Source organism: Streptomyces sp. NPDC028928 (assembly GCF_055564915.1).
Window position 1 is genome coordinate 1 of record NZ_JBVHVI010000022.1, and the last position, 57,671, is coordinate 57,671.

51 protein-coding genes (1 of these 51 running past the window's edge) are annotated in these 57,671 nt (G+C 70.6%); 25 read left to right on the top strand and 26 right to left on the bottom strand.

Going from position 1 to position 57,671, the window contains the following annotated elements; all coding sequences use genetic code 11:
• The coding region (locus tag ACZ4U1_RS36965; protein ID WP_467908550.1) for an RHS repeat-associated core domain-containing protein at positions 1-849 on the top strand (849 nt) is incomplete at its 5' end.
• 806 nt (positions 850-1,655) lie between these two features.
• On the opposite strand, the gene ACZ4U1_RS36970 is transcribed toward ACZ4U1_RS36965, so the two are convergent.
• Positions 1,656-4,274, bottom strand: a complete 2,619-nt coding sequence (locus ACZ4U1_RS36970) for a glycosyltransferase family 1 protein (protein WP_467908551.1) — start codon at positions 4,272-4,274, stop codon at positions 1,656-1,658.
• 331 nt (positions 4,275-4,605) lie between these two features.
• On the opposite strand from ACZ4U1_RS36970, the gene ACZ4U1_RS36975 reads away from it, so the two are divergent.
• The 5 genes from ACZ4U1_RS36975 to ACZ4U1_RS36995 all read left to right on the top strand — a co-directional run bounded on the left by ACZ4U1_RS36975 (position 4,606) and on the right by ACZ4U1_RS36995 (position 12,772).
• Positions 4,606-6,765 (top strand): alpha-1,4-glucan--maltose-1-phosphate maltosyltransferase, encoded by a 2,160-nt coding sequence (locus tag ACZ4U1_RS36975; RefSeq protein WP_467908552.1) that lies wholly within the window; start codon positions 4,606-4,608, stop codon positions 6,763-6,765.
• Entirely contained in the window at positions 6,762-8,462 is a 1,701-nt protein-coding gene (gene treS / locus ACZ4U1_RS36980; RefSeq protein WP_467908553.1) for a maltose alpha-D-glucosyltransferase, read from the top strand. The genes ACZ4U1_RS36975 and treS overlap by 4 nt, the downstream gene beginning before the upstream one ends.
• Positions 8,463-8,557: 95 nt before the next feature.
• The gene (locus tag ACZ4U1_RS36985) at positions 8,558-9,952 is read left to right on the top strand and encodes a maltokinase N-terminal cap-like domain-containing protein (RefSeq protein ID WP_467908554.1); all 1,395 of its coding nucleotides are present in this window, start codon (positions 8,558-8,560) and stop codon (positions 9,950-9,952) included.
• A complete protein-coding gene (gene glgB, locus ACZ4U1_RS36990) occupies positions 9,949-12,249 on the top strand; it encodes a 1,4-alpha-glucan branching enzyme (RefSeq protein WP_467908555.1) in 2,301 nt (766 codons plus the stop codon). Before ACZ4U1_RS36985 ends, glgB begins: the two co-directional genes overlap by 4 nt.
• Positions 12,250-12,316: 67 nt before the next feature.
• The gene (locus ACZ4U1_RS36995) at positions 12,317-12,772 is read left to right on the top strand and encodes a hypothetical protein (RefSeq protein ID WP_467908556.1); all 456 of its coding nucleotides are present in this window, start codon (positions 12,317-12,319) and stop codon (positions 12,770-12,772) included.
• Positions 12,773-12,809: 37 nt separating this feature from the next.
• Here ACZ4U1_RS36995 and ACZ4U1_RS37000 read toward each other — a convergent pair whose 3' ends face one another.
• From ACZ4U1_RS37000 to ACZ4U1_RS37020, 5 genes are all read right to left on the bottom strand, one after another.
• Positions 12,810-15,080: a HelD family protein gene (locus ACZ4U1_RS37000; RefSeq protein ID WP_467908646.1), complete on the bottom strand. Its 2,271-nt coding sequence runs from the start codon at positions 15,078-15,080 to the stop codon at positions 12,810-12,812.
• A 120-nt stretch (positions 15,081-15,200) separates the two neighbouring features.
• The gene (gene trxA, locus ACZ4U1_RS37005) at positions 15,201-15,515 is read right to left on the bottom strand and encodes a thioredoxin (RefSeq protein WP_467908647.1); all 315 of its coding nucleotides are present in this window, start codon (positions 15,513-15,515) and stop codon (positions 15,201-15,203) included.
• A 14-nt stretch (positions 15,516-15,529) separates the two neighbouring features.
• Positions 15,530-15,958: a MerR family transcriptional regulator gene (locus ACZ4U1_RS37010; protein ID WP_467908557.1), complete on the bottom strand. Its 429-nt coding sequence runs from the start codon at positions 15,956-15,958 to the stop codon at positions 15,530-15,532.
• 68 nt (positions 15,959-16,026) lie between these two features.
• Entirely contained in the window at positions 16,027-16,794 is a 768-nt protein-coding gene (locus ACZ4U1_RS37015; RefSeq protein WP_467908558.1) for a DUF2127 domain-containing protein, read from the bottom strand.
• Between the two features lie 528 nt (positions 16,795-17,322).
• A complete protein-coding gene (locus ACZ4U1_RS37020) occupies positions 17,323-18,996 on the bottom strand; it encodes an MFS transporter (RefSeq protein ID WP_467908559.1) in 1,674 nt (557 codons plus the stop codon).
• A 148-nt stretch (positions 18,997-19,144) separates the two neighbouring features.
• Here ACZ4U1_RS37020 and ACZ4U1_RS37025 point away from each other — a divergent pair, with 148 nt between their 5' ends.
• Positions 19,145-19,759, top strand: a complete 615-nt coding sequence (locus tag ACZ4U1_RS37025) for a TetR/AcrR family transcriptional regulator (RefSeq protein WP_467908560.1) — start codon at positions 19,145-19,147, stop codon at positions 19,757-19,759.
• 112 nt (positions 19,760-19,871) lie between these two features.
• On the opposite strand, the gene ACZ4U1_RS37030 is transcribed toward ACZ4U1_RS37025, so the two are convergent.
• A complete protein-coding gene (locus ACZ4U1_RS37030) occupies positions 19,872-21,251 on the bottom strand; it encodes a cation:dicarboxylate symporter family transporter (protein ID WP_467908561.1) in 1,380 nt (459 codons plus the stop codon).
• A gap of 155 nt (positions 21,252-21,406) precedes the next feature.
• On the opposite strand from ACZ4U1_RS37030, the gene ACZ4U1_RS37035 reads away from it, so the two are divergent.
• Together ACZ4U1_RS37035 and ACZ4U1_RS37040 are read left to right on the top strand one after the other, a co-directional pair.
• Complete coding sequence (locus ACZ4U1_RS37035; protein ID WP_467908562.1) at positions 21,407-23,035, top strand: sensor histidine kinase; 1,629 nt, start codon at positions 21,407-21,409, stop codon at positions 23,033-23,035.
• Positions 23,032-23,727 carry a response regulator gene (locus ACZ4U1_RS37040; RefSeq protein ID WP_467908563.1) on the top strand — a complete coding sequence of 232 codons (696 nt, stop codon included), beginning with the start codon at positions 23,032-23,034 and terminating at the stop codon, positions 23,725-23,727. Before ACZ4U1_RS37035 ends, ACZ4U1_RS37040 begins: the two co-directional genes overlap by 4 nt.
• Here ACZ4U1_RS37040 and ACZ4U1_RS37045 read toward each other — a convergent pair.
• The gene (locus ACZ4U1_RS37045; RefSeq protein ID WP_467908564.1) at positions 23,609-25,783 is read right to left on the bottom strand and encodes a tetratricopeptide repeat protein; all 2,175 of its coding nucleotides are present in this window, start codon (positions 25,781-25,783) and stop codon (positions 23,609-23,611) included. The genes ACZ4U1_RS37040 and ACZ4U1_RS37045 overlap by 119 nt on opposite strands.
• Positions 25,780-26,337, bottom strand: a complete 558-nt coding sequence (locus ACZ4U1_RS37050; RefSeq protein ID WP_467908565.1) for a hypothetical protein — start codon at positions 26,335-26,337, stop codon at positions 25,780-25,782. Before ACZ4U1_RS37050 ends, ACZ4U1_RS37045 begins: the two co-directional genes overlap by 4 nt.
• Positions 26,338-26,364: 27 nt before the next feature.
• Between ACZ4U1_RS37050 and ACZ4U1_RS37055 the strand changes: the two genes are divergently transcribed.
• On the top strand, positions 26,365-27,216 hold the full coding sequence (locus ACZ4U1_RS37055) for a 5'-methylthioadenosine/S-adenosylhomocysteine nucleosidase (RefSeq protein ID WP_467908566.1): 852 nt from the start codon (positions 26,365-26,367) through the stop codon (positions 27,214-27,216).
• A gap of 139 nt (positions 27,217-27,355) precedes the next feature.
• Positions 27,356-29,293: an ATP-binding protein gene (locus tag ACZ4U1_RS37060; RefSeq protein ID WP_467908648.1), complete on the top strand. Its 1,938-nt coding sequence runs from the start codon at positions 27,356-27,358 to the stop codon at positions 29,291-29,293.
• 108 nt (positions 29,294-29,401) lie between these two features.
• Here ACZ4U1_RS37060 and ACZ4U1_RS37065 read toward each other — a convergent pair whose 3' ends face one another.
• Complete coding sequence (locus ACZ4U1_RS37065) at positions 29,402-29,785, bottom strand: hypothetical protein (RefSeq protein WP_467908567.1); 384 nt, start codon at positions 29,783-29,785, stop codon at positions 29,402-29,404.
• 275 nt (positions 29,786-30,060) lie between these two features.
• Here ACZ4U1_RS37065 and ACZ4U1_RS37070 point away from each other — a divergent pair, with 275 nt between their 5' ends.
• The 6 genes from ACZ4U1_RS37070 (at position 30,061) to ACZ4U1_RS37095 (ending at position 34,708) form a co-directional block, all read left to right on the top strand.
• A complete protein-coding gene (locus ACZ4U1_RS37070) occupies positions 30,061-30,519 on the top strand; it encodes a Scr1 family TA system antitoxin-like transcriptional regulator (protein WP_467908568.1) in 459 nt (152 codons plus the stop codon).
• A gap of 10 nt (positions 30,520-30,529) precedes the next feature.
• Positions 30,530-30,721, top strand: coding sequence for a hypothetical protein (locus ACZ4U1_RS37075; protein WP_467908569.1), 192 nt, complete (start codon positions 30,530-30,532; stop codon positions 30,719-30,721).
• Between the two features lie 106 nt (positions 30,722-30,827).
• Complete coding sequence (locus ACZ4U1_RS37080; protein ID WP_467908570.1) at positions 30,828-32,195, top strand: extracellular solute-binding protein; 1,368 nt, start codon at positions 30,828-30,830, stop codon at positions 32,193-32,195.
• On the top strand, positions 32,192-33,055 hold the full coding sequence (locus ACZ4U1_RS37085) for a carbohydrate ABC transporter permease (RefSeq protein WP_467908571.1): 864 nt from the start codon (positions 32,192-32,194) through the stop codon (positions 33,053-33,055). Before ACZ4U1_RS37080 ends, ACZ4U1_RS37085 begins: the two co-directional genes overlap by 4 nt.
• Positions 33,055-33,882 carry a carbohydrate ABC transporter permease gene (locus ACZ4U1_RS37090; RefSeq protein ID WP_467908572.1) on the top strand — a complete coding sequence of 276 codons (828 nt, stop codon included), beginning with the start codon at positions 33,055-33,057 and terminating at the stop codon, positions 33,880-33,882. Before ACZ4U1_RS37085 ends, ACZ4U1_RS37090 begins: the two co-directional genes overlap by 1 nt.
• 130 nt (positions 33,883-34,012) lie before the next feature.
• Positions 34,013-34,708, top strand: coding sequence for a helix-turn-helix domain-containing protein (locus ACZ4U1_RS37095; RefSeq protein WP_467908573.1), 696 nt, complete (start codon positions 34,013-34,015; stop codon positions 34,706-34,708).
• Positions 34,709-34,718: 10 nt separating this feature from the next.
• On the opposite strand, the gene ACZ4U1_RS37100 is transcribed toward ACZ4U1_RS37095, so the two are convergent.
• On the bottom strand, positions 34,719-35,744 hold the full coding sequence (locus ACZ4U1_RS37100; RefSeq protein ID WP_467908574.1) for an ATP-dependent 6-phosphofructokinase: 1,026 nt from the start codon (positions 35,742-35,744) through the stop codon (positions 34,719-34,721).
• 207 nt (positions 35,745-35,951) lie between these two features.
• Between ACZ4U1_RS37100 and pta the strand changes: the two genes are divergently transcribed.
• The 3 genes from pta (at position 35,952) to pyk (ending at position 40,762) form a co-directional block, all read left to right on the top strand.
• Entirely contained in the window at positions 35,952-38,042 is a 2,091-nt protein-coding gene (pta, locus tag ACZ4U1_RS37105) for a phosphate acetyltransferase (protein ID WP_467908575.1), read from the top strand.
• Positions 38,039-39,250: an acetate kinase gene (locus tag ACZ4U1_RS37110; RefSeq protein WP_467908576.1), complete on the top strand. Its 1,212-nt coding sequence runs from the start codon at positions 38,039-38,041 to the stop codon at positions 39,248-39,250. Before pta ends, ACZ4U1_RS37110 begins: the two co-directional genes overlap by 4 nt.
• An 84-nt stretch (positions 39,251-39,334) precedes the next feature.
• Complete coding sequence (pyk, locus tag ACZ4U1_RS37115; protein WP_467908577.1) at positions 39,335-40,762, top strand: pyruvate kinase; 1,428 nt, start codon at positions 39,335-39,337, stop codon at positions 40,760-40,762.
• 97 nt (positions 40,763-40,859) lie between these two features.
• Here pyk and ACZ4U1_RS37120 read toward each other — a convergent pair whose 3' ends face one another.
• The 4 genes from ACZ4U1_RS37120 to ACZ4U1_RS37135 all read right to left on the bottom strand — a co-directional run bounded on the left by ACZ4U1_RS37120 (position 40,860) and on the right by ACZ4U1_RS37135 (position 45,207).
• Positions 40,860-42,308 (bottom strand): hypothetical protein, encoded by a 1,449-nt coding sequence (locus tag ACZ4U1_RS37120; protein ID WP_467908578.1) that lies wholly within the window; start codon positions 42,306-42,308, stop codon positions 40,860-40,862.
• Positions 42,298-42,855: a DUF6114 domain-containing protein gene (locus tag ACZ4U1_RS37125; protein ID WP_467908579.1), complete on the bottom strand. Its 558-nt coding sequence runs from the start codon at positions 42,853-42,855 to the stop codon at positions 42,298-42,300. Before ACZ4U1_RS37125 ends, ACZ4U1_RS37120 begins: the two co-directional genes overlap by 11 nt.
• A gap of 117 nt (positions 42,856-42,972) precedes the next feature.
• Positions 42,973-43,611: a DUF6230 family protein gene (locus ACZ4U1_RS37130; RefSeq protein ID WP_467908580.1), complete on the bottom strand. Its 639-nt coding sequence runs from the start codon at positions 43,609-43,611 to the stop codon at positions 42,973-42,975.
• A 624-nt stretch (positions 43,612-44,235) separates the two neighbouring features.
• A complete protein-coding gene (locus ACZ4U1_RS37135; RefSeq protein ID WP_467908581.1) occupies positions 44,236-45,207 on the bottom strand; it encodes a tetratricopeptide repeat protein in 972 nt (323 codons plus the stop codon).
• A 209-nt stretch (positions 45,208-45,416) separates the two neighbouring features.
• Between ACZ4U1_RS37135 and ACZ4U1_RS37140 the strand changes: the two genes are divergently transcribed.
• Positions 45,417-46,043 (top strand): TetR/AcrR family transcriptional regulator, encoded by a 627-nt coding sequence (locus ACZ4U1_RS37140; protein WP_467908582.1) that lies wholly within the window; start codon positions 45,417-45,419, stop codon positions 46,041-46,043.
• Here the strand turns inward: ACZ4U1_RS37140 and ACZ4U1_RS37145 are convergent.
• From ACZ4U1_RS37145 to ACZ4U1_RS37180, 8 genes are all read right to left on the bottom strand, one after another.
• Complete coding sequence (locus ACZ4U1_RS37145) at positions 46,040-47,740, bottom strand: acyl-CoA mutase large subunit family protein (protein ID WP_467908583.1); 1,701 nt, start codon at positions 47,738-47,740, stop codon at positions 46,040-46,042. The two genes, ACZ4U1_RS37140 and ACZ4U1_RS37145, sit on opposite strands and share 4 nt — an antisense overlap.
• Before the next feature lie 75 nt (positions 47,741-47,815).
• Positions 47,816-48,154 carry a DUF3817 domain-containing protein gene (locus tag ACZ4U1_RS37150; RefSeq protein WP_467908584.1) on the bottom strand — a complete coding sequence of 113 codons (339 nt, stop codon included), beginning with the start codon at positions 48,152-48,154 and terminating at the stop codon, positions 47,816-47,818.
• Between the two features lie 43 nt (positions 48,155-48,197).
• Entirely contained in the window at positions 48,198-48,707 is a 510-nt protein-coding gene (locus ACZ4U1_RS37155; protein WP_467908585.1) for a MarR family winged helix-turn-helix transcriptional regulator, read from the bottom strand.
• A gap of 102 nt (positions 48,708-48,809) precedes the next feature.
• Entirely contained in the window at positions 48,810-49,460 is a 651-nt protein-coding gene (locus ACZ4U1_RS37160; RefSeq protein ID WP_467908586.1) for a TetR/AcrR family transcriptional regulator, read from the bottom strand.
• Complete coding sequence (locus tag ACZ4U1_RS37165; protein WP_467908587.1) at positions 49,457-50,137, bottom strand: DUF4166 domain-containing protein; 681 nt, start codon at positions 50,135-50,137, stop codon at positions 49,457-49,459. Before ACZ4U1_RS37165 ends, ACZ4U1_RS37160 begins: the two co-directional genes overlap by 4 nt.
• Positions 50,134-50,913, bottom strand: a complete 780-nt coding sequence (locus tag ACZ4U1_RS37170; protein ID WP_467908588.1) for a hypothetical protein — start codon at positions 50,911-50,913, stop codon at positions 50,134-50,136. The genes ACZ4U1_RS37165 and ACZ4U1_RS37170 overlap by 4 nt, the downstream gene beginning before the upstream one ends.
• A 141-nt stretch (positions 50,914-51,054) precedes the next feature.
• Positions 51,055-51,348, bottom strand: a complete 294-nt coding sequence (locus tag ACZ4U1_RS37175; protein WP_014675047.1) for an MTH1187 family thiamine-binding protein — start codon at positions 51,346-51,348, stop codon at positions 51,055-51,057.
• Entirely contained in the window at positions 51,345-51,695 is a 351-nt protein-coding gene (locus tag ACZ4U1_RS37180; protein ID WP_467908589.1) for a DUF3817 domain-containing protein, read from the bottom strand. The genes ACZ4U1_RS37175 and ACZ4U1_RS37180 overlap by 4 nt, the downstream gene beginning before the upstream one ends.
• A gap of 159 nt (positions 51,696-51,854) precedes the next feature.
• Here ACZ4U1_RS37180 and ACZ4U1_RS37185 point away from each other — a divergent pair, with 159 nt between their 5' ends.
• From ACZ4U1_RS37185 to ACZ4U1_RS37200, 4 genes are all read left to right on the top strand, one after another.
• Positions 51,855-52,487: an AIM24 family protein gene (locus ACZ4U1_RS37185; RefSeq protein WP_467908649.1), complete on the top strand. Its 633-nt coding sequence runs from the start codon at positions 51,855-51,857 to the stop codon at positions 52,485-52,487.
• A 1-nt stretch (position 52,488) separates the two neighbouring features.
• Complete coding sequence (locus tag ACZ4U1_RS37190; RefSeq protein ID WP_467908590.1) at positions 52,489-53,139, top strand: AIM24 family protein; 651 nt, start codon at positions 52,489-52,491, stop codon at positions 53,137-53,139.
• Positions 53,136-53,945, top strand: coding sequence for an AIM24 family protein (locus ACZ4U1_RS37195; RefSeq protein WP_467908591.1), 810 nt, complete (start codon positions 53,136-53,138; stop codon positions 53,943-53,945). The genes ACZ4U1_RS37190 and ACZ4U1_RS37195 overlap by 4 nt, the downstream gene beginning before the upstream one ends.
• A 92-nt stretch (positions 53,946-54,037) precedes the next feature.
• Complete coding sequence (locus ACZ4U1_RS37200) at positions 54,038-54,514, top strand: MarR family winged helix-turn-helix transcriptional regulator (protein WP_356154793.1); 477 nt, start codon at positions 54,038-54,040, stop codon at positions 54,512-54,514.
• Between the two features lie 49 nt (positions 54,515-54,563).
• Here ACZ4U1_RS37200 and ACZ4U1_RS37205 read toward each other — a convergent pair whose 3' ends face one another.
• The 3 genes from ACZ4U1_RS37205 to ACZ4U1_RS37215 all read right to left on the bottom strand — a co-directional run.
• Positions 54,564-55,748 carry an MFS transporter gene (locus ACZ4U1_RS37205; protein ID WP_467908592.1) on the bottom strand — a complete coding sequence of 395 codons (1,185 nt, stop codon included), beginning with the start codon at positions 55,746-55,748 and terminating at the stop codon, positions 54,564-54,566.
• Positions 55,749-55,894: 146 nt separating this feature from the next.
• Positions 55,895-56,851, bottom strand: coding sequence for a methylmalonyl Co-A mutase-associated GTPase MeaB (meaB, locus tag ACZ4U1_RS37210; RefSeq protein ID WP_467908593.1), 957 nt, complete (start codon positions 56,849-56,851; stop codon positions 55,895-55,897).
• Between the two features lie 38 nt (positions 56,852-56,889).
• On the bottom strand, positions 56,890-57,671 hold the 3' portion of the coding sequence (locus ACZ4U1_RS37215) for an acetyl-CoA C-acetyltransferase (RefSeq protein WP_467908594.1). The gene runs 418 nt beyond the window's last position; only the last 782 of its 1,200 coding nucleotides appear in the window; its start codon lies off the right edge, out of view; the stop codon is at positions 56,890-56,892.

Below are 57,671 nucleotides of genomic sequence, written 5' to 3' on the forward strand. Positions count from 1 at the left end.
GGCACCACCCTCTGCGAACAAACGACGACATCCGCCGCCCTCCCCCACCCGGTCACCCTCACCTGGGACCACCAAGGCCTACGCCCCCTCACCCAAACGGAACGCATCACCGCAGCGGAAGCCCCCCAGCAGGAAATCGACTCCCGCTTCTTCGCCATCGTCACCGACCTCGTCGGCACACCGAACGAACTGGTGGACGAGCAGGGGGAGATCGCGTGGCACACCCGCAGCACCCTATGGGGAACAACAGCGTGGGCAACGGACAGCACGACCTACACACCACTACGCTTCCCAGGCCAGTACTACGACCCCGAAACCGGCCTCCACTACAACTACTTCCGCCACTACGACCCCGAAACCGCCCGCTATGCGTCTCCTGATCCGCTAGGCCTCAATCCAGCTCCCAACCCTCTTGCCTACGTCATCAGTCCGCACACCTGGAGCGACCCACTTGGCCTCGGACCCTATCGAGATTTCGCGCATGGAACATCTGAGAAGTTCGCAAAGAACATCGTCGACAACGGCCTGAGCGCGGATGCCGGACGGACCGCCACACATGGAGGGTCAATGAGCAGACCCGGGCACTTTTTTACACACGAAGTGTCCGGCATGCATTCGCCCGGGTTTCAATCGGCGTACGAATGGGGACTACGAGTGGATCGACAATCTCCATCGAGTGTGATTATCATGCGCCTAACGGATGAGACGTACCAAAGACTCGTAAGTCATGGCCACGTCACAATTCGCGAGGTCGGCGAGGGGGTACCGGACGAAACAATTTTTCACCCGGAGGCATTTGAGACGATCAACGGCGAGGCGCAATGGATAGGCCCGATCACTCCTCGATGACACCCGACGAAGAGCCATACCCCGCATCAGCCCTACGCAAGACGGAGTGGGGAGAAGTTCGACAGATGAACGATGGCACTTGGGAAACAATCTGGACCATAGGCGTGACAGACGAACACGCCAGCGAAACTGTTGAGGTATTCCGGAATGACTCCATCGGATTCACCTCAACCATCACCTTCCTAGGGCTACACGATGCAGAATTGCGTTGCCATACCAGAACACAGGCAATGTCTGCAGAGAATTACCCAGCAACGTATACATCATTCAGAATCGTAAATGATGAACTAGCCGAGATCGAGACAATTCAAGGCTTGCCAAGGGACTGGTACCCGCCGTTCCGGTGAGCATCCCGGCGGGCGGTGAACTTTGTCTGGCCACCACCCCTCACCGGGATGTCACGCCAGTCGGGCGGACGCAGAATCTGGTCTTCGGCCGGGGCTCCCACAGCCTCACATGGTCACACGAAGGCAGAGACTGGCAGACTGACATTCTGGCCGCAGCCCCGCCCACCGGCCGAGCGCCCACAGTGCTCGGCCGTCCCTCCACCATCCACAGCCACCGAGCGCACCCGGCGTGCTGGCGAGGCGTGATGGCGTTCCTCCGTCGATGTGTGTGTCCGGCCGAACCCAACGGTCAACGCCAGTGAGGGCCATCGCCGAAAGGGGACGCGAAGCGCCCTTTTACGGCCACTCGCTCACTCACTGCCAAGGGACCCAGCCGTCGGCATCGTCACGTTCCCGGCCGGGTCCTTCGCTCTTTTCATCGAGGCTCTGAAGAAGCCGAAGAAGGCGTGCAGCCCTCGCTCACCGCAACAAAACCCCCGCCCCCTCCACCACCTCCTCCGAAGGCACCGCCACCAGCCCCATCTCCGCGCCGGAGGCGAGCAAGCGGTGCGCCGGGAGGATGCGGACCGTGTAGCCGTAGGGGCCGGTGCGGTCCAGGGAGAGGGGGCCCTCGTACAGGAGGCGGCCCTCCAGGTCCGGGGTGCCTGTCGGCTTCAGGGGGACCACTGTCGCGTCCGTGATGCGGTCCTCCGCGTCCACCCGGCCCGACACCGCCTGGACCTCCACGTCGTCCGGGGTCAGCGAACCCAGGGCGACCCTGACCCGCAGGCCCACCATCGAGCCCAGCTCCGCCGTCGCGCTCGTCGCCGTCGTCTCCACGTGGTCCACGCTCACCCCGGACCAGGCCGACCGCACCCGGGTCTTCCAGGCGGCCAGGTCCCGAGCCGTGTCCGGGGTCAGGGCGCGGTGGGTCTGGGCGGCGGGGGCGTAGAGGCGGTCCACGTACTCGCGGACCATGCGGCCGGCCAGTACCTTCGGGCCGAGCAGACTCAACGTCTCGCGGACCATCGCGATCCAGCGGTCCGGCAATCCGCCCCGGCCCCGCTCATAGAAGCGCGGCGCGACCCGCTGTTCCAACAGGTCGTAGAGCGCGGAGGCCTCGATGTCGTCGCGGCGGTCCGGGTCGGTGCACGGCCCGTCCGCCGTCGGGATGGCCCAGCCGAAGTCCGGCTGGAACCATTCGTCCCACCAGCCGTCCAGGACGGAGAGGTTGAGGCAGCCGTTCAGGGCCGCCTTCATGCCCGACGTGCCGCACGCCTCCAGGGGGCGGAGAGGGTTGTTCAGCCAGACGTCGCAGCCGGGGTAGAGCTTCTGCGCCATCGCCATGCCGTAGTCGGGGAGGAAGACGATCCGGTGGCGGACCCTGGGGTCGTCGGCGAAGCGGACCAGTTCCTGGACCAGGCGTTTGCCGCCGTCGTCCGCCGGGTGCGCCTTGCCCGCGACCACGATCTGGATCGGGTGGTCCGGATGCAGGAGCAGGTCCATCAGGCGGTCCCGGTCCCGCAGCATCAGCGTCAGGCGCTTGTACGACGGCACCCGGCGCGCGAAGCCGATCGTCAGGACGTCCGGGTCCAGGACGCCCTCGATCCAGCCCAGTTCCGCGTCGCCGGCACCCCGTTGCCGCCATGACGCGCGCAGGCGCTCCCGTACCTCCTGCACCAGCCGTTCGCGCAGGGTGCGGCGCAGTTCCCAGATCTCCTGGTCGTCGATCTCCGCGACCGAGTCCCAGCGCTCGGAGCCGCCGACGGTCAGCGCGTCCTCGGCCCGCTCCGAGCCGACCTGCCGGGCGCCGAGGCGCAGCACCTCCGGGGCCACCCAGGTCGGCGCGTGCACCCCGTTGGTCACAGAGGTGATCGGCACCTCCTCGGGGTCGAATCCCGGCCACAGACCCGCGAACATCTCCCGGCTGACCTGGCCGTGCAGCAGGGAGACGCCGTTCGCCCGCTGGGCCAGCCGGAGGCCCATCACCGCCATGTTGAACAGGTTGGGCTCGCCGCCGGGGTAGGTCTCCATGCCCAGCGCCAGGATCCGCTGCACGTCGATGCCGGGGAGTTCGGCGTCCGGGCCGAAGTGCCGGCCGACCAGCTCCCGGTCGAAGCGGTCGATGCCGGCCGGGACGGGGGTGTGGGTGGTGAAGACCGTGCCGCCGCGTACCGCCTCCAGGGAGGAATCGAAGTCCAGGCCGGCCGCGCAGAGTTCGGCGATCCGTTCCAGGCCGAGGAAGCCCGCGTGGCCCTCGTTGGTGTGGAACACCTCGGGCTGCGGGTGGCCGGTGAGGCGGCAGTACGTCCGTACCGCCCGGACACCTCCTATGCCGAGCAGCATCTCCTGCAGCAGCCGGTGTTCGCTGCCGCCGCCGTAGAGCCGGTCGGTCACCCCGCGCTCGCCGAAGTCGTTCTCCTCCACGTCCGAGTCCAGGAGCAGCAGGGGCACCCTGCCCACCTGCGCCAGCCAGATCCGGGCGCGCAGCGCCTTGCCGCCGGGCAGGGCGAGGGAGATCTGGGCGGGGGTGCCGTCGGGTTCCTCCAGCTGGGTGAGCGGCAGTTCGTTGGGGTCCAGGACCGGATAGTGCTCCTGCTGCCAGCCGTCCCGGGAGAGGGTCTGCCGGAAGTATCCGTGCCGGTAGAGGAGGCCGACACCGATCAGGGGCACCCCGAGGTCGCTGGCCGCCTTCAGATGGTCGCCGGCGAGGATGCCGAGGCCGCCGGAGTACTGCGGGAGCGCGGCCGTGATGCCGAACTCCGGGGAGAAGTAGGCGACGGCGGCGGGCAGGCCGTCCGACTGGGTCTGGTACCAGCGGTCGCCGGTCAGATAGTCGTCCAAGTCGTCGGCGGCGGCGGTGAGGCGGCGCAGGAACCGCCGGTCCGCGGCCAGTTCGGCCAGCCGGGCCGGCCGCACACTGCCCAGCAGCCGTACCGGGTCGCCGCCGGCCGAGGCCCAGGCCTCGGGGTCGACGGACTGGAACAGGTCGCGCGTTTCCGCATGCCAGGACCAGCGCAGGTTGCGCGCCAGGTCGCTCAGCGGCCGGAGGGGGTCGGGGAGAACGGGACGGACGGTGAACCGACGGATCGCCTTCACATTCCACCTCGGGACGCGTTGCGGGGTGAGACGTACGGCGTCGTACGTCTCGTCGTCGTCTTCGACGGTAGTGGTTACCGCGCGGTCGGTGGGGACGTACCGGTCGGGGTGTCGGGGCGTCAAGAAGCGGTAGGGGGGCACCCGAAGAGGAGAGACCGGTCTTGTGCGTAGACATACGCGTGAGTAGTTAACAAAGTGCCGGATTGCCCACCCGAACCGGGTGGGAAGGCTCCTCCGGTACACACCCCACAGGCGCACCACAGCACCTCCGCAGGACCCACCTCCCCATGTCCATCCGCCCACACCCACGTTGAAGCGGACAGGAGCGGTCATGCCCGCCAAGCACCAACCGTCAGCACCCCCGACAAGCACCAGCAGCAGGACCAAGGCAGCAGGGAAGAAGACCACCACGACGACGGGGACGGGGAGGAAGGGCGTGACGCCCGCCGGCGCCGCCGGCCCGGCCGCCCCCGCCCCCTCCGTCGCCGGGGAACGGTCCTCCCCCGCCGCCACCGTCCTCGGCCGCATCCCCGTCCTGGACGTACGCCCCGTGGTCCAGCACGGTCGCAGGCCCGCCAAGGCCGTGACCGGGGAGTCCTTCGAGGTGTCGGCCACCGTGTTCCGGGAGGGCCACGACGCCGTCGCGGCGAACGTGGTGCTCAGGGACCCGGCGGGCCGCGCCGGCCCCTGGACGCCGATGCGGGAACTCGCCCCGGGCACCGACCGCTGGGGCGCCACCGTCACCGCGGGCGAACCCGGCCGCTGGACCTACACGGTGGAGGCCTGGTCGGACCCGCTCGGTACCTGGCGGCACACGGCGCGGATCAAGATCCCGGCCGGCATCGACACCGATCTGGTGCTGGCGGAGGGTGCCGAACTGTACGAGCGGGCCGCCGCGGGGGTCCCGGAAGCCGACCGGCGGCCCGTGCTGGACGCGGTGGCGGCGCTGCGGAACGAGAACCGGCCGGCCTCCTGGCGCCTCGCGGCGGCGCTGGCCCCGGAGGTGCAGGCGGTCCTGGACCGGCATCCGCTGCGGGAGCTGGTCACCGCGTCCGATCCGATGCCGCTGCTGGTGGAACGCGAACGCGCCCTGTACGGCTCCTGGTACGAGTTCTTCCCCCGCTCGGAGGGCACCGCCGAGCAGCCGCACGGCACGTTCCGTACGGCCGCCCGCCGGCTGAAGCCGATCGCGGACATGGGCTTCGACGTCGTCTACCTGCCGCCGATCCACCCCATCGGTACGACCTTCCGCAAGGGCCCCAACAACTCCCTCACCGCCGGTCCGGACGACGTCGGCGTGCCCTGGGCGATCGGCTCGCCCGAGGGCGGCCACGACGCCGTCCACCCCGATCTCGGCACGATCGAGGACTTCGACTTCTTCGTGCGGGAGGCGGAGAAGCTGGGGCTGGAGATCGCCCTGGACTTCGCCCTGCAGTGCTCGCCGGATCATCCCTGGGTGCAGAAGCACCCCGAGTGGTTCCACCACCGTCCGGACGGGACGATCGCGTACGCCGAGAACCCGCCGAAGAAGTACCAGGACATCTACCCGATCGCCTTCGACGCCGACATGGACGGGCTGGTCGCGGAGACCGTCCGGATCCTGCGGTACTGGATGGGGCACGGGGTGCGGATCTTCCGGGTCGACAACCCGCACACCAAGCCGGTCGTGTTCTGGGAGCGGGTCATCGCGGAGGTCAACGGCAAGGACCCGGACGTGATCTTCCTGGCGGAGGCGTTCACCCGGCCCGCGATGATGCACACCCTCGCCCAGATCGGTTTCCAGCAGTCGTACACGTACTTCACCTGGCGCAACAGCAAGCAGGAGCTGACCGAGTACCTGACCGAGCTGTCGGGTGAGGCGGCGGCCTACATGCGGCCCAACTTCTTCGCCAACACCCCGGACATCCTGCACGCCTACCTCCAGCACGGGGGGCGGCCCGCGTTCGAGGTCCGGGCCGTGCTGGCCGCCACCCTCTCCCCCGCGTGGGGCATCTACAGCGGCTACGAGCTGTGCGAGAACACCCCGCTGCGCCAGGGCAGCGAGGAGTACCTCGACTCCGAGAAGTACCAACTCAGGCCCCGGGACTGGGCGGCCGCCGAGCGTGAGGGCCGTACCATCGCGCCGCTCATCACCCGGCTCAACGACATCCGGCGCCACAGCCCCGCCCTCCGCCGGCTGCGCGATCTGCACTTCCACCACTCCGACAAGGAGGCGGTGATCGCCTACTCGAAGCGGAGCGGGTCGAACACGGTTCTGGTGGTCGCCAACCTCGACGCCCATCACACCCAGGAGGCAACGGTCTCGTTGGACATGCCGCAACTCGGCCTGGACTGGCACGAGTCGGTGCCGGTGCGCGACGAGCTCACCGGCGAGACCTACTACTGGGGCAGGGCCAACTATGTGCGCCTCGAACCGGGTCATAGGCCCGCGCATGTCTTCACCGTCCTGCGACCGTCCACCCCGCAGATCGGAGGGTCACCCACAATATGATCGTCAATGAGCCCGTTCCGGACACCTTCGAGGACACTCCCGCCAAGGACCGGGACCCGGAGTGGTTCAAACGCGCCGTCTTCTACGAGGTCCTGGTCCGCTCCTTCCAGGACAGCAACGGCGACGGCATCGGCGACCTGAAGGGCCTGACCGCCAAGCTCGACTATCTCCAGTGGCTGGGAGTCGACTGCCTGTGGCTGCCGCCGTTCTTCAAGTCGCCCCTGCGGGACGGCGGTTACGACGTCTCCGACTACACCGCCGTCCTCGCGGAGTTCGGTGACCTCGCCGACTTCGTGGAGTTCGTGGACGCCGCCCACCAGCGCGGCATGCGGGTCATCATCGACTTCGTCATGAACCACACCAGCGACCAGCACCCGTGGTTCCAGGAGTCGAGGCGGGACCCGGACGGTCCGTACGGGGACTACTACGTCTGGGCCGACGACGACAAGCAGTTCCAGGACGCGCGGATCATCTTCGTCGACACCGAGGCCTCCAACTGGACGTACGACCCGGTACGCAAGCAGTACTACTGGCATCGCTTCTTCTCGCACCAGCCGGATCTGAACTACGAGAACCCGGCCGTGCAGGAGGAGATGATCTCCGCGCTGAAGTTCTGGCTGGATCTCGGCATCGACGGGTTCCGGCTGGACGCGGTGCCGTACCTGTACCAGCAGGAGGGCACCAACTGCGAGAACCTGCCGGCGACCCACGAGTTCCTGAAGCGGGTGCGCAAGGAGATCGACGCCCAGTACCCCGACAAGGTGCTCCTCGCCGAGGCCAACCAGTGGCCCGAGGACGTGGTCGACTACTTCGGTGACTTCCGCACCGGCGGCGACGAGTGCCACATGGCGTTCCACTTCCCGGTGATGCCGCGCATCTTCATGGCCGTGCGGCGGGAATCCCGCTATCCGGTCTCCGAGATCCTCGCCAAGACCCCCGCGATCCCGTCCGGCTGCCAGTGGGGCATCTTCCTGCGCAACCACGACGAGCTGACCCTCGAAATGGTCACCGACGAGGAACGCGACTACATGTGGGCCGAGTACGCCAAGGACCCGCGGATGCGCGCGAACATCGGCATCCGCCGGCGCCTGGCGCCCCTGCTCGACAACGACCGCAACCAGATCGAGCTGTTCACGGCCCTGCTGCTGTCCCTGCCCGGCTCGCCGATCCTCTACTACGGCGACGAGATCGGCATGGGCGACAACATCTGGCTCGGCGACCGCGACGCCGTCCGCACCCCCATGCAGTGGACGCCCGACCGCAACGCCGGCTTCTCGTCCTGCGACCCGGGACGCCTCTTCCTGCCCACGATCATGGACCCGGTCTACGGCTACCAGGTGACGAACGTCGAGGCGTCGATGTCCTCGCCCTCGTCGCTGCTGCACTGGACCCGCCGCATGATCGAGATCCGCAAGCAGAATCCTGCCTTCGGACTGGGGTCCTACACCGAGCTGCCGTCGTCGAACCCGGCGGTCCTCGCCTTCCTGCGCGAGTACGAGGACGACCTCGTGCTGTGCGTCCACAACTTCTCCCGTTTCGCCCAGCCGACGGAGCTGGACCTGAGCCGGTTCGGCGGGCGGCACCCCGTCGAGCTGTTCGGCGGGGTCCGGTTCCCGGCGGTCGGCGAGCTGCCGTACCTGCTCACCCTCGCGGGGCACGGCTTCTACTGGTTCCGGCTGCGCCGGGACGCCGTGTAACGCGGGCCCCGTGGGGCGGTGCGGCGTTTCCACCGCCCCACCCGGGGCACGCATCAGTAACACCCCGACGACCCCCGGGGAAAGGACTGACGCCCATGGCGGAAACGGTCATCTCTTCCGGTACCACCAGTTCACTCCTCGCCTCGCTCGATCCCCTGCTGCGCGCCTGGCTGCCCCGGCAGCGCTGGTTCGCGGGCAAGGGGCGCCCGGTCACCGGGTTCAGCCCCGTGTCCGTCACCGAACTGCTGCCGCCCGACGGCCGGCTCGGCCTGTACCACCTGCTGCTGCGCGTCCACCAGCCCTCCGTGCCGGGCGCGCCGTCGCACCCCGGCGACTGCTACCAGCTCCTCATAGGCGTGCGCGAGGCGCTGCCGCCCCGGCTGGCGCCCGCGCTGATCGGACATGTGACGGAGGGGCCGCTCGCCGGACGCACGGTGTACGAGGCCCTGTACGACCCCCGGCCCGCCGAGGTCCTGCTGGAGGCCCTGCGCACCCGGGCCCGCATCGGCGGGCTGCGCTTCGAGCGCGACCCGGGGCAGGACATCCGGGCGGGCCTGGTGGCCCGGCTGATGACCGCCGAGCAGTCCAACTCGTCGGTCGTCTACGGAGATACGTTCATTCTGAAGCTGTTGCGCCGGGTCGTGCCCGGTGTCAACCCCGACCTGGAGATACCCCTCGCCCTGGCCCGCGAGGGCTGCTCCCGGGTTCCCGCGCCGACGGCCTGGCTGAACGCCGAGGTGGACGGGGAGTCGTACGTCCTGGCGGTGCTGCAGCCGTTCGTGAGCGGTGCCGCCGACGGCTGGGAGCTGGCGCTGCGCGAGCTGGCCAAGGGCGAGGACTTCGCCGCGGAGGCCCGGGCGCTGGGCCGGGCCACCGCCGAGGTGCACACCGCGCTCGCCCGCGCCCTGCCGACGGTCACCCTCGGCCGCGCCCAGCTGGAGTCGCTGGTGGACGGCATGGCCGAGCGGCTGGCGGCGGCCGTGCAGGCGGTGCCGGCGCTGCGGCCGTACGAGCGCGGGCTGCGCTCGGCGTACCAGGCGCTCGGCACGCTCGCCGCCGAGGGCCGCACCTGGACCGCCCAGCGGGTGCACGGCGATCTGCACCTGGGGCAGTGCCTGCGCTCGCCGTCCGGGGACTGGTCGCTGATCGACTTCGAGGGCGAGCCGGCCCGGCCGCTGGCCGAGCGGCGCATGCCGCAGCCGCCGGTGCGGGACATCGCGGGGATGCTCCGCTCCTTCGACTACGCGGCCCACTCGGCGACCCCGCCCGCCCCGGACTGGGCGCGCGTCTGCCGGGCCGCCTACTGCTCCGGGTACGCGGAGGTGGCCGGCCGCGATCCGCGTACCGACCCGGTGCTGCTGCGGGCCTTCGAGACCGACAAGGCGGTCTACGAGGTCGTCTACGAGGCCCGGCACCGCCCCGACTGGCTGCCCGTGCCGCTGAGCGCGGTGCGCCGCCTCTCCCTGCCCGACCAGGAGGCTCGTCCGTGACCCCCAAGGCCCCCAAGGAATCCAAGGCCAAGAAGGAATCCGCGGCCCGGAAGAAGACCGCCGCCCGGCAGGTACCCGCGCAGGCACCGGCGCCCGTCGTGGAGGCCGCCGTGTCCCCGGCCCTCGACACCGGCGACCGCGAACGGCTGCTGCACGGCACCCACCACGACCCGCACGCCGTCCTGGGCGCGCACCCGGTCCCGGGCGGGGTCGCCTTCCGCGCGTTCCGCCCCTACGCGCAGGCGGTCACCGTGGTCTCCGACGGGCTGCGGGCGGAGCTGCACGACGACGGCGACGGCTTCTTCTCCGGCCTGCTCCCGCTCGGCGAGGTCCCCGTCTACCGGCTGCTGGTGACGTACGACGGCACGGTGCACGAGACCGAGGACGCCTACCGCTTCCTGCCCACCCTCGGCGAACTGGACCTGCACCTGATCGGCGAGGGCCGGCACGAGCAGCTGTGGCAGGCGCTCGGCGCGCACGTCACCACCCACCAGGGCGTCACCGGGACCCGGTTCGCGGTCTGGGCGCCGAACGCCCGGGGCGTGCGGGTCACGGGCGGGTTCAACTTCTGGGACGGCACCGGCTTCCCGATGCGCTCGCTCGGCGGCACCGGGGTCTGGGAACTGTTCGTGCCGGGGATCGGCGAGGGCGAGCTGTACAAGTTCGAGATCACCCGCCCGGACGGCTCGCGCACCCTGCGCGCCGACCCGCTGGCCCGCCGTACCGAGGTCCCGCCCGCCACCTCCTCGATCGTGCACGCCTCGCACCACGAGTGGGGCGACGCCCAGTGGCTGGCGCACCGGGCGGACACCCCGGTGCACGAGGCGCCCTTCTCGGTCTACGAGGTGCACCTGCCGTCCTGGCGGCCCGGGCTGACGTACCGGCAGCTCGCCGAGGAGCTTCCCGCGTACGTGCGCGAGCTGGGCTTCACCCACGTGGAGCTGATGCCGGTCGCCGAGCACCCCTTCGGCGGCTCCTGGGGCTACCAGGTCACCGGCTTCTACGCCCCGACGGCCCGGCTCGGTACCCCCGACGACTTCAAGTACCTGGTCGACAAGCTGCATCAGGCCGGTATCGGCGTGCTGATGGACTGGGTGCCGGCGCACTTCCCGCGCGACGACTGGGCGCTGGCGGAGTTCGACGGGCGTCCGCTGTACGAGCACCACGACCCGCTGCGGGCCGCCCACCCCGACTGGGGCACGCTGGAGTTCGACTTCGGGCGGCGCGAGGTGCGCAACTTCCTCGTCGCCAACGCGGTGTACTGGTGCGAGGAGTTCCACATCGACGGGCTGCGGGTGGACGCGGTCGCCTCGATGCTCTACCTGGACTACTCGCGTGAACCGGGCCAGTGGTCGCCGAACGAGCACGGCGGCCGGGAGAACCTGGACGCGGTCGCCTTCCTGCAGGAGATGAACGCCACCGTGTACCGGCGCTGCCCGGGCGTGGTCACCATCGCCGAGGAGTCCACGGCCTGGGACGGCGTCACCCGGCCCACCCACCACAGGGGCCCGAGCGGTTTCGGCGGGCTCGGCTTCGGGCTGAAGTGGAACATGGGCTGGATGCACGACTCGCTCCAGTACATGAGCCACGACCCCGTGCACCGCAGGTACCACCACCACGAGATGACGTTCTCGATGGTGTACGCGTACAGCGAGAACTACGTCCTGCCGATCTCCCACGACGAGGTCGTGCACGGCAAGCGGTCCCTCGTCTCGAAGATGCCCGGCGACTGGTGGCAGCAGCGCGCCAACCACCGCGCCTACCTGGCCTTCATGTGGGCCCACCCGGGCAAGCAACTCCTCTTCATGGGCCAGGAGTTCGCGCAGGGCGCCGAGTGGTCCGAGGCGCGCGGCCCGGACTGGTGGCTGCTCGACCCGGAGTACGGCGCCGAGGCGGACCACCGGGGCGTGCGGGACCTCGTCCGGGACCTGAACGCGGTGTACCGGTCGACCCCGGCGCTGTGGCAGCGGGACACCGACCCGGCGGGCTTCGAGTGGATCGTGGGGGACGCGGCGGACGACAACGTCCTCGCATTCCTGCGCCACGACGCCGAGGGCACCCCGCTGCTCGCGGTCTCCCACCTGGCTCCGGTGGTCCGCCACGACTACCGGCTCGGGATCCCGGACGACATCCCGGCCTGGGTGGAGGTCCTCAACACCGACGAGGCCCGCTACGGCGGCAGTGACGTCAGCCACCCGGACGTCGTCAAACCCGAGCCGCACCCCTGGCACGGCCGCCCGGCGAGCATCCGGCTGACCCTGCCCCCGCTGGCGACGGTGTGGCTGCGCCCCGCCTGACCTGCCCTTTGCCTTCCGCCCCGCCTGGGCCTAGGCTCGGGCGCCCGGTGGGGCGGAGGGGGAGGACATGCGGCGGATCGTCGTGGCTCTGGGGACGGTGGCGGCTGCGCTGACGGCCTGTACGCCGGGCAGGGCGTGCACCCTGATGGACATGGATTCGGGCGTCGGCGTGGTGTGGCGGCCGGCGGACTTCGGGAAGCAGCGGGACGCGGTGACGATCCGGCTGTGCGTGGACGGCAGGTGTGTGCAGCGGCCGTCCGGCGATCCCGGCGATCCGGTCCGGACGCTGTCGGTACGGCTCCGGGACGACGTCGGCGCCGGCCCGGTCCCGGTGAAGCTCACGGTGACCGCGGGGAACGAAGGCCGGGTCGTCGTCCGGGACAGCCGGCGGGCGCGGCTCACCGAGGAGCACCCCAACGGCCGCTCCTGCCCGCCGACGGCCTGGACGGCGGCCTTCCGGGTGCATCCGGAGAAGGGGCTGGCGTCCCCGAAGGGCATGAAGCTCCAGGGGTCCGAGGAGTAGGGGGGTCTGAGAGCGGCTGCCCTCAGACCCCTCGCGGTCACTCCCGGTCGGCCAGCCCCGGCGGCAGCGCGCCCGTGTGCAGGACGCCGAGCCGCTGGGTGGCCCGGGTCAGGGCCACGTACAGGTCGCTCGTGCCGTAGGCGCCCGGCTCGACCACCAGGACGGAGTCGAATTCCAGGCCCTTGGACTGGCGGGGGTCGAGCAGGACGACCGTCCGGGTCAGGTCGGGTTCGGCGCCGGCCGTGACGCCGTCCAGGTGGGCGGCCAGGGAGCGGTGCAGGGCGCGCGGGGCGATCACCGCGAGCCGGCCCTCCGCCGGGGTGAGTTCGGCGACGGCCTTGGCGACCGCGCCGGGCAGGTCGTCGGTCACCCGCCGCACCCAGGGGCGTTCGCCGGTGGAGCGGACGGAGCTGGGCGGTTCGAAGTGCGGGTTCCGGGCGCGCACCACGGCCGCCGCCAGGTCCATGATCTCCGCCGGGGTGCGGTAGTTGACGCCGAGGCGGGTGTGCTCCCAGCGGTCCTCGACATAGGGGGCGAGGATGCCGGACCAGGAGCCGACGCCGGCCGCCTCCGCCGTCTGGGCGGGGTCGCCGACCAGGGTCATCGAACGGGTCGGGCAGCGCCGCATCAGCAGCCGCCAGGCCATCGGCGACAGCTCCTGCGCCTCGTCCACGATGATGTGCCCGAACGCCCAGGTGCGGTCGGCGGCGGCCCGCTCGGCGGCGCTGCGGTGGTCGGCCTCCTCCTGCCGCTCGGCGAACCGCTCGGCGTCGATGATGTCGTGCGCGGACAGGACCTCGCTGTCCTCGTCCTCCTTGTCCTCGAACTCGTAGGTCCGGGAGGCGTAGGAGACGTCCAGCACGCCCTGCGCGTAGGCGACCTGGGTCTCGCGTTCGCGTTCGGCGCGGGCCCTGGCCATCCGGTCGTCCTCGCCGAGGAGTTCGGCCGCCTCGTCCAGCAGGGGCACGTCGGAGACGGTCCAGGCGCGGGTCACCGGGCGGCGGATCGCGTCGGCGTCCTCCTTCGGCAGGTAGCCGTCGGGCTCGGCGAGGAAGTCGGCGACCAGCCGCTGCGGGGTGATCCGGGGCCACAGCTGGTCGATGGCGTCCCAGACCTCGGGGTTCTCGGCGAGTTCGTCGCGGATCTGGGTGATGTCGGAGGGGTCGAGCAGGCTGCTGCCGTCGTAGGGGTCGGTGCCGACGCGCTCGGCGTACAGCTCGGTGAGCGTGTTGAGGATGTGTCCCTCGAAGTGCTCGCGGGCGGCGTTGTGCGGCAGCTTGGCGGCGCGGGTGCGCTCGCGGGCGACGCCGACGAGGCCGTCGTCCAGCATGAGCACCTCGCGGTCGTGCTCGATCGCGATGACCGGGTCGGGCAGCGCCTGCCGGTCGCGTACGACGGCGGCGAGCACGTCGGCCATGCCGGCGCGGCCCTTGACGGCGGCGGCCTCGGGGGTGTCGGCGGCGGTGGCCTTCACGCCCGGGAACAGCTCGCCGACGGTGGCCAGCAGGACGCCGGTCTCGCCGAGGGAGGGCAGCACCTCGCCGATGTAGCCGAGGAAGGCCGGGTTCGGGCCGACGATGAGGACCGCGCGGCGGGCCAGCAGCTCCCGGTGCTCGTACAGCAGGTAGGCCGCGCGGTGCAGGGCGACCGCCGTCTTGCCGGTGCCGGGGCCGCCCTCCACGACCAGCACCCCCCGGTGGGGCGCCCGGATGATGCGGTCCTGGTCGGCCTGGATGGTCTGCACGATGTCGCTCATCCGGCCGGTGCGGGCCGAGTTCAGCGCGGCGAGCAGCACGGCGTCGCCGTTGTGGTCCTCGTGCCCCGTGCGGGTGGCGTCGCCGAGATCGAGGATCTCGTCGTGCAGGGAGGTGACGGTACGGCCCTCGGTGGCGATGTGCCGGCGGCGGCGCAGGCCCATCGGGGTGTGGCCGGTGGCCAGGTAGAAGGGGCGGGCGACATCGGCCCGCCAGTCGATGAGGACCGGGGTGCGCTCGGTGTCGTCCTCGCGCAGCCCGATCCGGCCGATGTGGTGCTTCGTGCCGTCGGCGTGGTCGATCCGGCCGAAGCAGAGCGAGCCGTCCACGGCGTTCAGCGCGGCGAGCAGTCCGGAGCGCTCGGCGACCAGGATGTCCCGCTCCAGCCGGGCCTGCATGGGCTTGTCGCCCTGGGCGAGCGCGTCCGCGACGGAGGTCTCGGTCTCGCCGCGCAGCACGTCCACGCGCGCGTACAGTCCGTCGACGAATTCCTGCTCGTGCCGGATTTCATCGTCTGGAAATTCGGTGTTTGACAATTCCGCTCCCGCCCGGATATACTGTGCTCAGTAAACGTCATTCGTGGTTCATCGAAATGAAGTCACGAATCATTGAATATACGCACAGGAATCCCCCGGACGCAATTGCCCGGGGGATTCTTTGCGAGCGGGGCCGCTTTACAGCACGTCGGCCAGCTCCTCCAGCAGGCGCCGCTTGGGCCGCGCCCCCACCATCGACTTCACGGGCTCACCGCCCTGGAACACCATGAACGTCGGCATCGACAGCACCTTGTACGCGTTCGTGGTCTCCGGGTTGTGGTCCACGTCCAGCTGGACGACCTTGAGCCGCTCCCCCTCCTCCGCGGCGAGGGCGCTGAGCACCGGCGCCATCTGCCGGCACGGCGGACACCAGTCCGCCGTGAACTCCACCAGCACCGGCAGTTCCGATGCCAGTACCTCCTTCTCGAAGTCCGCGTCCCCCACCTCGGGCACACCCGCCGCCTTCGTCACCGCTCCTGCCCTCCCAGTTCGCACAGCGGCTCCGGACCTCCCGGAACCAGCGCCTCGACGGCCAGTTCGTCCCGCGCCCGCTCGGCCCGCGCCAACTGCCCCGCGACCGTCTCGCGCACCGCCGTCAGCTGCCCGATGAGCGCGTCCAGCTCGGCCAGCTTGCGCCGGTAGACCACGAGCGCGGCCGGACAGGAGTCGCCCTCCGCGTGCCCGGCCCGCAGGCACTCCACGAACGGCCGGGTCTCCTCCAGGTCGAACCCGAAGTCCTGCAGCGTGCGGATCTGCCGCAGCAGCCGGAGGTCGCTCTCGTCGTACGTACGGTGTCCGTTGCCGTCCCGCCGGGCCGGCAGCAGCCCCCGCGCCTCGTAGTACCGCAGGGTGCGTGTCGTGGTCCCGGCCCGCGCGGCCAGCTCGCCGATTCGCATGAACACGACGGTAGGGCTTGACGTCGACGTCAAGGCAAGACCGCCGGGCCGCCAGGAGCGGACGGGTCCTAGGCGTGCACCAGACCCGCCGACTCCTCGACCTCCATCAGGGAGGCGCTGCGCCGCTCCTCCTCGAACCTGCGGCGGCCGCCGCGCAGGCCGAACAGGCGCTTGGTGAGGGCGATGTAGAGGACCGCGAGGATGTTCAGCACCAGGGTGGCGATCTTCAGCCAGCTGACGTGCTCGGTGAGTTCGTAGATCTCCAGCGGGAGGAAGGCGGCCGTGGCGACCACCGTCAGGTACTCCGCCCAGCGCTTGGCGTACCAGAGGCCGACGGCCTCGATGATCTCGACCAGCGCGTAGGCCAGCAGCAGGGCGGCCACCAGGAGCAGGGTGGAGCGCTGGTAGCCGAAGACCTTCTGGACGGAGCCGACGACCGGGGAGTGGTCGAGGTCGTAGTGGAAGTGCCGGAAGACCGGGCGGAACACGTCGAGGTACTCCTCGAACAGGCGGCGCACCGCGTCCCGGCTGTTGCTGAACTTCCACACCGCGACCGCGACCAGCACGATGAACACCCCGCGCACGGCCCGCTCGACGGCGAGGAAGCGCAGGACGAACAGGTCCCGGAGCACCTTGCCGCGCGGCACCAGCGGGGCGTCGGCGGCCGGTCCGGAGCCGTGCGGCTCGCCGAGCACGAAGTCACCGCAGCGCAGACACCGCCAGACGTCCCCGAGTACGGTCCGGGCGTGCAGCCGGACGCGCAGCCGGGGATCGTCGGGCGCGTAGGTCACATGGCCCTTGCGCGCGCAGGTCCGCCGGTCCCAGTCGATCTTCATCCCCCGTGCCTCCACGTGTTCGTTGATCCACATGTACTGACGCCGGACTCGAACGTGCCGTTCCGGTTGATCGGTACGGCACGTTACTGCGGCGGCGCCGCGCCGAGGACTCCGGCCGTGGGCGCGACAGCCCCTGTGCGCCGGCCAGGTGCTCGACCGGGTCGGCCCGGGTCGCGGCGAGCACGGCGTGTGCCAGTCCGCGTAGTGGTCGGGGCGGTAGGGGCGCCGGTGCCGATCTCCTCCAGGACCGGGGCGAGGCGGTGGCGGTCCAACTTGAAGCAGAGCACGGGCGTCGAGCAGCGCCGGCAGGCACACCAGCGGCGGTGTGGCGGGCCCGGCCCATCCCCGACGGCGCCGAGGACCGCACCACCGACACCGTCCAACACCTCACCGGCCCCCCACCGCGCACCTTCCGCACGGCGGCCGAACGGGCGCTGACCGGGGCCCCGGGCGCAGCGCGACGGGTCGCGGGCCGTCCGGGCTCGTGGACCGGGCGGGTCGCGACCCGTGCGGGAGGGTGGGGAGGCGTCAGCCGGCGGTGGTGTCCACCAGTTCGCGCTCCTCCGCCTTCGGCTCCGGCGTCGCGGCCTCGCGGCGCGGCAGCAGGACCGCCACCAGAACCGTGCCGATGCCGAGGACCACCGCGCCGACCAGGCTGGTGTGGGCGACCGCGTCGGAGAAGGCGGAGCCCACCGCGTCGGCCATCTGCCGGGCGCCGGCGGCCAGCTCGGTCGCCTGCTGCTTGAGCTGCGCGGCCTGCTGCGGGTCGCCCGCCTGCTGGGCCTGCGCGGCGACCTGCTGCGCCTTCTCGCCGATGCCCTGCGCGACGGCGTACCCGGCGCCGACCGAGTCCTGCGCGGTGTCCAGGGCGCTCGCCGGGAGCTTGCTGCCGGCGGTGGCGTCGGAGAGGTGGTCGCCGTAGGAGGTGGCGAGCAGCGAGCCGAGGATGGCGATGCCGAGCGAGCCGCCCAGCTCCAGCGAGGTGTCGTTGACGGCGCCGCCGACGCCCAGCTCGGACTCCGGGAACGCGCCCATGATCGCGTCGGTGCAGGGCGAGAGGGCGAGACCGATGGCGAGGCCGAGGATGATCAGGGGCGCCACGAAGTCGCCGTACGTGGAACCCGCGTCCACCCGGGTGAGCAGGGCGAGGGCGGCCGTACCGCCGACCATGCCCGCGCTGACGGTCCACTTCATGCCGACGCGCGGGGTGAGCCAGCCGGTCAGCGCCGAGCCCACGAAGACGGCACCGGCGAGCGGCAGCATGCGCACACCGGTCTCCAGGGCGTCGTAGCCGAGGACGAACTGCAGGTGCTGGGTGAGGTAGTAGAAGGCGCCGAAGACGGCGAGGAAGAACAGGGCGACGGCGAGGTTGGAGCCGGCGAACCGGCGGCCGGTGAAGCGGCGCACGTCCAGGATCGGGCGCGGGTGGCGCAGCTCCCACAGCACGAAGGCGACGAGGCCCACGCCCGCGACGACGGCCGCGCCGACGGCCTTGGCACCCCAGCCGAAGTGCGGCCCCTCGATGATCATGTAGACGAGCGCGCCGGTCCAGATCACCGACAGCAGTCCGCCGACGTAGTCGATGCGGTCGTGGTGGCCGGCCTTGGACGGCGGGACGAGGACGAAGGCGCCGACGATGGCGACGGCCGCGATGGGCACGTTGATCAGGAAGGTCGAGGACCAGCCGTGGTCGCGCAGCAGGGCGCCGGCGACCACCGGTCCGGCGGCGATGGCGAGCCCGGCGGTGGCGGTCCACAGTGTGATCGCCTTGGCCCGCTCGGCGCGCGGGAAGGTCGCGGCGAGCAGCGACAGCGTGGCCGGCATGATCAGCGCCGCGCCGACGCCCATCACGGCGCGGGCCGCGATGACGGTCGTGGAGCTGTCGGCGAGGTAACCGAAGACGGCCCCGCCGCCGAACACCAGCAGGCCGAGGACGAGCGCTCCGCGCCGGCTGTACTTGTCGCCGATCGCGCCGAGCAGCAGCATCAGCGCCGCGTACGGGACGGTGTAGCCGTCGATCACCCACTGGAGGTCGGCGCTGGAGAGCCCGAGGTCCTTGGTCATGTCGGGGGCCGCGACCGTGAGGGCGGTGTTCGCCATCACGATGATCAGCAGGCTCAGGCACAGCACCAGCAGCGCCCACCAGCGCCGGGCGTAGGGCCGGTCCGTCCTCTCGACCGGTTCGGTCATGACGAGTCGCATGGCAGGGGTCGCCTTCCTCGGTACGCGACAGAACTTGCACAGTGGCGTGCAATTGCACAACCATGTGCAATGTACGTCCGTTGCACACCCTTGTGCAAGTCGACCGGGATCGCCCGGAAGGGCGTCGAGGAGACCTCGGGAAGGCAGAATGACCGCCATGACCACGGGTAACACCAGCCGCGCCGACGCCAACCGGCGCCGCATCCTCGACGTCGCCCTCGCCGAACTGCTACGCGATCCCGACGCCTCCATGGACCAGATCGCGCGCGCCGCGGGCGTCGTACGACGGACGGTCTACGGCCACTTCCCCAACCGGGAAGCGCTGATCAGCACCCTGGTCGACGGGGCCGTGGAGGCACTGGCGGACGCCGACACGCGCGCCCGCGCCGGCGTGACCGACCCGGCGGAGGCGCTGGCCCGCTCGGTGCTCGCCCTGTGGCCGGTCGCCGACCGCTACCGGCTGCTGATCGCCCTGGCCCAGCGCACGGTCACCGTCCAGGGCATCCGCGACCGCCTCGCCCCGCTGCGCGACGACAAGGTCCGCCTCCTCAAGCGCGGACTGGACGAGGGCGCCTTCGTCTCCCCGCTGCCCGCCCCGGCCCTGGCGTACGTGGTCGAGCAGATGCTGTTCGCGGTGACGGAGGCGGTGAACGACGGCCTCCTGGCAGCAGAAGAGGCGGGCCGCTCCGCCACGGTCGCCGTACTGACCGCGGCGGGCGTACCCGCCTCACGGGCCACCGAGCTGGTGGCCGAGGTGTCGTAGCAGAAGCAGGAGCCGGGCGGCTGAGTTACGGGGGAGCCTCAGCCGCCCGGCGGCGGTACCGGACGCCCGGCCCGGGTTCAGGCGGGGCCGGACGTCCGGAACTTTCGGTGGATCAGGCCTTGGCCAGTGCCCCTTCCCTCGGCTCGGGAGCCGCGGCGACAGTGTCCCGGCCCTCGTCCACCAACGTGGTCTCGTCGAACGGCAGCTCCCCGGCCAGCACCCTCCGCACCTGGACCTTGTCGATCTCCTTGGTCCACGTGCCCACGAGCACCGTCGCCACCGCGTTGCCCGCGAAGTTCGTCAGCGCCCGGGCCTCGCTCATGAACCGGTCGATGCCGACGATCAGCCCGACCCCGTCGACCAGCGCCGGCTTGTGCGACTGCAGACCGCCGGCCAGGGTGGCGAGCCCCGCGCCGCTGACGCCGGCCGCGCCCTTGGACGCCAGCAGCAGGAAGAGCAGCAGCGGGATCTGCTCGCCGATGGACATCGGCGTACCCAGCGCGTCCGCGATGTACAGCGACGCCATGGTCATGTAGATCATCGTGCCGTCGAGGTTGAAGGAGTACCCGGTCGGCACGGTGATGCCGACGACCGGCCGGCTGACGCCCAGGTGCTCCATCTTCGCGATCAGCCGGGGCAGCGCGGACTCCGACGACGAGGTCGACAGGATCAGCAGGAACTCCCGGCCGAGGTACTTGAACAGGGAGAAGACGTTCAGACCCGCGACGACCCGGAGCAGCGCGCCGAGGACGATGAAGACGAACAGGAAGCAGGTGACGTAGAAGCCGAGCATCAGCACGGCGAGGCTCTTGAGCGCGTCGATACCGGCCGAACCGACCACCGCCGCGATGGCACCGAACGCACCGACCGGCGCGGCCCACATCACCATGGACAGGATGCGGAAGACCAGCCGCTGGATGTGCTCGATGCCGCGCAGTACCGGCTCCCCGGTCGGGCCCATGGCCTGGAGCGCGAACCCGGCGAGCAGGGCCACCAGCAGCGTCTGGAGCACCTGCTGCTGGGTGAAGGCGGACAGGAACGTGGTCGGGATGATCGACAGGACGAAGTCGACGGGCGGCAGCGCTTCGGCGGACACCTGCTCGTGCCCGGACGCCTTGATGGCGTTGGTGATGTGCAGCCCGTCACCGGGGTGCAGCACGTTGCCGACGACGAGGCCGATGGCGAGCGCGACGAGCGACATCACGAGGAAGTAGCCGAGGGCGATTCCGCCGACGGCGCCGACCTTGGCGGCCTTCCGTACGGAACCGATGCCGAGCACGATCGTGCAGAAGATGATCGGCGAGATCATCATCTTGATCAGGTTCACGAATCCGGTGCCCAGCGGCTTCAGCTCCACCGCGGCGTCGGGCCAGATCAGGCCCACGGCGATGCCGAGCGCGACCGCCACGATGACGGCGATGTACAGGTAATGAGTCCGGTCCCGCTTCACGCGGGGTGCGGCAGGTGCCGTATCGGCAGTGCTGGCGGCCACGACTGCCCTCCTTGACGTCTTCGTCGGCGAACAACCGGCGTGCGGCTCACGTCCGGGCGTTGTTTGGGGAATGCCGTGACTATCTCCCGCCCTGTGAGGGCGGTCACCCTTCCGTTCATTTAGTTCACACTTGACCGCAGAGGCACACTGCTGACATGCGCGTCCCCGCCTTCCCGAGAGCCCGCAGCCTGGCCGGCCAGCTGTTCGCCATGCAGGCCGTGCTGATCGCGGTGGTGGTGGCCGGGTACGCCCTGTTCACCTACGTCAGCGACCAGCGGCAGGCCGAGGACGCCGCCGCCCGGCAGGCCACGGCGGTGGCCCGGTCGATCGCCGACTCCCCCTCGGTCCGCGCGGCCATCCGCACCCCGGACCCCACGGCCCGGCTGGAGCCGTACGCCCTCCAGGTCGTCCGGGACGCGAACGTCGACTTCGTCACGATCATGAACCCGTCCGGCATCCGCTGGACCCACCCCGACCGCAACCAGATCGGCAAACGCTTCCTCGGCAACATCGGCCCCGCCCTGCACGGCCACACCTTCACCGAGACCTACACCGGCACGCTCGGCCCGTCCGTCCGCGCGGTGACCCCCATCACCGACAACGGCCGGATCGTCGGCCTGGTCAGCGCCGGCATCAAGGTCGAGACGATCAGCGCCCGGGCGCAGGACCAGCTCACGGCCCTGCTCGGGGTGGCCGGTGTGGCGCTGCTGCTGGGCGCGGTCGGCACCTACGTGATCAACGCCCGGCTGCGCCGCCACACCCACGGCATGAACGCCACCGAGCTGAGCCGGATGCACGACTACCACCAGGCGGCGCTGCACGCGGTCCGGGAAGGGCTGCTGATGCTGGACGGCCAGTACCGGGTGGCGCTGATCAACGACGGCGGCCGGGAGCTGCTGGGGGTGGGCCCGGAGGAGGAGGTGGTCGGCCGCTCGGTGGCCGACCTGGGCCTGCCGGCCCCGCTGACCGGCGCCCTGCTCTCCTCGGAGCCCCGGGTGGACGAGGTGCACCTGACGGCGTCCCGGGTCCTGGTGGTGAACACCTCCCCGGTGTCGGGAGGCGAACGCCGGGGCACGATCGCAACGCTCCGCGACGTAACCGAACTCCAGTCCCTGATGGGCGAGCTGGACTCGGAACGGGGCTTCACCCAGGCGCTGCGCTCACAGGCGCACGAGGCCGCGAACCGCCTCCACACGGTGGTCTCCCTGATCGAGCTGGGCCGGGCCGAGGAGGCGGTGGAGTTCGCCACGGCCGAGCTGGAGCTGGCGCAGGCCCTGACCGACCAGGTGGTGGCGGCGGTGAGCGAGCCGGTGCTGGCCGCGCTGCTGCTCGGCAAGACCGCCCAGGCGAACGAGCGGGGCGTGGAGCTGGTGGTCTCGCCGGACAGCCGCCTGGACGACGGCCTGCTGCCGTACGACCTGTCCGCCCGCGACCTGGTGACCATCCTCGGCAACCTGATCGACAACGCGGTGGACGCGGCACAGGGCAGCGCCCGGGCACGGGTGACGGTGACGGCGTACGCTACGGCCGCCGAGGTGGTGCTGCGGGTCTCGGACACCGGTCCGGGGGTCGACCCGGCCCATGCCGACCTGGTATTCCAGCGGGGGTTCTCCACCAAGCCGGCCGGGCCCGGCGGGCGGGGACTCGGGCTGGCCCTGGTCCGGCAGGCGGTGACCCGCCACGAGGGCACGTTGACGGTGACGGAGTCCGGTGAGGACGGCGAGGGCGGAGCGGTGTTCGAGGTGCGGTTGCCGTTGCGCACATCCACGGGTGGCGGCAGATGACGAGCGAGCAGCAGCCCATTCGCGTCCTCGTGGTCGAGGACGACCCGGTCGCCGCCGACGCGCACGTGATGTACGTCGGCCGGGTCCCGGGATTCGTCGCGGTCGGGAAGGCGCACACGGGGGCGGAGGCGCGGCGGATCCTGGACCGCACGGCGGTGGACCTGCTGCTGCTCGATCTTCATCTGCCGGATGTGCACGGCCTGCAACTGGCCCGGTCACTGCGGGCCGCCGGTCATCACGCCGACGTGATAGCGGTGACGTCGGCGCGGGACCTGGCGGTGGTCCGGGAAGGCGTCTCCCTGGGCGTCGTCCAGTACGTCCTGAAACCGTTCACTTTCGCGACGCTGAGGGACCGGCTGGTGCGGTACGCCGAGTTCCACGCGACGGTGGGCGAGGCGAGCGGGCAGGACGAGGTGGACCGGGCGCTCGCGACCCTGCGGGCGCCGTCGCCGGCGGCGCTGCCGAAGGGGCTCAGCGGGCCGACGCTGGAGCGGGTGACGGCTGTGTTGCGGGAGGCCGCATCGGAGGGGCTCACGGCGGCCGGGGTGGCCGAGGCGGTGGGGATCTCGCGGATCACCGCAAGGCGGTATCTGGAGCATCTGGTGGATGCGGGGAGGGCGGGGCGGAGTCCGTTGTACGGGCAGGTGGGGAGGCCTGAGCTGGTGTATCGGTGGGTGCCGCAGGGGCGGTGAGGGCGTCGGCTCGGGCGCGGACTCGGGCGGCTTCTGCGGGGGCGCTCGCGCGGGCGTAGGCATCAGCGGCCTGAAGGTAGTGGGCGCGGGCTTCGGCTGGACGGTGGGTCTCCGTGTACTCGATTCCCAGGTTTTCCAGGGTCTGCCCGGCTCCGTACCAGTCCTCGAACTCCTGCCGGACGGCCAGAGCCTTGCCGTAGGCCTCCGTGGCGTCGTCCGTCTGCCCCAGCTCTGACAGAGCGATGCCGAGGTTGTTCCACGCCGACGACGTGCTGTAGCGGTCACCGAGAGCTTGGTGCAGGTCGCGCGCGCGAATGAAGGCGTTGACGGCCTCCTCGACCCGGTCCGCATCCACCAGGGCGTTGCCGAGGTTATTCCACGCCTGCGCCTCACCGGTCCGGTTGCCGACGTCCTGATTCAGGTCGCGTGCGCGAAGGAAGGCATCGATGGCCTCCTCGATGCGGTCCGCATCCGCCAGGGCGCTGCCGAGATTGTTCCACGCCAGCGCCTCACCATTGCGGTCCCCGAGTTCCTGACAGAGGTCGCGGTCGCGGATGTGAGCATCGAGCGCCTTCTTGGGGTGGCCCGTCTCGCGCAGGGCAATCCCAAGGTTGTTCGACGCCATAGCCTCACCCTCACGATCACCACTGACACGGGCAGCCTGTCGGGCAGTACTGGTAACCGCGATCATGTCGTCGAAGTGCCGACGCCAAAGAAGGTATTCACACAAAGACAGAGCCAGCCGCACAGCCGTATACCGATACCGCTCCTCCTGCCCCCACTGCACCGCAGCCACCAAACCCGCGCGCTCCCGGTCCAGCCAGGCCAGCGCATCGGCCCGCGTTGCGAAGCGCTCCGGCTCCGGCTCCCCCGGGAACCACCTCAACCGGTCATCGGCCGCGTCCGCCCACCAGTAGTAGTGCATGAGCAACCGGTGCCGAGCCTCCGCGTCCCCGGCCGAAACAGCCGCACCGAACGCACGCACCAGGTCGTGCATCCGCCAGCATCCAGGCCCGTTGCCCCGCTCCACCAGATGTGCGCGCGCCAGAGCCCTGAGGTCCCGCAGCGGAGCCTCCTCCGTCCCAGCCAGCACGGCGGCCACCTCTTCGCTGACCTCCGGCCCCGGCGCAAGAGCGAGCAAGCTCAGTAGACGTGCCTGGTCAGTCGGGAGCCTCCGGTACGACAGGTCGAACGCGGCACGCACACTGCGGTCGCCGTCATCAAGCGCGGCGAGCCTGTCGTACGACGTGCCCAGCTCGTCCGCGAGTTCCGCGACCGACTTGCCGGGATCCTCCGCCAGCAAGGCCACCGCGATCTGCAGAGCCAGCGGCAGATACCCGCACAGCTGCGCCAGCTGCGCCGCCGCCTCCCTCTCCTCCACGACCCGACCGTCCTCCGGGTCGGCGATACGGAGCGCCCGGTCGAGGAGTTCGTACGCGGCTCCAGGCATCAGCTGATCCAACGGCACCATGCGCGCAGCCAGTTGAGGCAACCGGTCCCGGGAAGTGACCAGCACCCGATGTCGTCTCCCACCCCCCGGCAGCAACGGCCGTACCTGCTCTGGCGACGACGCGTTGTCGGCGACGATCAGCACCGCCTGCCGCTCGGCCAGCACCGAGCGATACAGCCCGGCTCGCTCGTCCGCCGTAGCCGGAATATGCTCAGGTTCCACACCAAGCGCCCGCAGCAACGACTGCAACGCCTGGTCCGCAGTGACCGGAACGTCGTCGTAGCCGTGCAGGTCCACGAAGAGCACGCCGCCCGGGAACCACCCGGCCTTCCGCGCCGCGTACGCCGCCTGCACAGCGAGTGCCGTCTTGCCGATGCCGCCGAGTCCGGAGACGGCGGTGACGAGGACAGCCTGTTCCTCACCGGAGCCGGCCGGGTCCAGGGCCGCTCGCAACCGCCCCAACTCCTCGTCTCGCCCGGTGAATCCGGCAGCCGGCGGAGGCAGCGCGTCCAATGCCGTGGGCGCTGGTGCCTGCTGCCGGTACTCCGCCTTGCCGATGACGGTCCCGCGGAAGTCCCCGCCCCGGAACTCGACGTGATCGCTCACCCAGCCCCGCCCCCCACCCCGAACGGCACGGCGTACTGCACGACGCACACCCCCAGCCCCACGACCGCGACCGCCTCCAGCACGGACACCACCGCCAGCCCGGCCGAGACACCACCCCCCACCCAGTAGACGACGAGCGCGCTCAACGGCACGACACAGAAGGCGAGCAGGTCCACCACGCACTGCACGACCTTGCGGGAGACGCGCCGGGCGTCCCCCCGGTGCGCGGTCTCCCAGCGGAAGACCTCACCCCCCTCGGCCTGGGCCAGCGCGGCGAGCCGGGGCCCCAACTCGCCCCGCACGTACGCCCCGATCGCGGAGATCTTCTGGTCGTTGACCAGGTACGTCCAGCCCAGCACGACACACACCGGCGGCAGCGCGAGCAGCATCGCCGTCTGCTTGGCCTGCGCCGCGGCGGCGATGACGGCGGCCACGACGGTCAGGGTGACGTACAGCAGGTTGTCCCGGAACCCGATCCGTGTCTTCTGCTCGTCCTTGACGGTCTGGTACTCGGTGAGCAGCAACTGCCCCACGGTGACGTCTCGTTCCGGCACGCGAACCCCTTCCCCCGGCAGTACCTTATGAGTGTGCCGGAGACTCAACCCACCGTTCTGGTCCTGACCGCGCTCCCGCTGGAGTACGCGGCTGTACGGACGTACATCGAGGACCGTGAGGAACGGCCTCACCCCGACAACGGGACCTACGTGGAGGAGGGCCGCCTGCGAGGTACGTCTTGGCGGGTGGCCGCCGCCGAGCTGGGTGAGGGCTCCCGCAACACCGCCGCGCTCACCTCCTCCCTCATAGGCTGGCTGCGCCCCCAGGCGGTCCTGTTCGTCGGCGTGGCCGGCGGTCTCAAGGAGGACATCGGCCTGGGGGACGTGGTGGTGGGCACGAAGGTGTACGGCATCCACGGGGGCAAGGTCACCCCCGAGGGGCTGCTGGACCGGCCCGAGGCCTGGTACGGCTCCCACGCCCTGCTCTCCGCCGCACGTGCCGCCGTACGGGACATGCCCGACGTACGGACCCACTTCAAGCCGATCGCCACCGGAGACGTGGTCCTCGCCGACGCGGAGTCCGAGGTCGCCCGGCACGTCCGCGAGCGGTACAACGACGCCGCCGCGTTCGAGATGGAGGGCTCGGGGGCGGCCCACGCGGCCCACCTGGAGGGCCGGGACGCCCTTGTCATCCGGGGCATCAGCGACCACGCGGACGCCGGGAAAGCAGCGGCCGACAAGGGCGGCTCCCAGGAGCGGGCGGCAGCTCAGGCCGCCGCCGTCGCGGTCGCGGTGCTGCACAAGTACCGGCCCAGGGGCGGGGTCTCCGGCGACTCCGAGGAGGGACCCCAAGCACGCCACGGGGACGGCGACCACATCGACTTCAGGGGCGGGACCTACTACGGAACGGTCATCGGCAAGCAGGTCGGAGGCCGGTAAGGGCACGGCCCACGGCCCGGTCCCGCGCGCGACCTCCACCCTGCCACCCCGCCCCCTCGGCTTCACCGGCCGCTCGGCGGAGCTGGACCGCCTGCTCCCCCACCTGGCACCTGCCGAGGACGACACGACGGCACTTCCGCTGCTCATCTTCGCCGTCACCGGTATGGGCGGCATCGGCAAGACGGCGCTGGCGGTGGAGGCGGCGCACCGGGCGCGCGCGGAGGGCTGGTTCCCGGGCGGGACGCTCTTCGTGGACCTGCGTGGGTACGACGACGACCCGGTCACGGCCGATCAGGCGGTCCTGGCCCTGCTCGACGCGCTCGGCGTACGGGACCGGGACCTGCCGCCGACGACCGAGCGCCAGTACGACGCGTACCGTGCACTCCTCGCCGAACGGCGGGACCGGATGCTGCTGATCCTGGACAACGCCTCGGACCCGTCCCAGTACGTGCCACTCCTGCCCGGTACGGACCGGCACCGGGTGCTCATCACCTCCCGGGACCGTCCCGACGCCCTTCCGGTACGGCTGATCGACCTGGAGACACTCGATCCGGATGATTCGGTCGCCTTGGTCACCAGCGCCCTGCACGGCACCGACGAACGTGACGACCGCCCGGCAAGGGAACCCGCCGCACTGCGTGAACTGACCGAACTGTGCGGCCACCTGCCCCTGGCGTTGCAGATCGCGGCGGGCATGCTGCGCCGGCGGCGCCATCGGGACATCGCGTCCGTGGTGGCCGAGATCCGGGACGCCGGAGATGCGGCCACCGTCCTCGACCACGGCAGTCCTGGAGCGGACCTGTACGGACGCTCGCTCGTCCTGCGTCCCGTACTGGAGACCTCCTATCGCAGACTGCCACCCGACCAGGCTCGCCTGCTGCGCCTGCTCTGTCTGGCTCCTGGCGTGGAGACCGGGACGGAGGCGGTCGCGGCCCTCGCGGGCCTCGGCAGGGAGTCCGTGCTGCCGCTGCTGGAGGATCTGGCCGCCACACATCTCGTCGCGCCGGTGCGGGGCGGGAATGGGACGGCTTCCGTGGTGCGGTGGCGGTTGCATGACTTGGTGCGGGGGTTCGGGGCCGGGGTGGTGGCGGGGGACGCGGAATTGCGTGAGGAGGGGGAGACGGCGCGGGAACGGGTGCTGGTGTTCTACCTGCGGTGGGTCGCGGCGGCCGATGACCGGTTGCGGTGGCTGCCGGGAAGGGAGGAACCGGAGCGGTTCGGGGAGCGGGGGCAGGCGTTGGCGTGGCTGGACGGGGAGCGCGCGGGTCTGGTGGCTGCGGTGGAGTGGGGGCGGGAGGAGCGATTCGCGCCCCCGGCTGTGGCACTGGCCGCATCTCTGGGGGAATACCTGGCCTGGCGGCGGTATTTCGACGACTGGATCACTGTTGCGGAGGCGGCACGGGACGCCGCCCGCCTCGCTAGGGACCGGCTGGGCGAGGCCATCGCCTGGGACCACCTCGGCCTCGCCCTGCGGGAGGCGGGCCGGGCGGAAGACGCCATCGACGCCCACACCCGGGCACGCGAGCTTTACCAGACCGCCGAGGACCGCCACAGCGAGGCCATCGCGTGGAACAACCTCGGCCTCGCCCTGCGGGAGGCGGGCCGGGCGGAAGACGCCATCGACGCCCACACCCGGGCACGCGACCTGTTCCAGACCGCCGAGGACCGCCACAGCGAGGCCAGGGCATGGAACAACCTCGGCCTCGCCCTGGAGGAGGCGGGCCGGGCGGAAGACGCCATCGACGCCCACACCCGGGCACGCGAGCTTTACCAGACCGCCGGGGACCGCCACGGCGAGGCCATCGCGTGGAACAACCTAGGGCTCGCCTTCCATGTGGCCGGACGGCTGGAAGACGCGATCGAGGCGTACGACAAGTCCCTGGAGCGCCGCCAGGAGTTCGAGGACTGGTACGGCGAGGGACAGACCCTGCACAGTCTGGCCCTCGCCCACGAGTCCGCCCACCGCCCCGCCGAGGCCCGCACCGCCTACCTCCAGGCTGCCGACGCCTTCACCCTCGCCAACGCACCTGACCGAGCCGCCCAAGCTCGCGCCTCGGCCACCGAACTACCGGACTGACCTCCCTCACCCCGCCCCCGCATACCCCCGAGCCCCCGCCAAGGCACCACCGCCCACATCCGCGTCCCACCCCCGGGCTCCCGTGCCTCCCCGAACCCCCACTCCCCCTCACACGCCCGCACCACGCACCCGAGCACCCGCAGCGACGCCCGGCCTCCGCGTGTCGCAGGCCGCAGCCAGCCGGGGGTGTCCGTCGTAGACGATCACGCGTACGTCGCCGTCCCGGTACCGCAAGGACACGTAGACCTCGCTGTCGGCGGTGAACTTCCAGGCGCAGGCGACGAGTTCGGCGATCACCTGAACCCCCGCGTCCGTCATCTCGGCCAGACCGTGCGTCTTCAGGGCGACTTCGGCGGCCGCACGGGCAACGCGGGAACTGGTCGGCCCGGCAGGCAGCGTGAGGCTGTAGGCGAGTGCGGCGGGGGACGGTGGCGGTGCCTGCGGCTCGCCGGTGGAGAGCGGACAGGCCGAGACGGTGACGGGTGCGGGCACGACGACTCCTTCGACAGGTACAGGTGAGAGGGTTCCGAATGAGCCGACGACTCGACCGGCGGCCGGTGGCCTGTCTCCCTGACGCGGGCCCACCCCTCCCAGGGAAGGAGAACGCGGGCAGGCTCGCGCGATGCGCTTCCGACGGCGTCGGGCTGTAAGCGGCCCATCACGCGGCAAACTGTCCCCGTCACACGGCCGAACGGGAGGACGGATGCCACCGAGCAGCGCTCCTACGGAGCGTCAGCGCCGGCTCGGTGCCGAGTTGCGCAGGTTGCGTGTCGCAGCCGGGATCAGGCTGCGCGGACCAGGCCCTGGTCGAGGCCCTTGCCTCCAAGGCCGCGGGGCGACAGAAAGGGTGGTGGGAGGCATACCGGGGGCAACTCCGAGACGCCTTCCTGGACATCGCCGAGATGGAGTGGCACGCCACCTGCCTACGCATCGCCGTCACCGTGCACCTGCCAGGGCGGCACAGGTCCGAGCGCGAGACCGTGACCCTGCGGGTCATCCCGTTCAAGGCGGGCGGCTTCCCGGGGGCTGGGCAGTCCGTCGTCTACGCCGAAGCCGCCGTATCCCGCCTCGACACCGTGGAACTCGACAGCACGCATGGCCCGGAGTTCATCGACTCGGAAGCCCAATTGGACAAGTACCGAGCCCAACTGGACGCGGCGCAAGCCGTGGCGCTCACGCCGCACGCCTCACGTGACTTCATCCACGCCCTGGCCCACGACCTCTAGGAGAGCCACCATGACCGACATCAACTGGGAAGAACCCTTCTGCGCCGAAGGCAACAACTGCTTCCGCATAGGCACCGACCCCCAAGGCAACGCCTACATCGCCGTCGCCGGCCAAGAGGACCACTACCTCACCGACTCCCGCGAAGCCCTCCGCGCCCTCATCCACGCCATCAAAGCCGGCAAGGCGGACCACCTCCTGTAGCCCACAGGGCTCAATACCGCGCACGCGCATTGACCTGACTAGACCACTCCTCTTACCTTCACACGGCAGCAATCTCCGCGCCACCCCCACGTGTGCTCAGGAGGTCATGCCCGTGCGCCCCGCCGCCGCCACCCTCACCGTCCTCGCTCTCGCCGCCACCGCCCTCACCGCCTGCGGCAGCGGATCCGGCAGCAGTCCGGACACGATCAAGGTGTCGTACAAGCAGTCCACCGACAACTCCGTCAAGGTGATGGACACCTACCTCGCCGGGATCAAGAAGCAGTTCGAGCACGAACACCCCGGCAAGAAAGTACAGTTCGTGCCGATCAAGGCGCCGGACGCCGAGTACTACACCAAGCTCCAGCAGATGCTCCGCTCCCCGCGCACCGCGCCGGACCTGGTCTACGAGGACACCTTCCTCATCAACTCCGACATCACCAGCGGGTATCTGAAGCCGCTCGATTCGTATCTCGCGAAGTGGCCGGACTGGGGCCAGTTCATCGACACGGCGAAGGCGGCAGCCAAGGGCGAGGACGGGAAGACGTACGGCGTTCCGGACGGGACCGACACCCGAGGGCTCTGGTTCGACAAGCGGGTGTTCGCCAAGGCCGGGCTTCCCACCGACTGGCAGCCGAAGACCTGGGACGATGTCCTCGACGCCGCCCGGACGATCAAGGAGAAGGTCCCCGGTGTCGTCCCGCTCAACGTCTACACCGGCAAGCCGGCCGGTGAGCGGGCCACGATGCAGGGCTTCGAGATGCTCCTGTACGGCACGGGGGACGGCACTCAGGACCCCCTGTACGACAGCGGCAGCAAGAAGTGGATCACGGGGTCGCAGGCCTTCAAGGACTCCCTCGGCTTCATCGAGACCGTCTACAAGGACAAACTCGGTCCCGACGTCTCCGACGCCCTCGACCCGAACTTCAACACCACCGTCAACGGCGAGCTGCTCCCCGAGGGCAAGCTCGGCATCGCACTCGACGGGTCCTGGCTGCCGCAGGCCTGGCTGCCGGGCAGCGGACACGAGTGGCCCGAGTGGTCGAAGCAGCTGGGGCTCGCCGCCATGCCCACCCAGCACGGGCAGGCCCCGGGCAAGGTGAGCATGTCCGGCGGCTGGACCTGGTCCGTCCCGGCCAAGGCGGGCAACCCCGACCTCGCCTTCGCGTTCGTCCGGACGATGCAGACGAAGGACAACGCCCGGAAGTGGTACATCGCCAACTCCGGGATCGCCGTGCGGAAGGACGTCGCCGCCGATCCGGCCTACGCCCGCGCCCAGCCCGGCATCAAATTCTTCACCGATCTCGTGGCGAGCACGCACTACCGGCCCGCGTTCCCGGCGTACCCGAAGGTGTCGACCGCCGTGCAGGAGGCCATGGAGGGGGTCACGACCGGTGATCTGTCCGTGGAGGAGGCGGCGAGCGCGTACGACGCCACGGTCAAGGACGTCACCGGCGGCCGAGTGGTCGAGAAGTGAGGCGCGGACACCGGGCCGTCCGGACCCTTCCCCTCGCCCCCGCCCTGGTCCTGCTGCTCCTCTTCCTCGCCGGGCCGATCGCCTACTGCGTCTGGATCGCCTTCACCGACCTCCAGCTGACCGGGCAGGCCCATTCCTCCTTCGTGGGCTTCGCCAACTTCCGCCGGGCCTTCCAGGACGAGGCGTTCCTGAACGCCGTCTGGCTGACCCTGGTGTTCACGGTGCTGTCCTCGCTGGTCGGGCAGAACACGCTGGGGCTGGCCCTCGCCGCGCTGATGAAGCGTGCCTCGAAGCCCGTCCGCACCCTCACCGGCGCCGTCGTCGCCACCGCGTGGGTGCTGCCGGAGGTCGTGGCCGGGTTCCTGCTGTACGCGTTCTTCCGGCGCGAGGGCACCCTGAACGCGATCCTGGACTGGTTGCATCTGCCGCGGCAGAACTGGCTGTTCACGCTGCCGATCCTCGCCGTGTCCTTCGCCAACGTCTGGCGCGGGACGGCGTTCTCGATGCTCGTGTACTCCGCCGCGCTGGACGAGATCCCGGCCGAGATCACGGAGGCCGCCGAGGTGGACGGGGCCGGCGGGTGGCGGCGGCTGTGGCACATCACGCTGCCGATGATCCGGCGTTCCATCGGCACCAACCTCATGCTCAACACCCTGCAGACGCTGTCCGTGTTCGGGCTGATCTGGGTGATGACGCGGGGCGGGCCCGGTGACCGGAGCCAGACGCTGCCGCTGTTCATGTACGAGACGGCCTTCCAGAACAGCATGATCGGGTACGGCACCGCGGTCGCCCTGCTCCTGCTGGTTGTCGGCTCCCTGTTCTCGGTCGTCTATCTGCGGCTGCTGCGGACGGAGGTCTGATGGCAAGGAAGCGCTCCGCCCGGCGGCTCGCCGCCGATGTCTCGCTGCTGGCCGTGGCCGTCACCTTCGCGCTGCCGCTGGCCTGGGTGCTGCTGTCGGCCGTGGACCCGCACGCCGGGCTCAGGGTCGAGGTTCCGGACGGCGTCACCCTGGACAACTTCCGGGCGATCCTCACCCCGGACATCACCTACACGCCGCTGCTGAACAGCCTGGTGCTGTGCGGGGGTGCCACGGCGCTGACCGTCGGCTGCGCCGCCCTCGCCGCGTATCCGCTGTCCCGGTTCCGGTCCCGGCTGAACCGGCCGTTCCTGCTGACGATCCTGTTCGCGACGAGCCTGCCCATCACGGCGATCATGGTGCCGGTGTACGCCCTGTTCGTCCGGGTGAACCTCATCGACACCCTCCAGGGCACGGTCCTCTTCTTCGCCGCCTCCCAGCTGCCGTTCGCGATCTGGCTGACGAAGAACTTCATGGACGGCGTGCCGAGGGAGCTGGAGGAGGCGGCCTGGACGGACGGGGCCTCGGCCCTGCAGTCCCTGGTGCGGATCGTGCTGCCGCTGATGGGTCCGGGGCTCGCCGTGGTGACCGTGTTCTCGTTCGTGATGATGTGGGGGAACTTCTTCGTCCCGTTCATGCTGCTGCTCACCCCGGACCAGATGCCGGCCTCGGTCAGCATCAACGACTTCTTCGGCAACCGGGGCATGGTGGCGTACGGCCAGCTCGCCGCGTTCTCCGTGATCTACTCGACGCCGGTGGTCCTTTTGTATGTTCTGGTGGCACGGCGGCTGGGCGGGGGGTTCGCGCTGGGTGGCGCGGTGAAGGGGTGACCGGAAGTAACACCAGGTCACAGCGGGTGACACTGAGTGTCACCTCATTTCACGCGATCAACCCGTACGTTCCTACGATCCGTGATACTGGCCGAACGGACCGTAGCCATCCTGCCTGGGCCGCCCTAGCTTGTGCCGGGTGCGCCAACCCTCAGCTCCTCCGTTCAACGCCCCGGCGGCCCGCCGGCTGCGCGCCGCGCTCGGCATGGGCCCCGAGCACGTCGCCTACGGCCTGCGGGCCTCGTACGGGCTGCCGTATGTCACACCCGATCTGGTCATCGCCTGGGAACGCGGTGTCGCCGCCCCGAGCAATCCCGAACTGACCGCTCTCGCGGGCGTGTTGTGGTGTTCTCCGGGCGAACTCCTCGGCCGCCCGCAGACCCTGCGCGAACACCGCATCGCCCGTGCCGTCGCGCCCGAGGACGTCGCCCACGCCGTCGGCATGGACCTGCGCACGTATCTGCGGGCGGAGGAGAGCGGGCAGTGGAAGGGCAACGAGCGCCAGTCGGCCGCGCTCGCGCGGATCCTGGACCTGGCGCTGCCCGACTTCGTCGCCGTCACCGGCCGTGAGGCGAAGCTGGCGGAGCTGCTGCACAGCGCGGTGACCACCCGCTGGCAGGCCTATGTGCGGCCGGTGCGGAAGCTGGCCCCGGTGGACACGGGCGTCCTCGAAGGGGTGCTCCAGGAACTGCACCAGGACTACCAGGGGCACATGGCCGCCACCCTCAGCTGGGGCGGCGGCAACAGGAGTGCCAGCCGGTCCGGCCAGGAGTTCCTCGACCGGATCGTGGAGAACTTCTGGGTGGCGGTGGAGAAGCGGACCTGACGGATACGGCCTAGAAGACCGACTCGGCCTCGTCCATCCGGTCCTTCGGTACCGTCTTCAGCTCGGTGACCGCCTCCGCGAGCGGCACCATCACGATGTCGGTGCCGCGCAGCGCGGTCATCCTGCCGAACTCGCCGCGGTGCGCGGCCTCGACGGCGTGCCAGCCGAAACGGGTCGCCAGGACGCGGTCGTAGGGGGTGGGGACGCCGCCGCGCTGGACGTGTCCGAGGATGACCGGCTTCGCCTCCTTGCCGAGGCGCCGCTCCAGCTCGTAGGCGAGGGCGGTGCCGATGCCCTGGAAGCGCTCGTGGCCGTACTGGTCGATCTTGCCCTTGCCGTAGTCCATGGTGCCCTCGGCGGGGTGGGCGCCCTCGGCGACGCAGATGACGGCGAACTTCTTGCCGCGGGCGAAGCGCTCCTCGACCATCTTGACCAGGTCGGCGGGGTCGAAGGGGCGCTCGGGCAGGCAGATGCCGTGGGCGCCGGCGGCCATGCCGGACTCCAGCGCGATCCAGCCGGCGTGCCGGCCCATGACCTCCACGACCATCACCCGCTGGTGGGACTCGGCGGTGGTCTTCAGGCGGTCCATGGCCTCCGTGGCCACGCCGACGGCGGTGTCGAAGCCGAAGGTGCGGTCGGTGGAGGAGATGTCGTTGTCGATGGTCTTGGGGACACCGACGACCGGCAGACCCGCGTCGCTCAGCATGCGCGCGGCCGTCAGCGTGCCCTCGCCGCCGATCGGGATCAGCGCGTCGATGCCGAACTCCTCGACCATGTCGGCCGCGCCCTCACAGGCTTCGCGCAGCCGGTCCCGCTCCAGGCGGGAGGAGCCGAGGATGGTGCCGCCGCGGGCCAGGATGCCGCTGACCGCGTCCAGGTCGAGGGTGCGGTAGTGGCGGTCCAGCAGACCCCGGTAGCCGTCCTCGAAGCCGATGACCTCGTCGCCGTACTGGGCGACCGCCCGGTGCACGACCGACCGGATCACGGCGTTCAGGCCGGGGCAGTCGCCGCCTGCGGTGAGAACTCCGATGCGCATCGTGCTGTGTCTCCTGCTCGCTGTCGTGTACCGGTGAGCCGGTGTCGATTCTTTCACGTCCGCCGGACCGGTGAAGCCTTGACGGGCGCCTTATCCGTCGGCGGGGGTATTGTCAAGAGGGTTCCGCTCACCTCGGTGAGTGATTTTTATGCCGAAGACGCGACAGAAGCGACAGAGCGACATCGATATGAGGAACGGAGTGGACACGTGACGCGCAGCGTGTACGTCACCGGGATCGACCGCGGTGACGGCCGCCAGGTCGTGGAACTGGGGGTCATGGAACTCCTGACCCGGCAGGTCGACCGGGTGGGTGTGTTCCGTCCGCTCGTCCACGACGGCCCCGATCGGCTGTTCGAGCTACTGCGGGCGCGTTACCGCCTCTCGCAGGACCCGGCGACCGTCTACGGCATGGACTACCACGAGGCGTCCGCGCTCCAGGCCGAACAGGGCACCGACGAGCTGGTCTCCGCCCTGGTCGACCGCTTCCACCTGGTGGCCCGGGACTACGACGTCGTCCTGGTCCTCGGCACCGACTACGCCGGCACCCAGCTGCCGGACGAGCTGTCCCTGAACGCGCGGCTCGCCAACGAGTTCGGCGCCTCCGTGATCCCGGTGGTCGGGGGCCGCAAGCAGTCCACCGAGTCCGTGCTGGCCGAGACCCGCAACGCCTACCGCGCCTACGACGGCCTCGGCTGCGACGTGCTCGCCATGGTCGCCAACCGGGTGGCCCGCGAGGACCGCGACGAGATCGCCGAGCGGCTCGCCAGCCGGCTGCCGGTGCCGACGTACGTCCTGCCCGACGAGCCCGCCCTGTCCGCGCCGACGGTCGCCCAGATCGCCCAGACCCTCGGCGCCAAGGTGCTGCTCGGCGACGACTCCGGGCTCGCCCGGGACGCCCTCGGCTTCGTCTTCGGCGGCGCGATGCTGCCGAACCTCCTCGGCGCCCTGACCCCGGGCTGCCTGGTCATCACCCCCGGCGACCGCGCCGACCTGGTCGTGGGCTCGCTGGCCGCGCACAGCGCCGGCACCCCGCCGATAGCCGGCGTACTGCTCACCCTGAACGAGGTGCCGAGCGAGGAGATCCTCACCCTCGCCGCCCGCCTCGCCCCGGGCACCCCGGTGATCTCGGTGTCCGGCAACAGCTTCCCCACCGCCGAGCAGCTCTTCTCCCTGGAGGGGAAGATGACCGCGGCCACCCCGCGCAAGGCGGAGACCGCGCTCGGCCTGTTCGAGCGGTACGCCGACACCGCCGACCTGGCCCGCCGGGTCTCCGCGCCGAGCAGCGACCGGGTGACCCCGATGATGTTCGAGCACAAGCTGCTGGAGCAGGCCCGCTCCGACAGGCGGCGGGTCGTCCTGCCCGAGGGCACCGAGGAGCGGGTGCTGCACGCGGCCGAGGTGCTGCTGCGCCGGGGCGTGTGCGACCTGACCCTGCTGGGCCCGGCCGACCAGATCCGCAAGAAGGCCGCCGACCTGGGCATCGACCTCGGCGACACCCAGCTGATCGACCCGGCCACCTCCGAGCTGCGCGACGCCTTCGCGGAGAAGTACGCGGCCCTGCGCGCCCACAAGGGCGTCACGGTCGAGCTGGCCTACGACGTCGTCTCCGACGTGAACTACTTCGGCACCCTGATGGTCCAGGAGGGCCTGGCCGACGGCATGGTGTCCGGCTCGGTGCACTCCACGGCGGCCACCATCCGGCCCGCCTTCGAGATCATCAAGACCAAGCCCGAGTCGTCCATCGTCTCGTCGGTGTTCTTCATGTGCCTGGCCGACAAGGTGCTGGTCTACGGCGACTGCGCGGTCAACCCGGACCCGAACGCCGAGCAGCTCGCGGACATCGCCATCCAGTCGGCGGGCACGGCCGCGCAGTTCGGCGTGGAGCCGCGGATCGCGATGCTGTCGTACTCCACGGGTACGTCCGGTTCGGGCGCCGACGTGGACAAGGTGCGCCAGGCCACCGAGCTGGCCCGCTCGCGCCGGCCGGACCTGAAGATCGAGGGCCCGATCCAGTACGACGCGGCCGTGGAGCCGTCCGTCGCGGCCACCAAGCTGCCCGGCTCCGAGGTCGCCGGGCAGGCCAGCGTGCTGATCTTCCCGGACCTCAACACCGGCAACAACACCTACAAGGCCGTGCAGCGCTCGGCCGGCGCGATCGCCGTCGGCCCGGTCCTGCAGGGTCTGCGCAAGCCGGTCAACGACCTGTCCCGGGGCGCCCTCGTCCAGGACATCGTCAACACCGTCGCCATCACGGCGATCCAGGCCCAGAACCCCACCGAGAAGGCAGCCCAGCAGTGACCTCCCCCACCCGTGTCCTCGTCCTCAACTCCGGCTCCTCGTCGGTGAAGTACCAGCTGCTGGACATGCGGGACAGCAGCCGGCTCGCGGCAGGCCTGGTCGAGCGCATCGGCGAGCAGACCTCCCGGATCGAGCACACCTGCCTCACCAGCGGCGACACCCGTGAGCACACCGGTCCGATCGCCGACCACGACGCCGCCCTCAAGGCGGTCGCCGAGGAGCTGAGCCGGGACGGCCTGGGCCTGGACTCACCCGAGCTGGCCGCGATCGGCCACCGCGTGGTGCACGGCGGGATGTTCTTCACCGAGCCCACCGTCATCGACGACGAGGTGCTCACCGAGATCGAGCGGCTGATCCCGGTCGCCCCGCTGCACAACCCGGCCAACCTGACCGGCATCCGCACCGCTCAGGGGCTGCGCCCGGACCTGCCCCAGGTCGCCGTCTTCGACACCGCGTTCCACACGACGATGCCGGAGTCCGCGGCGCGCTACGCGATCGACCCGAAGATCGCCGACCGGCACCGGATCCGCCGCTACGGCTTCCACGGCACCTCGCACGCCTACGTCTCGCGGGAGACCGCGCGGCTGCTGGGCAAGGACCCGTCCGAGGTCAACGTGATCGTGCTGCACCTGGGCAACGGCGCCTCGGCGTCCGCGGTCGAGAAGGGCCGGTGCGTGGACACCTCCATGGGGCTGACGCCTTTGGAGGGGCTCGTGATGGGTACGCGCTCCGGTGATGTGGACCCCGCCGTCATCTTCCATTTGGCCCGGGTTGGGGATATGTCCATGGACGAGATCGACACTCTTCTCAACAAGAGGAGCGGCCTGTTCGGTCTGTGCGGGGACAACGACATGCGGGAGATCCGCCGCCGGATCGACGAGGGTGACGAAGAGGCCGCACTCGCCTTCGACATTTACATTCACCGGCTCAGGAAGTACATCGGCGCCTATTACGCGGTGCTGGGCACCGTGGACGCGGTGGCCTTCACCGCCGGGGTCGGCGAGAACGCGGCTCCGGTGCGGGAGGCGGCGATCGCGGGCCTGGAGGGGCTGGGCCTGGCGGTCGACCCGGAGCGCAACGCCGTACGCGGCGGCGAGCCGCGGCTGATTTCGCCGGAGTCCGCCCGGGTCGCGGTCGCCGTGGTGCCGACGGATGAAGAACTGGAGATCGCGACGCAGACCTACGCACTGGTCGGAAAGAACAACTGAATAGCACCTGAGCGGTGTGGCACTCATTTGTATCTTCCGCCAGACGGAATATTCCGTAGCGAAACAAACCGATAGGATCGCCCCATGCGCCGTTCGAAAATCGTCTGTACTCTCGGCCCCGCGGTCGACTCCCACGAGATGCTCGTCGCCATGATCGAGGCGGGCATGAACGTAGCCCGGTTCAACTTCAGCCACGGCACCCACGCCGAGCACCAGGCGCGGTACGACCGCGTCCGGGCCGCCTCCAAGGAGACCGGCCGTCCCATCGGCGTCCTCGCCGACCTGCAGGGCCCGAAGATCCGTCTGGAGACCTTCGCCGAGGGTCCGGTCGAGCTGGAGCGCGGTGACGAGTTCGTCATCACGACCGAGGACGTGCCGGGTGACAAGTACATCTGCGGCACGACGTACAAGGGGCTGCCGGGCGACGTCTCGCGCGGCGACCAGGTCCTGATCAACGACGGCAACGTCGAGCTGAAGGTCCTGGACGTCGAGGGCCCGCGGGTGAGGACGATCGTCATCGAGGGCGGTGTCGTCTCCGACCACAAGGGCATCAACCTGCCCGGCGCGGCCGTCAACGTGCCCGCGCTGAGCGAGAAGGACGTCGAGGACCTGCGCTTCGCCCTCCGCATGGGCTGCGACATGGTCGCGCTGTCCTTCGTCCGGGACGCCAAGGACGTGCAGGACGTCCACCGCGTGATGGACGAGGAGGGCCGCCGGGTCCCGGTGATCGCCAAGGTGGAGAAGCCGCAGGCGGTCGACAACATGGAGGACGTCGTCCTGGCGTTCGACGGCGTGATGGTCGCCCGCGGTGACCTCGCCGTCGAGTACCCGCTGGAGAAGGTCCCCATGGTGCAGAAGCGCCTGGTGGAGATGTGCCGGCGCAACGCCAAGCCGGTGATCGTCGCGACCCAGATGATGGAGTCGATGATCACCAACTCCCGCCCGACCCGCGCCGAGGCCTCCGACGTCGCCAACGCGATCCTGGACGGCGCGGACGCGGTCATGCTGTCGGCCGAGTCCAGCGTGGGCGCCTATCCGGTCGAGACGGTCAAGACCATGTCGAAGATCGTCTCCGCGGCCGAGCAGGAGCTGCTCGCCAAGGGCCTGCAGCCGCTGGTGCCGGGCAAGAAGCCGCGCACGCAGGGCGGTTCGGTGGCCCGCGCGGCCGCCGAGATCGCCGACTTCCTCGGCGGCAAGGGCCTGATCGCCTTCACGCAGTCCGGTGACACCGCGCGCCGGCTGTCCCGCTACCGCGCGATCCAGCCGATCATCGCGTTCACCACGGACGAGGGCACCCGTAACCAGCTCACCCTCAGCTGGGGCGTGGAGTCGCACGTCGTGCCGTTCGTGAACACCACGGACGAGATGGTCGACCTGGTGGACCAGGAGATCGCCCGGCTCGGCCGCTTCAGCCCGGGCGACACCGTCATCATCACCGCCGGCTCGCCCCCCGGGGTCCCCGGCACCACCAACATGCTCCGCGTCCACCACCTGGGCGGCCAGAGCAGCTGACCCGTCCCGCACGGACCGTGTACGGCACTGAGGGCGCCCCCTGCGACAGGGGGCGCCCTCAGTGGTGTGCGGCTCCCGAACCGGCTTGTACGACCGCTCAGTCGGTCGTGTACACGTGCATGCCGGGCACGTGCAGGTTGCCGCCGAACTGGGCCGCCTGGGTCACCTTGACGTTGGTGAAGTAGATCAGCGGGATGTTCAGCGGGGGCGGGCTGTCGGGGCTGAACGTCACCGGGATCAGCCCGAACAGGTTGCCCGAGATGCTCTCGGTGTACATCACCGTGTCGCCGCCGGTGATGGTGGACGTCGAGCCCTTGGCCGCCTGGACGTGGTAGGTCTTGTTCGCCTGCTTGTCCTTCACCGTCTGGTGCAGGTCGCCGATGTCGGTGCCGCCGGAGATGACGTACTTCAGCACCTTCTTGGTGGTGCCGTTGGCCGTCTTCACCTCGACGATGCCCTGGTAGTCGGCGCTCTTGAGGAGCAGGGAGCTGGCGTTCAGGTACCAGGGGTCGTCCGCCACCGGCACCTTGTTGTCGACGCCGCCCTCGTCGTCCGTGGCCACCGGGCAGTCCTCGGCGGAGGCGGACTCGCTCGCGGACGGGCTCGGCGTGGCCGACGCGGTCGCGTCCCCGGCCGTCCTGGTGGCCTCCTCGGCCGTCTTGGAGACGGTCCCGGTGGTGTCCTTGACCGTGTCCTTGACCGTGTCCGTGGCCTTCTTCGCCGTGTCCTTCACGGTGTCGGAGGCGCTGCCGCCCGAGTCCTCGCCGGCGCCGGACGAGATGTCCGTCGAAGAGGACGAGGACGAGGACGAGGTCTGGGAGGCGGACGGTGCCGGGGCCGGGGTCTGCGTCGACGTACCGGAGTCCGTGTCCGTGCCACCGCCGCCGGTGAGGAGGTCACCGAGCGTGTCGCCAATGGTGTCCAGGACGTTCCCGCCGCCGCTCCCGGTCTGCGACGGCGACGGCGTGGCCGTGTCACCGCCGGAGCCCGAACCCGAGCCGGACGTACCCGAGTCGGACCCGGACGAACCCGAGTCGGAGCCGGAGGAACCGGAGTCGGAGCCGGAGGAACCGGAGTCGGAGCCGGACGAACCGGAGTCCGAGGTGGCGGTCGGCTCGGGCGTGCCCTTGTCGCCGGAGCCGTCGGAACCCGAACCCGACGAAGAGGAGCCGCTCTCCTCCGTCCCGCCGCTCTCGGCGGTCTGCGACGGCGAGGCCGACGTGCTCGGCGACGCGGACGGCGACGGCGAGGCCGAGGCGTCCTTGTCGTCGTCCAGCGCCTTGACGCAGTCCTTGTACTCGTCGGCCGTCAGGCTCTTCGCCGACGTCGACGGGGAGGGGCTGCCGTTGTTGTCGGCGAGGGCGAGCGTGGACGTGAAGCCCATGCCCATGAGCACCGCCGTGGGCATCGCCACGGAGGCTATGGCCTTGCCGGCCGGCATGTGGAACCTGGTGAACAGCGGCTTTCTGGGGGCCGCGTGGCGGGGCCCGGTTCTCGCGCGGGACCCGTCCACATCGGTCCCGCGGGTCACCTCGTCAGCCGGCACTGTGCCTCCCGTTCGCCCCGTTGGCCGGGTTCGTTCCTGACAGGTCGTTCGGCTCGTCCAGTCCGTACACGCGCTGCTCCGGCAGGGGTGCGGCGGCGGGGGAACCGCCCTGGTCCGGTGCCGCCCCGGCCGGCGGCTGCGGCTGCGGGGGCGCGCCCGGCGCCCAGGCCACGGCCATCGCCCCGCCGGTCAGCGCGCACAGGAAGCCGACGATGAAACCGCCGATGTTGGACAGCGGAATGGACACCAGCGCCAGCAGGATCGCCGCGACGCCCCCGAACACCCGGATGTGCTGCTGGAACCAGAGGATGATCCCGAGGACGAAGAGCAGTCCACCGATGATCAGGGAACTGGAGCCGCCGGGGGTCCCCATCGTCATCGTGAGGTGGCCCAGCTGCAGGTGGGCGTACGGGAAGTACAGGATGAGAAAGCCGCCGAGCATGACGAACAGACCGGCCCAGAACGGACGTGTGCCCCGCCAGGCGCGGAACTGCTGCCTCCGGCGGGTGAACTGGCCGGGCTCGGCGGCAGGGGTCTCGGCGCTCATGGAAAACAGCTCCCTGGTGCGGCGTTGCTGTGGTGGTGATGTGTGCCGCGTGTGAGGACGCGGCCGGAGTGTGGACGGGCGGGGGCGCCACCGGCTCCCCCGCCCGTCAGCGAGTGCTTAGTAGCACTCCTTGACACCCGTCGACAGCGACATCTTCAGGCCGCTGAGCTTGAAGGTGCCGGCGGTGGTCGCCCACGCCGTCTGCTTCACGTTCTTCAGCGTGGCCTTGTCGGCCTGCTGCGCGAAGCCGAAGGGGTTGGCCTGCTCGCCGCCGCCCTTCATGCCCGGACCCTTGGAGGCGTCCTTGGCGGCCACGCCGATGTCGATGTTGTCGAACGTCGCGTCGGCAGCGAGGTCGGCAACGTCGATGTAGATGTTCTCGGCCTGGACCTTCTCGGCACCCTCGCCGCCGGCCCGCAGGATCAGGCTGACGTTGCCGAAGATCGGCACGTCGGGTGTGACCACGGACTGGCAGAGGTTGGTGATCTCCGCGTGCTTGAACGCCGAGACGGCCACCGGGTGAGCCGTCTTCTTGCCGTCCATCGTGTAGCCGCTGTCGATGGCGCCGTACTGCGAGAAGCCGGTACCGACCAGCTGGTCCGCCGACACCTTGAACGACTGACCCGAAACGCTGAACGAGGCGGCGAGAGCACCCTGAGCGAGGGCGACACCTATCGCGGCCGTAGCGGCGACGCTGGGCACCATGACCACAGCGAACCGCTTCCATCTGGTCCCGCCACGCACCTGGGACTCCATATTTCCTCCTTCTCGGACGTACATCTCCTGGCCCGGACTCGCCCCGAGTCGGCGGCTGAACCGGGCAGGGATGGGAGAAGTGCTACGTCCTCGGGAAGGAGAGCGCCTGCGCTCGGCGGCGCGAACCGCGCCCGAATCACCGGCGATCACCCCCGAGCGACAACCACTGGTCGCGCCTGACACGCATCACGCACAACCTTGCTGGACAGGCTTCACCGGCCGGCGAAGACCCCCCTGCCCTAGACCCGGCGCCACTGCCGCCGGCTCTGCTCGGTGGGGACCCAGAGTCTCCCGTCGACCCGACCGGCTGCCGGGGTAGGGGAATGGACCGAGCGTCGCCGATCGTGGTGCATTCTCGGCGCGGGCACAAGGGGGTTCGTTACTGGCTAGTAACGGCCGGATAACCGGAGGACGACCGACCGGTCTCGGAGTGCGACGCTCGGTGGCGTCGGGGGGCAGAGCAAAGCCGTTGATCCCTGGACGAATCCAGACAGACCAACGGCCTCGATTTACTCGGAGTAACAGTGACCGCGATTACCAAGATTTGGTAAAGCGCGGTCACCGTGACGCCTCGGCGGCAAACCTTTCACCCCGGCACCACATGCCGTGGCGTTTAGCGACTGGTCAGAACAGGGCGCGCGCGAGCGCCCTGCGTGCGCCCACCACCCGCGGGTCCTCCGGTCCCACGACCTCGAACAGCTCCAGCAACCGGAGCCGTACGGCGTCCCGGTCGTCACCCGCCGTGCGCTGCACGGTGTCGATGAGCCGCCCGAAGGCGTCCTCGACGTGCCCGCCCACCAGGTCCAGGTCGGCGGCGGCGATCTGCGCCGTGATGTCCTTCGGCTTCTCGGCGGCCTCCTGGCGCACCTTCTGCGGGTCCATGCCCTGCACCCGCTGGAGCAACTCGGCCTGCGCCAGGCCCAGCTTGGCCTCCGGGTGGGCCGGGTCGTCGGCCAGCACGTTCTTGTACGCCTGGACGGCCCCGGCGAGGTCGCCGGCGTCCAGCGCCTGCGCGGCGGCGTTCAGCAACGCGTCGTACGGCCCCTCGGCCGCCGCGGCCGTCGGGGCACCGCCCGGCTCGGCGTCCGGGTCGACGGTCAGGCCGGTCAGCCCGAAGCGCTGCTCGGCGACCTGCACCAGCTGGTCCAGGGTCTGCCGGATCTGCTGCTCGGGGGCCGCCCCCTGGAAGAGCGGCAGGGCCTGTCCCGCCACGACGGCGAACACGGCCGGGACACCCTGGATCCCGAACTGCTGCATCAGCATCGGGTTGGCGTCGACATCGATCTTGGCGAGGAGGAAGCGCCCGTTGTACTCGACGGCCAGCCGCTCCAGGACCGGGCTCAGCTGCTTGCAGGGCTGACACCACTCGGCCCAGAAGTCGATGACGACGGGGACTTCGGCGGAGCGCTGCAGGATCTCCCGCTCGAACCCCGCCTCATCGACGTCGATGACGAGATCGGCCGGGGAGACGGCCCCCGTCCCGCCCTGCCGGGCGGCTTCGGCGCGCGCCTGCTCGGCCTTGGCCTTGGCCTCCTGGGCCGCCTTGACCGCGGCGAGGTCGACGACACCGCTCATGGACATGTTCCGTGGCTGCATGCGTCTATCCTCCCCCGATCCCGCGCCTGAATGAAAAAAAGCGATGTGCGGCGCCGGGTCCCCACCCACGCCGTATGGTCGTCGCCCGTGTACGTCCCTCACGAGCTTTCGCTACGACCCGTAGCGTAATACCAGGAGGGCACCGCGCGACACCACACCCCGGTGATCTCCCTCACGACCGCACAGATCCCGCCGGTTATGGTCATGGAATGCAGAGCCGCACCCCCGCCAGCCGTACCGGGCGCCCGCGCAGCGCCGCCGCGGACACCGCGATCCTGGCCGCGACCCGCGAGGCTCTGGTCGAACTCGGCTGGTCGAAACTCACCCTGGGAGACGTCGCCACCCGGGCCGGGGTTGCGAAAACCACGCTCTACCGGCGCTGGGCCGGCAAGAACGAGCTGGTCGTGGACGCGGTCGCGGAACTCTTCGACGAGCTGGAACTCCCCGACCGGGGCAGCCTCGCCGCCGACATCGAGGGCGTCGTGCTGCAGTTCGCGGCCATCCTGGCCCGCCCGGAGGCCAAGAGCGGGCTGATGGCGGTGGTCGCCGAGGCCACCCGCGACGACGCGCTGCGCGAACGCATCCGCGCCTCCATCGTGGACCGTCAGATGCGCCTGGTCCTGGCGGGCCGCGCCCGGGCCCAGCGGCGCGGCGAACTTCCGCCGGAACCGGACCCCGCCGAGGCCGCCCGCACGGGCGACCTCATCTTCGACGTGGTGGCGGGCGCGGTGGTCCACCGCACCCTGGTCAGCGGCAAACCGGCGGACGAGGAGTGGGTGCGCAGTTTCACCCGGGTCCTGCTGCTGGGCCTGACCTCGTCCGCCGGAACCGTCTAGAAACCGGCGGGCTCGGTGTACACCCCCCACTCGTCCCGCAGCACCCCGCAGATCTCGCCCAGCGTCGCCTCGGCCCGCACGGCGTCCAGCATCGGCTCGATCATGTTGGCCCCGGACCGCGCGGCGGCGAGCATCCCGTCCAGCGCCGCCCGCACCGCCGCCTCGTCCCGCGCCGCCTTCCGATCGGCGAGCACCCGCACCTGCTCCCGCTCCACCTCGTGGCTGACCCGCAGGATCTCCAGGTCACCGGTGACGGACCCGGTGTGGACATTGACGCCGACGACCCGCTTCTCGCCCTTCTCCAGGGCCTGCTGGTACCGGAAGGCGGATTCCGCGATCTCCCCGGTGAACCATCCGTCCTCGATCCCGCGCAGGATCCCGGACGTGATGGGCCCGATCGGGTGCCGCCCGTCCGGGTGAGCCCTGAGGCCCCGCTCCTTGATCTGCTCGAAGATCTTCTCCGCGTCGGCCTCGATCCGGTCCGTCAGCTGCTCGACGTACCAGGACCCGCCCAGCGGGTCGGCCACGTTGGCGACCCCGGTCTCCTCCATCAGCACCTGCTGCGTGCGCAGCGCGATCTCCGCGGCCTGCTCGGAGGGCAGTGCCAGGGTCTCGTCCAGGGCGTTGGTGTGCAGCGAGTTGGTCCCGCCGAGCACGGCGGCCAGCGCCTCCACGGCCGTGCGCACCACGTTGTTGTACGGCTGCTGCGCGGTCAGCGAGACACCCGCGGTCTGCGTGTGGAACCGCAGCCACTGCGCCTTCTCGGACCGCGCGCCGTACACGTCCCGCATCCACCGCGCCCAGATCCTGCGCGCGGCCCGGAACTTGGCGATCTCCTCGAAGAAATCGACGTGCGCGTCGAAGAAGAAGGACAGTCCCGGTGCGAAGACGTCGACGTCGAGACCGCGGCTGAGCCCCAGCTCGACGTACCCGAACCCGTCCGCGAGCGTGTACGCCAGCTCCTGCGCGGCCGTGGCCCCGGCCTCCCGGATGTGGTACCCGGAGACGGACAGCGGCTTGTACGCGGGGATGCCCGCCGCGCAGTACTCCATCAGGTCGCCGATCAGCCGCAGATGGGGCTCGGGCTGGAAGAGCCACTCCTTCTGGGCGATGTACTCCTTGAAGATGTCGGTCTGGAGGGTCCCGTTGAGCACCCCCGGATCGACGCCCTGCCGCTCGGCGGCGACCAGGTACATGCAGAAGACGGGCACGGCCGGCCCGCTGATGGTCATGGAGGTGGTGACGTCCCCCAGCGGGATGTCCTTGAACAGCACCTCCATGTCGGCGGCCGAGTCGATGGCGACCCCGCAGTGCCCGACCTCGCCGAGCGAACGGGGATCGTCGGAGTCGCGCCCCATGAGCGTCGGCATGTCGAAGGCGACGGACAGACCCCCGCCGCCGGCGGCGAGGATCATCTTGTACCGCTCGTTGGTCTGCTCGGCGTTGCCGAACCCGGCGAACTGGCGGATCGTCCAGGTACGGCCGCGGTAGCCGGTCGGATGGAGCCCGCGCGTGAAGGGGTACTCCCCGGGCCAGCCGATCCGCTCGAATCCCTCGTACGTGTCGCCCGGTCGGGGCCCGTACACCGGCTCCACGGGATCGCCGGAGAGCGTGGTGAAGTCCGCGTCGCGCTTGCGCGCGGCGTCGTAGCGGGCCTGCCAGCGTCGGCGGCCCTCCTCGATGGCGTGAGCGTCCATACCTTCGAATTTACTTGGACGTCCTAGTAAATGTCGATGGCAGACCGCCGCACGGCATCCGTACGGCGGTGTCCGCTACGCCTTGGCGACGGCCGGCGCCTCGTCGGCGACCCGGGCCTCCAGCTCACGGCTGATCTTCCGCTCCACGAAGAACGCGGCGGTGGGAATCGTCCCCGCGAGCAGCACCCACAGCTGGCGGCCGACCGGCATCCTGGCCTTGGAGCCCAGGTCGAAGGCGAAGATCAGGTAGAGGACGTACAGCCAGCCGTGGGCGATGGCGACGACCCGGGTGAAGTCGGCGGCACCGTCGACGTCCAGCCCGTACTTCGCGATCATGCTCAGGCAGAGCAGCACCAGCAGCACGCCGGTGGTGTAGGCCATGACGCGGTAGCGGGTCAGCACGCTTTTTTTCATGGAGTCGAGCGTAACCACCCGTTCCGGGAGATCTTGCCCCGGGTCACTGCTCCTCGAAGTCGTGTGCCGCGATCCGCAGCGGACGGAGCATGGCGAAGATCTCCTGGCACTCCTCCGCGTCGTACACCCCGAGTCCGAAGTCCATGGCCATCAGGTCGCGCGTGGCCGCGTCCACCACCTCCCGGCCCTTGTCGGTGATGACGGCGAGCGTGCCGCGCCCGTCGTTGGGATTGGGCCGCTTGGCCACGAGACCCGACTTCACCAGCCGGTCCACCGTGTTCGTCACGGACGTGGGATGCACCATCAGCCGCTCACCGATCTTGGACATCGGCAGCTCACCGGCCTTGGAGAAGGTGAGCAGCACCAGCGCCTCGTAGCGGGCGAACGTCAGCCCGTACGGCTTGACCACCGCGTCCACCTCGGCGAGCAGGATCTGCTGGGCCCGCATGATCGAGGTGATCGCGGCCATGGACGGCACGTTTCCCCAGCGCTGCTTCCAGAGCTCGTCGGCACGGGCGATGGGGTCGAACGGAAGGCTGAGAGGCTTCGGCACGTCATCAGACCCTACCGGCCGGTCATATGCCGGTCAGCTCCGTCTCGCCTTTCGGTCCCCGGCCGGTCACGAGCGCGCGCCGACGGTTCCGCCCCGGGCTGGTCAGGGGCGTCCGCGCCGGCGCAGGTGATGGCGGACGGCCCGCTGGGCGACCGGTCCCAGCGACTCCACCGCGGCCACCAGCGCCCCCAGCTGTTCCAGCGCGTCCAGCGCCGCGTGCGCCCCCGCCTCGTCCACCCCCTCGTACAGCTCGATCCCCACGAAGGACGCCGCCACGGCCCGCGCCAGCCCCGCCGGATCGGCGAACTCCCCGAAGGGCGTCGCCGCGAGCACCCGCCTGAGCACCTGCTCGATCTCGGTGATCCACAGGTCGAGCCCGGCCGCCGTGGCCGGCCCCAGCGCCGGATGGGTCGGTGCGCCGGCCAGCAGCTGCCCGAGCAGCGCGACATGCCCCCCGGCCCGCTCCCGCTCGTGGATCTCGCGCCCGACGGCGAGGAGTTCGGAGAGCGAACCCACCGCGGCGAGCCGCTCCCGGTACCGGCCCACGGCCTTCTCCGCGCCGTACCGGCAGGCCGCCGCCAGGAGCTCGTCCACCGATCCGAAGTGGTAGAAGACCAGCGCCTGGTTGACGCCGGCCGCCGCCGCCACCGTACGGGCCGACGTCTTGGCGATGCCCTGTTCGGTGAGCGTCCGCAGGGCGCCCTCCAGCAGCTTGGCCTTGGTCTCCTGCGCCTTCGCGGTCTCCGGGCTCATGCGCGCGCCTCCTCCCGCACCGGCCGCAGCCCGGGCCGCACCCCGCACGCGCGGAGGTCGGTGTACGACGCGGTGAAGGAGCCCTCGTAGCCGAAGAGCGGCCCGAAGTACCGGTTCACCACCCGCACCCGGATGCGGAAGCGCCCGGCGCGCTCGTCGTAGGCCTCCCGCACCTCGGCCGTGGCGCCGATCAGCTCGGGGACGCGGACGTCCACCGGCCCTTCCCGGAACCGGTGTGTGCCGGAGCGGATGAGCAGGGAGCCGTCGGGCTCGGCGTGGAAGTGCAGGTCGCTCGCGAGGTGCTGGTGGGTGCCCAGGTAGTCGAGGATGCGGTCGCCCCGGGGGCCGAGCACCATCTGCGCGTCGAAGCGGCGGGCGCCGCCGGGGAGGTCGAAGGTGCGCACGAAGCTCACCGTCTCACGGCCGAAGGTGTCGGCGTACGGCACGTTCTCGATCACGAAGGGGATGGCGCGGCCGGCCCGGGGAACCAGGATGTTCCGGGTGCCGCCGAGGGCGAGGAACGGCTTCACGAACGCCGGTCCGTGCCAGATCCGGTCCATCACGCCCCGGCCGGTGCAGGCCTCGCCGCTGTCCAGGCCCACCGAGAAGCGGCGCCGCAGGGCCGGGTGGAGGCGGTGGAAGTCGGGGCCCATCGCGGTCTGGAAGATCGAGGTCATCCGTTGTTCTCCAGGGTTTCCAGGGGCTCCGGGGTCTGCAGCGTCCTCAGGAGGCCGGGGGCGCGGGTGCGGTCGGCGGGGGCGCGCAGGCAGCGGCGGGCGGCCGGGGTGCCGGCGAGCGGCGCCTTGCACAGGGCGAGCCAGACGCCGACCACGAGCAGCAGTGGGCAGAGGTAGGCGGTGGCGTCGGCGAGGGGGCCGAGCAGGCCGGGGAGGGAGCCGCGCAGGAGCCCGGCCAGGCAGCCGGCGAGCAGCAGCGCGCGGACCGTGAGTTCGGCGAGCCAGTTGGCCAGGGCCCGCTCGGGGGTGATGCCCCGCTCCAGCCAGAGCCGGAGCCGGTCGAAGGACCAGGCGGTCGCCCAGCCCATCAGCGGGCGCAGCAGCAGGCGGTCGGCGAGGGCGCCGAGGGCTCCCCAGCGGGGGCGGTAGTCGTAGCCGGTGAGGAAGCGGACGCCGTGGGCGTCGGGGACGTAGCGCCAGTAGCCGCTGCCCTCGGCGATCAGGGAGAGGGGGTGCGGGGAGGCGAAGCGCAGGGCGGAGGTGCGGGTGCCGTCGGGGCGCTCCTTCTCGCCGGCTGCGACGCCGGTGCCGGAGACCGTGAGGAACGGCAGCACGCGCGTGGCGTACCGGAACCGCTGGGGCTCGTCCTCCGCGCGCGGGAGGTAGTCGATCTCGGTGAAGCGCAGGTCCCAGCGCTGGTGGCGGGCCGGGTCCTGGGTGCGGGCCCATAGCTCCTCGAGGTCGGCGCGGATGTGTGTCTCTATGTAGAGACCCATGTGTTCCCCCACGTCAGCACGGTGTTTGAGCGACTGCTCAAATCATCTGGCGCCGAAGGTACACCTCTTTGAGCGATCGCTCAAACCCCGGGGACGGGAAAACCCCGGCCCAGAGGACCGGGGTTCCGCGGGCGGGCCGCGCTACTGGGCGAGGTGCCGCTCGACGGTCTCCACCTTCGACGTGAGTCCGTCCGTCACGCCGGGCCGGATGTCGGCCTTGAGAACGAGCGACACGCGCGGGGCACGCGCCTCCACGGCGGCGACGGCTCGCTTCACGACGTCCATGACCTCGTCCCACTCGCCCTCGATCGAGGTGAACATGGCGTCGGTACGGTTGGGCAGGCCCGACTCGCGGACCACGCGCACGGCGTCGGCGACGTACTCCCCCACGTCCTCGCCGACGCCGAGGGGCGTCACGGAGAAGGCGACGATCATGCGTTCACGACTCCTTCCTTGCGGGCGCGGGCCGCGATGACGGCGTCCTCGGCCTCACGGCGCAGCTTGCGCTCCGCGATGAAACCGCCGCCGGGGATGATCGAGTAGGCGAAGTAGAGGGCGGCCTTCCCGCCGTTCCACTTGGTGCGGTTCCAGGCGTCCAGCCAGAACAGCACGTACAGGATGAACAGCACGCCGTGGATCGGCCCGAGCACCGGGGCGACATCGAAGCCCGACGCGACCGTGTACTTGATGATCGTGCAGGCCGCGAGGACGATCCAGGAGATGCCCTCCGGCACGGAGATCAGGCGGAGGCGGCGGATGGCGGAGGCTGTCTTGAGGTCCACGGGTCACCTTCGGTCGTGGGCGTACTGCGGTTTGTGAACGGAAGCACAAGCGTTCGCCCATTGTGGCAAACCGTCCCCGTAGGGGTCCGCTCAGGGTGGGTATCCACCCACGGGCCCTGTTCCGTCCACCCGTCCGGCGGCTACTTTCGCAGCGTGGCGATGTTCCGACTCCAAGGGAGCAAGGTGCTCGCCGTCGACATGACCGGGGACGCCGTCAAGGCGAAGAACGGCTCGATGGTCGCGTACGACGGGCAGATGGCCTTCAAGAAGCTGAGCGGTGGCGGCGAGGGGCTGCGCGGGATGGTGACCCGGCGGCTCACCGGCGAGCAGATGACGGTGATGGAGGTGAAAGGGCACGGGACCTGCTGGTTCGCTGACCGCGCGTCCGAGATCAACCTGGTCAGCCTCCAGGGCGACAAGCTCTACGTCGAGGCGGGCAACCTGCTGGCGACGGACGCGGGGCTCAGAACGGGCACGACGTTCACGGGACTGCGCGGGGCCTCGCAGGGCAACGGCCTGTTCACGACGACCGTGGAGGGCCACGGCCAGGCGGCGATCATCTCCGACGGTCCGGCGGTCGTCCTCCGGGTCAGCCCGCAGTACCCGCTGATCGTGGACCCGGGCGCCTATGTGGCCCACCAGGGCGACGTCCGGCAGTCCTTCCAGTCCGGTGTGACCTTCCGCACCCTCCTCGGGGAGGGCGGCGGCGAGGCGTTCCAGATCCGCTTCGAGGGCGACGGGCTGGTGTACGTACAGCCGAGCGAGCGGAACACGATCGCGGGGGACCTGTGAGATGACCTTCCGAGAGATCAACTCCAAGATGGTCGAGGCGACCGTGGCGCCGGGGCAGCGGCTGTTCAGCCAGCGCGGGGCGATGCTCGCCTACCAGGGCGAGGTGTCCTTCACGCCCAACGTCCAGGGCGGCCAGGGCGGGCTGATGTCCATGATCGGGCGCCGGGTGGCCGGCGAGGCGGCCCCGCTGATGACCGTGGAGGGCAGCGGCACGGTCTTCTTCGGGCACGGCGGCCACCACGTCCATGTGATCACCCTCTCCGGCGACACCCTCTATGTGGAAGCGGACCGGCTGCTCGCCTTCGAGGGCACGCTGCGGCAGGGCACGATGTTCCTGGGCTCGCAGGGCGGGGTCATGGGCATGGTGCGGGGCCAGGTGACGGGGCAGGGCCTGTTCACCACCACCCTCCAGGGGCACGGCGCGGTGGCCGTGATGGCGCACGGCGGCGTCTTCGAGATCCCGATCAGCCCGCAGCGCCCGGTCCATGTCGACCCCCAGGCCTACGTCGCCCACCACGGCGAGGTGCGCAACAAGCTGTCCACCGCGCTCGGCTGGCGCGACATGGTCGGCCGGGGCTCCGGCGAGGCCTTCCAGCTGGAGCTGAGCGGCAACGGCACGGTCTACGTCCAGGCGTCGGAGGAGAAGCTGTGAGCACCTACGGAACTCCGGGCGCCGGGCCGGTCGTGTACGACCCGATGACGCTGCCCGCCGACGACAACGTGAACACCTACACCTTCTGCGTGGAGCTGAAGGGCGGGCAGTGGTTCCTGCAGAAGGGGAAGATGATCGCCTACTACGGGGCGATCGAGTTCAACGGCATCGGGCACGGGCGACTCGACCGACTTGTCCGTAGCTCCTTCCATTCGCCACTGCACGCGAGCGACTGGGTGGTGGCGGAGGGCTCCGGCAAGATGCTGCTGGCCGACCGGGCCTTCGACGTCAACTCCTACGACCTGGACGACGGGAACTTGACCATTCGCGCGGGCAATCTGCTCGCTTTTCAGCCAAGTCTCGCGCTCAAGCAATCGATCGTGCCGGGTTTTCTGACCCTTATCGGAACCGGAAAGTTTGTGGCCGCATCTAACGGTCCGGTGGTGTTCATGGAACCTCCGATCCGGGTCGACCCTCAGGCGCTCGTCGGGTGGGCCGACTGCCCGTCCCCGTGCCATCACTACGACCATGGGTACATGGCGGGTGTACTGGGCGGTCTACGTGCGATGACGGGCTTCGGCGGGGTCTCCGGCGAGGAGCACCAGTTCGAGTTCGTGGGCGCCGGGACGGTCCTGCTGCAGTCGACGGAGACCCTCATGGCCGAGGCCGCGACGGGGGCGGTTCCGTCCGAACCGGGGGTCCCCGGAGGTGGCGGAACGGCACCGGTCGGACACGGTCCGCAATCGTCGGGCGCACCGCGCCTTCCCGGACAGCTGGGAGACCTCCAGCGTCGCTTCGGGCTGTGAGCGGTAGTCTGCGGAGTGTGACGTCGAACGCGTGCGCACAGTCACACCACCCGAAGTAGTTCGTCATTCAACTTCTTAGGTAGACTTCATTCATGGAGACCGAGACGGCCACGCGCTGGCTGACCGATGCGGAGCAGTGCGCCTGGCGCACCCACCTGGAGGTCAACAGGCTGTTGACGTACCAGCTCGAAAAGGATCTGCAGCCGTTCGGCCTGACAATGAACGACTACGAGATCCTCGTGAACCTGTCCGAGTCGGACGACGTGCGGATGCGGATGAGCGACCTCGCCTCCGCGACCCTCCAGTCCAAGAGCCGGCTCTCGCACCAGATCACGCGCATGGAGAACGCGAACCTGGTACGCCGGGAGAACTGCGAGTCCGACCGGCGGGGGCTGTACGCCGTGCTCACCGAGCACGGCATGGAGACGATGCGGAAGGTCGCGCCACACCATGTGGCGTCGGTCCGGCGGCACTTCATCGATCTGCTGTCGGCCGACGCGCTGATGGAACTGGACAAGGCGCTCAAGCCGATCGCCGAGCACCTGAGGGGGCAGCGGGGGCGTCCATGAGCCGGGCTTGCCGGCTCAGGGTGCTGTAGCCGGGCGGGGGTGGGGTCGCTTACCGGCGCGCGCCGGGCGCAGCGACGACCGCGGCCACCACGGCCACCCCGCCCGCCAGCAGGAAGCACACCTCCAGCGGTACCCGCCCGATCAGCAGCCCCGCTGCCATCGCCCCGCCCGAGCTTCCCGTGTTCACCGCCATGTTCACCCAGGCCCCGGCCCGGGTCCGGGCGCTCTCGGCCACTGACTCGTCGGCCAGGAGGTAGGCCGTGGTCAGCGCGGGAGCGACGAACGCGCCCGCGAGGGCCATCACCCCGGTGAGGGTCCACAGGCCGGGGGCCAGGGCCGCTGCCGCCAGGGTCAGCCCCAGGGCCGTGGCGAACCGGTACAGGCGGGTGCCTGCGGTCGTACGCCAGCGCAGTGCCCCGCCCGCCAGGCCGCCCAGCGCGCTGCCCGCCGAGAGCGCGCCCAGGACCCAGGGGACCAGGGCGGTGTCGTAGGAACGTTCCGTGACGAAGGCCGTCACCAGCAGCTCCACGGAGCTGAGGGCCAGCCCCACGCCCAGGGCGACCGCGACCGGCGGCAGCAGGCCCCGGACCAGGGCCGGCTGCCGTTCGCCGTGGGACGCGGGGCGTGGGCCGGTCATCGCCGGGGAGGTGACGAAGGCACAGGTGCCGGCCACGTTCAGGGCCGCGCTCAGCAGGATGCCGGCGGCCGGCGGGGCGACGGCCATGAGCCCGCCGACCAGGGCCGGACCGGAGACGTACAGCAGTTCCTCGGCGACGCCGTCCAGGCTGTAGGCGCGCTGCAACAGCGCGCGGTCCGGGACCAGTTCGGACCACAGGGTGCGCATGACCGGGCCCAGCGGGGGCGCGCAGCAGCCCGCGAGCGCGGCCGCGCCGGCGACGGCCGCCGCCGGTGCCCCGGGACGCCAGGTCAGGACGGCGAGGACGGTCAGCAGGGCGCCGTAGAGCACGGACATGGGCAGCAGGGCCCGGCGTGGGCCATGGCCGTCGATCAGGGCGGCCCGCAGCGGCATCAGGAAGACCGTCGTCGCCCCGAACAGGGACAGCACGAGCCCGGAGACGGCCCAGGAGCCGGTGGCTTGGGTGACGGACAGCAGGACGGCGAGGGAGACCGTGCCGTAGGACAGGCGGGCCGCCAGGGCGGCGGTGAAGGTGCGGCGCGCATGGGGAACGCGCAGGACGGCGGCGTACGAGGGCCGCGAAAGGTGCGTGGACACGCGGAAGTTCCTCTGGAAGAGGCGGAAGAGGGACACCGAAGGGCGCGGTGGCCGCTTCTCCGGCCCCGCGATCCCGGGTGCGCTCTACGCCAGGGAGAGGAACATGGCGCTCAAGTTAGCAGTACGTCTGCCGGGCTGACCAGTGGTCAGCCCTGCGTCAGGCCCGTGACCAGCTCGTCGGCCGCGCGGTACGGGTCGAGTTCGCCGGCGACGATCCGCTCGGCGAGGGCGCTGAGGCGGCGGTCGCCGTGCAGGTCGCCGATGCGTTCGCGCAGCGCGGTGACGGCGATGGTCTCCACCTCGCGGGCCGCGCGGGCCCTGCGGCGCTCGGCGAGGACGCCGCGCTCCTCCATCCAGGCCCGGTGCTTCTCCAGGGCCTCCACCACCTCGTCGACGCCCTCGGCGCGGGCCGCGACGGTCTTCACGATCGGCGGGCGCCAGTCGCCGGGGCCGCGGGACTCGCCCAGGCCCAGCATGTGGTTCAGCTCGCGGGCGGTGGCGTCGGCGCCGTCCCGGTCGGCCTTGTTGACGACGTAGACGTCGCCGATCTCCAGGATGCCGGCCTTCGCCGCCTGGATGCCGTCGCCCATGCCGGGGGCCAGGAGGACCACGCTGGTGTCGGCCTGGGATGCGATCTCCACCTCCGACTGGCCCACGCCGACGGTCTCGACCAGGATCACGTCGCAGCCCGCCGCGTCCAGTACCCGGATGGCCTGGGGGGCCGCCCAGGCCAGGCCGCCGAGGTGGCCGCGGGTGGCCATCGAGCGGATGTAGACGCCGGGGTCGGAGGCGTGCTCCGACATCCGGACCCGGTCGCCGAGCAGGGCGCCGCCGGAGAACGGGGACGAGGGGTCGACGGCCAGGACGCCGACCCGCTTGCCCTGCTTGCGGTACGCGGTGACGAGCGCGGAGGTGGAGGTGGACTTGCCGACGCCGGGCGAGCCGGTCAGGCCGACCACATAGGCGTTGCCGGTCAGCGGCGCGAGCGCCGCCATCACCTCCCTGAGCTGCGGGGACGCCCCCTCCACGAGGGAGATCAGCCGGGCCACGGCCCGCGGCCGGCCTTCCCTGGCCTGGGCCACCAGAGAGGAGACGTCCTGCATCAAACAGCTCCGTTCACTTCGCCGACGTAAACCGGTTCTCAGGCCTTCGGTACCCGCACGATCAGGGCGTCACCCTGGCCGCCGCCACCGCACAGCGCGGCCGCGCCGACGCCGCCGCCGCGCCGCTTCAGCTCCAGCGCCAAGTGGAGCACGATCCGGGCGCCGGACATGCCGATCGGGTGGCCCAGCGCGATCGCGCCGCCGTTGACGTTCACCTTTTCCGTGGACACGCCGAGGTCCTTCATTGACTGCACGGCGACGGCGGCGAAGGCCTCGTTGATCTCGATGAGGTCGAGGTCGGAGACCTCCAGGCCCTCCTTCTTGAGGGCGTGCTGGATGGCGTTGGACGGCTGGGACTGCAGCGAGTTGTCCGGGCCGGCCACATTGCCGTGCGCGCCGATCTCGGCGAGCCAGGTCAGGCCCAGCTCCTCGGCCTTGGCCTTGCTCATCACGACGACCGCGGCGGCGCCGTCGGAGATCTGCGAGGAGGTGCCGGCGGTGATGGTGCCGTCCTTGGCGAAGGCCGGGCGGAGCTTGGCCAGGGACTCCACGGTGGTGTCGCCGCGGATGCCCTCGTCCTTGCTGAACAGCACCGGGTCGCCCTTGCGCTGCGGGATCTCCACCGGGGTGATCTCGGCCTCGAACAGGCCGTTCTTCTGGGCGGCGGCGGCCCGCTGGTGCGACAGGGCGGCGATCTCGTCCTGCTCGGGGCGCTTGATGCCGAGGCGGGTGTTGTGCTTCTCGGTGGACTCGCCCATGGCGATGCCCTCGAAGGAGTCGGTCAGGCCGTCGTGGGCCATCGCGTCGAGCATCTCGACCG

Coding starts and splice junctions, on each gene's coding strand:
- ACZ4U1_RS37140 (WP_467908582.1), top strand. CDS start 45,417: ATGCAGAGCCGCACCCCCGCCAGCCGTACCGGGCGCCCGCGCAGCGCC.
- ACZ4U1_RS37165 (WP_467908587.1), bottom strand. CDS start 50,137: ATGACCTCGATCTTCCAGACCGCGATGGGCCCCGACTTCCACCGCCTC.
- ACZ4U1_RS37080 (WP_467908570.1), top strand. CDS start 30,828: ATGCCCGTGCGCCCCGCCGCCGCCACCCTCACCGTCCTCGCTCTCGCC.
- ACZ4U1_RS37190 (WP_467908590.1), top strand. CDS start 52,489: ATGACCTTCCGAGAGATCAACTCCAAGATGGTCGAGGCGACCGTGGCG.
- ACZ4U1_RS37075 (WP_467908569.1), top strand. CDS start 30,530: ATGACCGACATCAACTGGGAAGAACCCTTCTGCGCCGAAGGCAACAAC.
- treS (WP_467908553.1), top strand. CDS start 6,762: ATGATCGTCAATGAGCCCGTTCCGGACACCTTCGAGGACACTCCCGCC.
- ACZ4U1_RS36975 (WP_467908552.1), top strand. CDS start 4,606: ATGCCCGCCAAGCACCAACCGTCAGCACCCCCGACAAGCACCAGCAGC.
- ACZ4U1_RS36995 (WP_467908556.1), top strand. CDS start 12,317: ATGCGGCGGATCGTCGTGGCTCTGGGGACGGTGGCGGCTGCGCTGACG.
- ACZ4U1_RS37015 (WP_467908558.1), bottom strand. CDS start 16,794: ATGAAGATCGACTGGGACCGGCGGACCTGCGCGCGCAAGGGCCATGTG.
- ACZ4U1_RS37160 (WP_467908586.1), bottom strand. CDS start 49,460: ATGAGCCCGGAGACCGCGAAGGCGCAGGAGACCAAGGCCAAGCTGCTG.
- ACZ4U1_RS37035 (WP_467908562.1), top strand. CDS start 21,407: ATGCGCGTCCCCGCCTTCCCGAGAGCCCGCAGCCTGGCCGGCCAGCTG.
- ACZ4U1_RS37090 (WP_467908572.1), top strand. CDS start 33,055: ATGGCAAGGAAGCGCTCCGCCCGGCGGCTCGCCGCCGATGTCTCGCTG.
- ACZ4U1_RS37025 (WP_467908560.1), top strand. CDS start 19,145: ATGACCGCCATGACCACGGGTAACACCAGCCGCGCCGACGCCAACCGG.
- ACZ4U1_RS37055 (WP_467908566.1), top strand. CDS start 26,365: ATGAGTGTGCCGGAGACTCAACCCACCGTTCTGGTCCTGACCGCGCTC.
- ACZ4U1_RS37020 (WP_467908559.1), bottom strand. CDS start 18,996: ATGCGACTCGTCATGACCGAACCGGTCGAGAGGACGGACCGGCCCTAC.
- ACZ4U1_RS37100 (WP_467908574.1), bottom strand. CDS start 35,744: ATGCGCATCGGAGTTCTCACCGCAGGCGGCGACTGCCCCGGCCTGAAC.
- ACZ4U1_RS37040 (WP_467908563.1), top strand. CDS start 23,032: ATGACGAGCGAGCAGCAGCCCATTCGCGTCCTCGTGGTCGAGGACGAC.
- ACZ4U1_RS37170 (WP_467908588.1), bottom strand. CDS start 50,913: ATGGGTCTCTACATAGAGACACACATCCGCGCCGACCTCGAGGAGCTA.
- ACZ4U1_RS37145 (WP_467908583.1), bottom strand. CDS start 47,740: ATGGACGCTCACGCCATCGAGGAGGGCCGCCGACGCTGGCAGGCCCGC.
- ACZ4U1_RS37135 (WP_467908581.1), bottom strand. CDS start 45,207: ATGCAGCCACGGAACATGTCCATGAGCGGTGTCGTCGACCTCGCCGCG.
- ACZ4U1_RS37125 (WP_467908579.1), bottom strand. CDS start 42,855: ATGAGCGCCGAGACCCCTGCCGCCGAGCCCGGCCAGTTCACCCGCCGG.
- ACZ4U1_RS37010 (WP_467908557.1), bottom strand. CDS start 15,958: ATGCGAATCGGCGAGCTGGCCGCGCGGGCCGGGACCACGACACGCACC.
- pyk (WP_467908577.1), top strand. CDS start 39,335: ATGCGCCGTTCGAAAATCGTCTGTACTCTCGGCCCCGCGGTCGACTCC.
- ACZ4U1_RS37185 (WP_467908649.1), top strand. CDS start 51,855: ATGTTCCGACTCCAAGGGAGCAAGGTGCTCGCCGTCGACATGACCGGG.
- ACZ4U1_RS37130 (WP_467908580.1), bottom strand. CDS start 43,611: ATGGAGTCCCAGGTGCGTGGCGGGACCAGATGGAAGCGGTTCGCTGTG.
- meaB (WP_467908593.1), bottom strand. CDS start 56,851: ATGCAGGACGTCTCCTCTCTGGTGGCCCAGGCCAGGGAAGGCCGGCCG.
- ACZ4U1_RS37200 (WP_356154793.1), top strand. CDS start 54,038: ATGGAGACCGAGACGGCCACGCGCTGGCTGACCGATGCGGAGCAGTGC.
- ACZ4U1_RS36985 (WP_467908554.1), top strand. CDS start 8,558: ATGGCGGAAACGGTCATCTCTTCCGGTACCACCAGTTCACTCCTCGCC.
- ACZ4U1_RS37175 (WP_014675047.1), bottom strand. CDS start 51,348: ATGATCGTCGCCTTCTCCGTGACGCCCCTCGGCGTCGGCGAGGACGTG.
- ACZ4U1_RS37150 (WP_467908584.1), bottom strand. CDS start 48,154: ATGAAAAAAAGCGTGCTGACCCGCTACCGCGTCATGGCCTACACCACC.